The organism is Vibrio sp. 03_296 (assembly GCF_002265885.1).
Genome location: NZ_NPKW01000086.1, coordinates 1 through 49,261, shown reverse-complemented (window position 1 = coordinate 49,261; position 49,261 = coordinate 1). Strand labels below are relative to the sequence as shown.

Below are 49,261 nucleotides of genomic sequence, written 5' to 3'. Positions count from 1 at the left end.
TTCGATCAACGTGGTTTTACCGCTACCAGACTGACCCACAAACGCGATATTGCGAATTTTGTTGATAGGCATAGCGCCTCCTTGCAATAGAGAGGAAGAAGAGAAGGACGATAAATCTCATGATCAGGCGGGGTTACCGCCTGGTCGTCTTCCAGGTCATTTTGCGCGGGGCTCCTTGCATTGCGACCTCATTAGTCGATGAGTACGGATTTCAGTGTGCACCCATATCCATAAATTTTATGTGACTTAATTCATGCTGGTGTAAATCGAGCAAAGAGAAGCGGATTCGATGTCACAAATAAAGCAAAAGAGGCCATGAAGTGACCCCTTATCGGATGGGAAGCGTTAAAAGCGATGAGACAGATTCACATTGGAGCGTGATCAGAGTGTTAATGTCATGAAGCAGCTGTTTGGGTCTTCCTGATAGTCGCCAAAAGGTGCGCAATACTCAAAGCCGAATTTCTCGTAGAGGGCGCGAGCGGGGGCAAAAAAGGCCATGGTTCCGGTCTCTAAACTGATTTGTTGATAACCTTGCTGCCTGGCGTGTTCAATCAAATGCTGCAAAAGCGTGGAGGCCACCCCTTTGCCTCTGGCGGCGTGTGTGGTGCGCATGGATTTGAGTTCACCATGTTGGTGCGTAAGACGCTTCAATGCGGTGCAACCGAGTAAGGTTTCTGCTTGCCAGCCTGTCCAAAAGGTTACATCCGGATGTTGCAATGCACTTAAGTCCAAGGCGTGTACACTCTCCGCAGGCGAGGTGGCGTACATGTCTTGCAGATGTTCTTCGAGCAGCGTAATGACTTGTTTATGCTGTAAATCGTCAGTGGTAATAATCACCGTTATCGTCCTCAGTCAGTGCATGTTGTACTTGGTTTCTGCCTTCATGTTTGGCTCGATAAAGCGCTTTGTCTGCGATGAAGAGTGCGCGTTCAAAGTTGCAGCATTGCCATAACGTGGCACCAATACTCACGGTGACTTTCATATCATCCCCGAGCTCGAGTACGGAACCCAGTACCATCTCCGCACTTAGGCGGATACGCTCAGCAATAAGCAGGGTTTGTGCCAAATTTGCATCTGGCAACACTAAACAAAACTCTTCGCCCCCGACGCGGCCAAACAGATCTTGTTGGCGAATTTCTTGAGAAACTAACTGACAAAATGCTTTCAGAACCTTGTCGCCCGCAGCGTGGCCATATTCGTCATTGATGGTTTTGAAGTGATCCAAATCCATCATGCAGACCCCAATCTTGTCGTTGACTCTTCTTTGAATGTTGGCCGCTTCAATCAGAGCTCGGCGGTTCAATACGCCAGTTAATGAGTCTTGCTGTGCCAATACTGTGAGCTGCTGTTCTTTGCCTTTGATTGCCTCGGCCATATGGTAAAACGCGGCAAACAGCTCGCCAATTTCATCTTTGCGTTCAAGCAACTCACCCTGGATGGATTTGCCTTTTTCCAGTGCTTTGGCTTGGCGACGCAGACGTTCAATCGGCACGCCGACATAACGGGCAAGGTAGAGTGTCAGCAGTAAAAAGACAATCAGCGCGGCGCCGACATAAGCGAGCACTTCGCGCAGAATATGCCGGTTTTCTCTGTTCAACTCTTCAATATCAATGAACGCAAGCAAGCATAAGCCCAGCTCATGCTGTGCAACATTGAGCCCGCTGGCTCGGGTAAATCTGTGTCCCCACGAGGGGCTAATATAGATGTCTTGATTGATGAGGACGCCACCCAGATCGGGCCTGAGCCACGGAGAGGATGTGGCGTTGGGGCCATACTCTTTGAGGGCCTCGGCATTAAGATATTTCGTCGGCATCAGCAAACGCCGATTCAACTTAGTCATGATCGACACATCCACTTGGTTGATGTTGTCATTGACTAAGGTGCTTTTAATTTCAAAAATCTGATCTTCAATCAAGGTGCGATCGAGCACCGCCGTGTAGTAGCCCTTCAATTCACCTGCGCAATCGACCAAAGGGCGTGAAAGAAAATAGGTCTCGTTGTCGAAAATGAGCCCTAACTGTGCGATGTACTCTGCGGGCATTAAGCTGACCACAGGTTTTGGTAAACTTTTTATCGCTCTTAAGTTATTGAGTTGGTTGCGTAACTCGCGACTCTCGATGGAGTTTTCTTCGCCGCGAGATTTGAGCTTTTGCAGTTTTTCATACACCAACTGCTCTTTGGCTTGATTGATGGGTTGGTCGATAAGCCATTGCTGATAAGAGAGCGATAGCTGCTTTTTAGTGAACTCGTCGTAAGCGATCAACCCCGAAATGTCTTGGCGAAGAATATAGCGGTTGCTTTTGTTGGCGGAAAATACCGAATCGATGATGCTGCCTTTGGTGTCGGTTAACAGCAACATAGAAAAACCAGAAGCAAAACTGATCGCATCCTCCATTCTCTCTGTCACTACATGCTCATCTTGGCACTGAGCAAGATGCGCACTGACCAGATCGAACTCCGAAAACCGACGATCAATATAGTGGCTGATCTCTTTTGCACCCTGTGCAATCGCCAGTTGGCTACTTTGGCGGATATGTTCCACCATCAGGTTGATGCGCGCCTGATAATAGACATAGCCAAATATCGCCACAAATAAGGCGAGAGGAGACAGGATGAGGAACATCTTGAAACTGAGTCGATTCATTCGGTCGCGCTTCTTTGATCCTCAGGTTTTATGATGCCTAAGTTGCGAATCACATTGAGCTCGCCTTGTTGGAACTGAGCGAGGTACATCGGTAGATCAAAATGATGATCATTACGCAAGTGAACGGCGTCTTCTCCGCTGTAGAGCGTCAATTCAGGTAAGTTGATCAATAACTGCTCTCCATCAACGCGGCCACTTTTTTCGATGGCGGCTTTGATTAAATAAATCAGATCGTAATGCGCTTTACTTGAGTAGGTGACCACTGCATCTGCGCCGTGAAAGCGATGATAATTCTGCACAAACTCGCGAGCGACCGCGTTATCCAACCCGCTGAAAAAGTGCAGGGCGGTCATCACGCCTTGTAACGATTGTGAATCCACATTGCTTAGATAGGTTTCATCGGCCGCAAAAGCGACAACTTGAATCTCTCTTTCAAATTCAAACGCTTTCATCTGTTTGAGGAAGTTGAAACCATCACTGCCGGGCAAGATCAGCATCAGCACATTTGCCCCCGAGCCTTTAATGTGTTCCAGCACTGGGGCGTAATCTTTAACACCAAAGGCGGTAAATTCGATGCCGCTGATTTCGCCTTCCACTTTCTCGACTTCTTCGACAATGCGTTGAGACATGCGGTGTGGCCAAATGTAGTCGTAACCGAAAATGTAGAAGGAACTGCCGACGTTTTCCGCTAAGTAAGGGACAATCGGTGCAATATAGTGCTCAGGAATGGTGCTGTAACAGATGAGATAAGGGCTGTAGTGACGGCCTTCGTAGTCGATGCCATAAAACATAGGTGTGCGCAGCTCGGTGGCGATTTCACTCATTGCATAACGTGATGAACTGCTGACCGGGCCTAATAGCGCGAACACATCCTCATTGAGAATCAGCTCTCGACTGTATTTGACCGTCTTGGCGGGGTCCGTTGCATTGTCTCTGATCACCAACTCAAGTGGACGCCCCAAGACACCCCCTTTGGCATTAATCTGTTCAACCGCAAGCTCGGCGCCTCTGACGGCTTGCTCACCATATACCGCAAAGGTGCCAGTCAAAGGCAGCACCGCACCGATTTTTATCGGGGTTTGTGGTTGGGAGCAGCTTACAAGGCTAACGGCCAGCAGTGGCAGAATGAGCGGCAGCAAATAAGAGCGAAGTTTGCCCATATTGTGTGTCCTTTTCGTCAATGAGCGATATCCCTGTCCACGTTTAGCAGCCGATGTGAGTCGCGTGCTATGCGCAGCAGAGCATGAACGTTTACTTGTTGCCTTCTGTACGTCGTTCCTCGTGGTTTGGGAATTTTATTGTTGTTTTATCACTAATTATAAGGGGATGTGCTCCGTAAAGGCGAGCCCGTTTTTTGTACAGAGCTTGGTATAAAGTTCTAAACCAAACACTTACTATGAGAATAGCGTGTTTTATGCCTGTTGGCGGTTTTTGACGGTGAAATGGAACGAAGTTGTTATTGGATTCTCTTTTCTTACGTTAATGGCTGACAGAAATGGACAGAATGCGTCGAATCACCTCGTCTTCGCTGACCTTTGGATTGCGGAAAAAACGGAAAATTTCCGAGTTAATGGCTTGTTGTGCGACGGGATTGACGGCCATCGAGTCGGTCATACTCGGCACCGCAAGTTCGTTGGCCGAGGCAAACTGAAAATCTCGAAACGCCTGCTGCTGACAAACATTAAACGCGCTGAGGTCGATATCTTTTCTCACTGGAATGGAGCCTTTGGCTTGATTGAACCGTTGTTGAAAGGTTTTGTCTGCAAGGGCGCTGGCTAACTGCTCCGCTTGTGAGGCTTGAAACGACTTGCTCGCCATGAAAATAAAGCTATCCATGTTGTACAGATAGATGTGGTGAGATTGCGGTGCAGGACGGCAGCCAACATGTTGAGGGACGGCGACGCCTCGGGCCAGCAAATCGCCTAGGATCCAATCGCCTCCAAGTTGAAAGAGGGCTTTGTCTTCTGCCAGCGCTTTGGTGGCGCTGTCCCAATTGCTCTTTTGCGGGTGACCGGTGAGCAAACTAATATGACGCAGTTGGCGAAGTGCCAAGCGCATTTCGGCCGAATCGATGTTTTTCTTATCGAGTTGAACGAGAGCCGTTTTGTAAAACGTTACCCCGCCAGCGGCAATCACCAAGCTTTCGAATAGCTGGGCAATTTGCCATGGTTGATCGCCAATGGCTAACGGCATGATGCCAGCTTGCTTGGCGTGTTCCATGGCTTCAAACAGTTCGGGCCATGTTTGCGGCTCAGCAAGGTTAAGTTGCTTGAGTAGGCGATGATTGGTCCAAAGAATATTGAGACGATGTAACGTCAGCGGCAAGGCAACATAGCCATTGCTCGTTTTATTGATCTCGATGGCGAGAGGGTACAAAACGTTGTCCCACTGGGCTTGTGTGGCAGCTTGATTGATGGGATGTAAAATGCCAATGGCATCCCAAGACTTAATGCTTGGCCCCTCAATTTGCGCAAAACTTGGCGTGTTGCCCGCCAGTGCGCGCGCTTGTAGCACCGTCATCGCACTATCACCCCCACCGCCATTGACCGCAGAAGCTTGTATAGGCAGCCCTTGCTGTTTGAGATGCTTCTCCAATACCGTTAATGCCGCCGTTTCACCGGGAGATGTCCACCAATGGAGGAATTCGATCTCATTGGCAAAGAGCGTCGTCGGCAGTAATAACAGAGTCAAGAGCTTGCTTGTCATAATGTTTCTCTTGGAAAAAGTAGGGTTGCTTTTAGCCCGCCAAGCTCAGTTAGAGAGAGAGACAAATGGCCGCCATGCGCTTTGATGATGCTATTGGATATAGTCAAGCCAAGACCATTTCCTTCAATCGAGGCATGGCCTCGATAATACGGCTCGCACAGTTTGTCCAACTGCTCTGGGCGTAGGGATGTGCCGTTATCTTGCACTTCGATGCAGATGTGATCTTCTTGGCTGCCCAGGGTGATGTGTGCTTGCTGACCGTATTTTAACGCATTGTCGATCAAGTTTTGCAGGGCGCGTTTTAAGGCCAGCGGTTTGCCTGAAATGCAGGTTTCTCCTAAACAATGCAGTGAGATTTTGTTGCCGTGCGGATCCAGCCCAGAGGCAATGTGTTCAATGAGTTTGGTTAAGTCGACCGATTCAATCTCTTCGTGAATGTCGGTCTCTTTGATGCATTGCAGCGCACCTTTTACCATTAAATCGAGGTCGTTGGCGATCTTGCTAAAACGTTCACGTTCTTCATCATTGTCGAGCATGTCGGCCCTGAGCTTGAGGCAGGCTATCGGGGTTTTTAAATCATGAGAAATAGCGCCAAACAGCATTTCTCGATCTTTGATGTGGCTATCGATACGTTGATTCATTTTGTTGAAAGCACGAATGGCGGCTCTAAGTTCGGTGCTGCCTTCCTCTTTGACCCGTGGTACTTTTAGCCGGCTCGACATCAAGGTAGCGGCTTTGGCGAGTTGACGAATGGGGCGAATTTCTCGTCTGACGACAAACCATGTGCAAATCAGCAGCAGTAAACCAGACAGCAGCAAAGTGAACCATTCGCGCAGATCAAAATAGCTGGTTTCAAGGTGAATGTAGGGTGCTGGTAATACCGCGGCTAGGTAGAACCACTCATTCTCTGCAACTTCAATCTGCATCACCAAAATGGGCGGATTCAGATCGCCTAATGAAAGGGAGTAGTGTGCCCATAGCATCGGCAGCTCGTCGATCGGCAGTTCGTTGTTGAACACCCGTAAGTCGTCGCGGCGAGTGAATTCAACTAAGATGGTGGGGGTGTTTTGCAACTCGGCTGCTAAGACACTTTTGACCTCGTCCACCACCAACGTTTTTCGTTGGCTCTCCGGTAACGGCTTCACATAAATCGGATGATTGTTCAGAGATACAAAAAAGCGCGTGCCTCCCATATTGCGCAGCTGATTGAGCACCAGGTGACGATACTCCGAAGGTAAGGTCGAGAAAAAAGAGATGGTGGAAGACGCGCTAAGGGCCAAGCTGCGCACCGTGGTGATGAGCCCAGTTTTATCGCGCTCACTGGCATGTTGATACCAAATCAATCCCGCCAAGATCTGCGCCGAGATGATCACTAACAGCAGAAACAGGCTCGTGCGGGTGGCGAGAGAGTTCAACGAGGTTTTAGCTCTCATAATGAACACCGGCAGTCAGCATGTAGCCTTTATTGCGCACGGTGAGGATCAGCGCGCGATCTTTATCTTCAAGATGATGACGTAGTCGGCTGATTTGCACGTCGATCCCACGTTCAAAAGGATCGGCATCGCGGCCCCAAATCTCCCGTGCAATATCATCGCGAGACAAAATCGATTCGGCATGGGAGAGAAAAAGTGCCAGCAACGAGAGGTCTGCGCCACTGAGCTGTTTGACGTTTTGACTGGGTAGGTGAGTGAGCTGGCGTGTCACGGTATCGAGTTGCCAGTCAGCAAAACGGATTTTACGAGCAAGGCGCAAATCACTGTGATTTTGGCTACGACGCAAAATGGTTTTGATCCGCGCCAATAACTCTCTTGGGCTAAAGGATTTGGTGATGTAGTCGTCAGCCCCCATTTCAAGACCCGCGACGCGATCAGCCTCTTCCGCCACAGCGGTGAGCATGATGATGGGCACGTCTGAGTGTCGACGGATTTTCTGGCACAGAGTGAAGCCATCATCGCCCGGCATCATGATGTCTAAGATGATCAAATCTGGCGGACAGAGTTCAAGTTTCTTCCACATCACTTGACCATTCTCGGCGCACTGCACGTCAAAACCGGCTTTGCCTAAGTAATCTGATAAGGCTTCTCGTAAGTCTTGATGGTCATCCACGACCAGAATCCGTTTGCTGTCCATTGCTTGCCACGACTGTCTGTTTTGTGTGCAGTTATGATGCAATGCCTCGCCAATGAACTCAATCGATAGAGTTGTAATTTGCTGCTTACAAAGGTGTTTTTTTGTAAGCGGTCGCTTACAAACCGATAGCGCTTTGTAACCTTCGTCGGAAAAATTCGCAGTACGCTGAAAGGGAAATATGGCGCTATCCAATGACGTGATAGTGAGGATTCTTAACTCCAATTAGGAGGGAATATGTTAGGTAATGCATTTGGACAACTGCAGAAAATAGGCCGCTCGTTAATGCTGCCTGTGGCGGTGTTGCCAGTGGCGGGCTTGATGCTCGGGATCGGTAACGCTGGGTTTGCGTTTATCCCCGAAGCACTCAGCAAAGTGATGCTGGCGGCAGGGGAGGGGGTGTTTGGTAACATGCAACTGATGTTTGCCGTTGGTGTAGCGTTAGGGTTGTCAAAGGGCAATGATGGTGCGGCGGCATTGGCGGGTTTAGTGGGCTTGATCATCATGAACGCCTCTTTGGGGATTGTGACCGGATTGAGAGGATTGGAAACCGATGCGACGATCATGGGGGTCAATACTCTGCAAACCGGGGTGTTTGGCGGCATTATTATTGGCGCGGTGGCAGCGCTGATGTACAACCGTTTCTATAATATTCGCTTGCCAGAATACTTAGGCTTTTTTGCTGGCAAACGCTTTGTACCGATTGTTACCGGATTAACGGCGATTGTTGTTGGGGCACTATTGGCGTTTGTGTGGCCACCAGTAGGCCAAGCGCTAGATGTTTTTTCTCATTGGGCGGCGTATCAAAATCCAGTACTCGCTTGGGCTGTGTATGGTGCGGGTGAGCGTTCTCTATTGCCAGTTGGTTTGCATCATATCTGGAATGCGCCTTTCTTCTTTGAAGTGGGGAGCTATGTGGATCCACAAACCGGGAAAGAGTTTACCGGTGAGCTCACGCGTTTCTTTGCTGGTGATAAAACAGCAGGTTACTTGGCGGGCGGCTTTATGTACTCGATGTGGGCGTTACCTGCTGCGGCGCTAGCCATTTATCATTGTGCAGCACCAGAGCGTAAAAAGCTGGTTGGTGGCTTGATGATGTCTGCGGCGCTTACGTCTTGGTTAACGGGTATCACTGAGCCAATCGAGTTTACCTTCCTGTTTGTTGCTCCTGTGTTGTATATCATCCACATTTTCCTGACCGGCATCGCTTTTGCGCTAACCGCTTTTCTGGAGATTAAACACAGTACCGACTTTGCACACGGGGCGATTCAGTTCTTCTTGTACTACCCAATGTCTACCAACGCTTGGATGTTCTTTATCATCGGTCCGATTTGGGCTGCGTTGTATTACGGTTTATTCCGCTTCTTGATCGTCAAGTTGGATCTTAAAACCCCGGGCCGTGAAACGGAGTTGGTGGAGGTGAAGATTGCTGGCGCACCCGAAGCGATTGCGGTGGACATTGTTGCAGCGTTAGGAGGCAAGGCCAACATTAAATCGGTAGATGCGTGTATTACACGTTTGAGAGTGTCGGTGAAGGATATTTCACATGTGGATGCCAACAAGCTCAAAGCGCTTGGGGCGCGAGATGTCTTAATTATTGGGGACAGTTTGCAAGCAATTTTCGGTACGCAGTCCGACAATTTAAAAAGTGAGATTCACACAGTATTAGCAACCGTATAGTGATGTGTTCTAACTTGCCAGCTCCTGACATTCCCCCTGTTTGTTTTTCGTCTGGCAAGCTAGCCAACCTCTTAGGAGGTTGGCTATTTTCATTTTTGTTCCATAGAAACCAGTGCAGTGGTGAGTATTTTAACCACGAGCATGAGCTCACTATGGCGTGTTTATCTATCGGTTCTGTATTGCGCCATGACACCTGTCGATGGTGTCATCAACGCGGTAACATCTCCGAACAAATCAGGGCGGTCGGCTTCAATGGTGTAGTTTTTGCCATTGTTAACCTTGTTGAAGTCCACGGAGAAGTGGGTATAGCTATCACCGTATTGGTAGCGCACATTCATCACTTTCTGGTCAAGGTTGTAGACCAAACCATAAACGGTCGCGTACGGGGTCATGACACCGTTAAGTTCTCGGTTCGATGCATCCAGCGGGATCTTGTATGTCACGCTATCGAGCTTCGCCAAGCCGTTGGTGTAACTGCTAGGTTCAGTCAATTGGCTCTTCATGTATTTGTTCCACACAAAGCGTTGGGAGGACTCGATGTTTCCAGGCAGTTCAAATTTGGCGTTGTAGTCCGATTTGGCTGTAGGCTTTGCTTTTTCCCAGTTTTCCAAGTGTTTGGCATATTCTGGGCTATTGGTCATCACATCGTACTGTTCGCCGTGGTGAATTTGCCACTGGCCATTAATGAACTGCAAAATGGCCGAATCGCCGGAAGCGTCCTGCAGTGAGTAGTGGCCTTTCAGTGCCATGCCGTTATGGTTGAACTGCTGGATCTGAATTTGATCAATGTTCTTGATTGCCGCTTCGACAGTGGCAAAGTTATCTAGGAAATAGGCGATAATGCGCGTGTTTTCAAGCTGCTGCTTGCTGCTATCGAGTGTTCCGACCGTTTCTTCATCCAAAAATAGGGCGTTGGCAGCGAAACCGGCTTCGTTAAAACCATCAACTAAGCCTACGCCATAGATGCTGACGCCCATGGAGGCATATTTTGAGGTCCAGTTGAGGGCATTCTCACCTTTTGCACCTACATAGCTCTGGCCTTTGGGGCGAACATCTATCGTGGGTTGGTTTTCTTCCATCCAGTCCATCGTGCGGCTGACAAAAACACCGTGTTCGTCAGTCTTCCAAATCAGCCTTGAGCATGCGGATGCAGAGGTTGAAATGCCAATCAAAAGCGTTGCAACTGATGCGGCAATAAGTGTTTTCTTTGTAGAGTTTGCCATTTTTGTTTCCTTAGAAAGAAGGGACTTCTAATCCTATTTATGATGTTTTCTGGCGACTCAGCTCTTTTCGTCCTGATTTTGCAGAAGATAAACAATAATAATGCCGGAGCCTGTCTGTAGAAAATCATTGTCTCGCCGTGGTATGAGTTCAACTCGGTTATGGTTGATGGGAGACGCTCTTTCCCCCATCAATGTAATGGTGCTACAGGCTTCTGGCTACCTCATAACCGTCCCAGATAGCTGCCATGATGGTGCGTGCTTGCTGGCTATCACCGATGTTAAACACCTCATCAACATCAAGCTCGTTTGCTAACGTTTCGTTTAAGTGATCGTCGGCTTTGTACCCCAATGCCAGCACAACATGCCCGGCATTTAGCTCAAATGTACCTTGCGCATTTTCTGCTTCAATGCCCGTGTCAGTAATGGCCTTAAGAGACGTCGACGTAAGGACATTCACTTGCTCTTTTACCAACAGCTCTTTTAGCATCTGATAATTGGCGAAACAGGTACCGTGTGGGCCGCCAATGATGTCATTCGCCGCTTCCACCAACGTCACTGCTTTACCTTTCTGTGCCATCCATAAAGCCGCTTCTGCGCCCACTAAGCCACCACCAATCACCACCAGGCTGTTGCCTGTAATACTTTCTGGTGACATCAGCATTTTCTCTGCCACCATGACATGCGGTTTATCTTGTCCTTGAAGCCATTCAGGACGAACAGGGCGAGATCCCGTTGCAAAGATCACACTGTCAGGGTTTTCGGCCTCAATGGTGTCTTTATTGGCCGTGATATTGAAACGCACATCAACCTTTTTACGCTGCATCTCACCGGTAAACCATGTAATCAGCTGTTTGTCATCGTGCTTAAACGGCGGTTGGCAACCTGGGATCACATTGCCGCCCAGTTGCGCCGACTTTTCAAATAACACAACCTGATGCCCACGCTCTGCGGCAATTCGTGCTGCTTCCATACCCGCGACACCGCCGCCCACTACGACAACCTTCTTGGTTTTGTGGCTCGGCAACAGTTGATAATCCGCTTCGCGGCCACACGCCGGGTTGACTGCACAAGAAATGTTGCCCACTTCTGCCATACGGCCTAAACAGCCAAGGTGACAAGATAGGCAAGGGCGCACTTCTTCGAATCGTCCTCGACGGATTTTGTTCACTACGTCCGGATCGGCCAGCAATGGACGACCCATTGAGATGCCATCAGCAATACCGTGTTCAATGGCATGGGCAGCTAAGTCTGGATTTTCCATGCGTCCTGCCATGAGAACGGGAATATCAACCACTTCAGACACCGCCTGACAATACGGCTTGTACATGCCTGGTTCAAAGTAGTTAGGCGGGTGGTTCCAGTACCAAGAGTCATAAGTACCGGCATCCACGTTGAGCGCGTCAAAGCCCGCATCTTGAAGGTATTTCGCGGCCTTTAAGCCCTCTTCCATATCTCGGCCGACATCCTCAGCTTGTTCACCTGGCAGGATGCCTTGACCAAAGCCTTTCATATTGCTTTTGACTGAGTAGCGCAGCGACACAGGGAAGTTTGGACCGCAGACAGCCTTGATCCCTTGCACGATCTCGACAGCAAAGCGGTAACGATTTTCAAAACTGCCGCCGTATTGGTCTGTGCGCTGGTTGAAGAACGCCATCGTAAACTGATCGAGCAGGTAACCTTCGTGAACCGCATGAATTTCCACACCATCGAAACCCGCTTTTTGTGCAATTGCGGCAGATTCGATGAACTTGGTGATGAAATACTGAACTTCTTCTGTGGTCAGTGCTCGGTGTTTGATGTTGGGGTCAAAACGGTTTGGGGCATCTGATGGCGCGATGGATTTCTCCAATGGCGTAAAACCAGGAATGCAAGAACGTCCCCAACCTGCGGTGAGTTGAGCAAAAATCTTGGTGCCATATGCGTGTACCCTTTCGGTCATTTCCTTGGCACTGCGGATATAAGCGGTAGGGTGATAGGTGGGGCAAGGAAGGGAAGGCATTGGAAACTGCTCGAGTTCATTTTCGACCATCTGCACGCCTGTGATAATCAGGCCTACGCCCCCTTTAGCGCGAGCAGTGTAATACTCGATGCCACGCTGGTTGTATGCGCCATCGGCATCGACACAACCCAGTGTTCCCATGGGTGCCATGGAATAGCGGTTTTTTAGCATTAATGAGCCAATTTTCATTGGTTCAAATAATCGCTTATGTTGCTGTTTTAACATTGGTAAGCCCCGTAACAGTATGCTTTTAAATACGTAATTGAGACTATTACAGCAACGATTTGAGACTAATTCTTAGCATTTTAGGACAATGATTTGTCTTTAAATACTATTGAACAGGCTTTTGATTTAGATCATTCCCCGTTCGATATCGAATTTTTAGCCTGCATGGGACTTTTTCCTGTCCAACGTTTAAATGCGCGAGAAAAGGTACTCAAGTCGGCATAGCCTAATTGGAAGGCGATTTCTGTCATGTTGGTGCTGGGCGTTTTCAGCAAATGGAGCGCTTTTTCTTTTCGGTAGTTGTCGACAACCCCACGATAGCTGGTGTTGATGCTGTCTAGGCGGCGGTTAAGGGTTCTCACACTGATCAACAACTTCTCTGCGACCGAAGAAGCACAAGCTTGATTCAAACTGTCGAACTTATTGAGCGTGTTGTATATCTGCAAAATGAGGTTGTTTTGTTTGAGAGACTCCGCTTTACTGCGTAACAAGTTCAATGCGCTAAAATAGAGCTCTTCATCATGGTGAGGATTGTGACGGAAAAGCGTTTTTTTGCTCACCCATATTTGCGGAACTGGACTACCCAACACAGTCGAGGTGCCTATCAGCTGCTGAAGCATGTCATAAACCGGACGCAGGGGGAGAGTTTCAGTCACTTTAACCGTCAAATGCTCTTTAGAATCGTGGCTGATCGCCTGAATCATCCGCACTATTGTTGCAATATAGAGGGTCATTCCAAGGTAGGTAACGTGATTCTCTTCGGTCAATATTTCGCTGTGAAGGATCCAAACTTCTCTGTTTCCCTCCTTGTCATGATGCAGCTCTAACCGGATTGGTGAGCCAATTACGATGGCAAACTCTTCTGCCAGTTTCAGTGCACTTTCCAAATCAGGGCTGGTCCAAAAAGCTAAGCTAAATGGGCCAAACGTGAGTGGACCAACGTGATCCGCGCAAACAATCGGGAATGCCTTATCTTGGCTCAGTTGGTTTAAGCGATAAAGCTCACTTCTTAGTTCACTCAGTTTTAATCGGCCATCTCTAGTTTTAGACAATGGTTTAGTGTCATGTTCTAGCAAGAGATTTTTCTTCGCGGCATCATAAAGTGTCACCCAACCATGATGGAGCGACAACGAACTTTGAAAGCTATCAGCTTGTGAATTCATGAACACAAAACCTCAGTAATGTAAGAAAAAGGCATTACCTTTGATATCAAATGAAAAGGAATACGAACCGTCTTAAAATGCAAAGCCTACTGACTTTGTTATCGCCAGTATTTTTGCGCCCTCTATTAGAGCAGACTGAGCAGAACTCGTCATTAGGGTGAAGTAAAATGGCTGTTGGTCACTGTGATTGAAAGTGGTTTGGTCAGCATATAGATAGCGACGCTAGCCGCAGCGATAACCACAGCAGCACTAACAAAGCCCAGTTCCGTGGAAGCCACAGCGCACAACAAGGCAATGAGCAGATAGCTTAAGCTTTGAACTAAGGTTGAGAACATTGCCAGCCCGCCATCCACCCTTCCTCTTTGTTCGATCGCAATCGTGTGGTGCATCCAGTTGGTTCTTGCTATGCGATTGAGCGCATTAAAAAAACCAAAGACGAGGGTGAGGATGATAAGGCTTAAAGGGTCGTTAAACAGACTCATACCAATCAGCGCGATGGTGAGGGCGACCATGGCATAGAAAATGGTGGTCGCGTATGGGCGTTTGGACAATAAGCGCTGGATAAATAGCCCGGTCAGCAGAGCCCCAACGCCAAACGCGATGCTGTAGCTAGCAAACCAATGGCCAGATACGCGATTTTCGGCAAACCAAATGGGCACTAACTTACCTAAGAAAGTGACGACAGGGTACGAAAGGCAAGAGAGTAGCACGATCGCAAACAGCCTTGGTTTTGCTGCAAAAATCGCTCGGCTTTCCGTTACTTGATGCCAAAAGTGTCCACTAGAAGTTTGTCGTAGTTGGCGACGATACGGCGTCACCGCATAACAGAGGGTGGCAATCAGTGAAGATGTGGCCGCAAAGAGCGCAAACTCTCTCACTCCCCAAAGTTCCAATAGCATTACCCCTAATCCTCCCGCACCCAAAGTGGTCATTTGCAGGACAATTTCTTGTTTACCAGAAATAGCGGCGTACTCGTGTCGCTGATAGTTTTCCTGCGTGAAGGCGTTATTGCTGTTCCAACCGAGATTACTTGAGAGCCAGAAGATCAATTGAGCGGCGGCCAGCAGCCATGGTGATGTCAGACCAAAACTGTAAATCAGCGCAATGGCGAAGGCTGTCATCGCTTGAACCGCTTGATTTACGACCAAGATTTTTTTGCGTGAATGGCGATCAACAATGGTGGCGAAAATGGGAGCAAAGAGAAAAGCCACAGCGGTACAAGTTAAGGCAGTGAGAGCAACAAACGTGCCCATATCGGGTGTTTGTAACATCATCCATGGTAACGCCATCATAAACAGTCCCGATGAGATCCCATCAAAAAAGAGGCCGGTGAGGTAAGGCAAGGTACGATTGCGTGTTGCAGGTGGCATATTCATTATTTTCTCCATGTCGACTGACGTATTTGTTGCTACTCTAAAAGCTCAACTTAACTTGAGGTAAAGCACTTTTTTGCTCGAATTCGACAAAGAGACAGCCTCAAAACTCGCAAGGAAGCAAAATGGACATCAGCGTAGGTGAAGTGGCGAAACGATCGGGAGTGAAAGTGTCGACGTTGCACTTTTATGAACAGAAAGGGCTGATCACCAGTTGGCGAAATCAAGGCAATCAAAGACGCTACCATCGCAGTGTGTTACGTCGTATTGCGGTGATCAAAGCGGCTCAGCAGGTCGGACTGTCACTAGAAGAGATTACCCAAGCGTTAGCAGGGCTCCCTAAGCATCAAGCACCGACAAAAGCGCAGTGGGAAACCATGGCCACCGGCTGGCATGCGATGCTAGAGCATCGGATTTTGCAACTGAAAGCGTTGCAGAGCGATTTGGGGGGCTGCATTGGCTGTGGTTGTTTGTCTCTTGAAAGTTGCAATTTACGCAATCCTCAAGATGAAAAAGCGGCTAACCATCAAGGGGAATCGTTACTGACAAACCCGGAGGATGAGGATTTTACCGCGATTGTGAGCCAGCTATAAGCTATCAAGACGCTCTAAATACGCGTTTGCGGTGGCAAGAATACGCGCTTTCTCATCGTCGGCTTGGTTTTGCCAATTTTTCACCATCAGAGCCATGCGAGGATTACGCGAGAAGCGATTTTGATGTCGGTCGATGAAATGCCAATAAAGGCTATTCATGGGGCAAGCATCTTGCCCACTGCGCTGTGTGACGTGGTAATGGCACTGTTTGCAGTAATCACTCATTTTATTGATGTAAGCGCCGCTGGCAGCATAGGGTTTGGTGCCCACGATGCCACCATCGGCGTGAAGAGCCATTCCCCTTGTATTGGGCATTTCTACCCACTCGATCGCATCGATATAAATGCCAAGATACCATTGCTCCACTTCGTCAGGGTCACAGCCCGCAAGCAGTGCAAAATTCCCCGTCACCATCAGACGCTGAATGTGATGTGCGTAGGCAAAGGTGAGTGATTGAGAGATGGCTGCACGCATGCAAGCCATGTTTGTCTCGCCGGTCCAAAAATAGGAGGGTAATGTGCGTTTGGCTTGCAGTGCATTGAGTGCGGCATAGTGCGGCATCTGGCTCCAGTAAATCCCGCGAAGATATTCACGCCAACCTAATATCTGCCGCACAAACCCCTCTATTTGCGCCAGAGAAATGCCATCTCGATTGTGTCGATAAGCCGAGATCGCGGTGTTGATCACTTCTGTAGGAGAGATCAATTTGCTGTTTAAGGCAAAGGAGAGCCGGCTGTGATAGAGGCTCCAAGAGGCAGTATGTTGGTGGATCATGGCATCTTGAAATCGGCCAAAATAGGGTAGGCAGATTTGGCAAAAGTGTGCCAGTAACGTCAATGCTTGTGAGCGATTGATTGGCCAGAGTAGCGGTGTTTGTGCTTCTCCAATACAATGCACCTGGTGTCGCTCTAGCCGCTGAAGAATGGTGTCAACAGGATTGGCAAACATCAGCGGCGTAGGCAGTGCATCTCGATCCTTGTCCGAGAGTTTGTTTCGATTATCGGCGTCGTAGTTCCATTTTCCTCCCAACGGTTTTTGCTGATCATCCAACAAGACGTTATGTTGCTTACGCATTTGGCGATAAAAATGCTCCATCAAAGGGGGTTTCGCTTGGGAAAATCGCGCTTCGATTTCATCAAAAGGGAGAATGAAGTGTTCGCTATCGACACAGGTAATGGTTGTACCTGGTATGGATAGATTTTGGAGTTGCTGTAAAAGACGATATTCGTCAGGACGTTGATAGTCAAAATGAGTGATTTTGTGTTGCTGGCAGAGAGCTGTAATCCAGTCAGTCAGTGTGGCTCGTTGACACGACTCATCAAGATCGATGTAGCGGACAAGATGCCCTTGTTGTTGCAGAGTCACCGAAAAATGCGCCATCGCCGCAAAAAAAGCGCACACTTTTTGTACGTGATGGGGAACATAATCGGTTTCTTGTTTAAGTTCGATGATCAGATATAAGGTGTCATCGCTCACCTGATCGAACCAAGAGTGCTGCGCATTGAGTTGGTCGCCTAAAATGAGTCGTAGCCGAGTGAATGTCATCTTCTTCTCGCGAGTGTTTTTGCTGTTGTATACGATTTGCTGTTGCATACGAAGCGTGGCGAAAAACGATCAAACTGGCGCTATGCTTAATTCGGCAGTGTTTTGCAATACTCTCTCGGAGAGAGTCCAAAGCGCTGGCGAAAGCGTTGACTGAATTTATCTGGCGATTGGTATCCGCACATCAATGACAACTCTGCGGTTTTACGATGGCCTTGCTGCATTAGGCTTAGCGCATGGCTAAGCCGTACTTTTGACAACACTTCACGATATTGAGTGCCTTCCTCTTTTAAACGGCGGATCAAGGTCGCTTTGCTGATGGCAAAGTGCTGACAAGCGTCTTCAATTTGATGATCTTTACTCGGCTGTTGGGCGATAAACTCACTCAGCTTTTGCTCAAAGCTTTGGCCTTGTGGTGCAAACATCAAATGCAGCACCCCTCGTTCTGCTAATTGCTGATAGAGTCCATACAGCCAGAACATGAGTGTTTCTGCACTCAAATCGCCAAGCGGCAGTCCGGCCAGCAAATTCAACGTATGGTTGAGGGCTTTATCACAGCGAACCACAGGGTGATGAAGGGTGAGATGTGGTGTGGTCGTGCCATTACGTTCACTCAACGACATCATTTCTGACGTGGGTGATAGAGAAAAGCAAAATTGACGAGATGAAAACTGCCCGGCTTGAGGAAGATTCTCGAAATGGAGCGCATGATTGGCACGGCACAGCAACAGGCTGTGGGCATCAATATCCAAGGTGGTTTCTTGCCAATAAAGGCGTTTACTGCCACTGGTAATTTGGATAATGCTGGGAGTGAGAATCGCCACATTGCGCAATGCTTGCGTGTGAACACCACGATAGTAGGCAAGTTGCATCAATGATTTCATTGTCACTCCCATACGAATTATCGAACGTAAGTTGCGGTTAACGTTGCTTTATCTAACGCCATCGCGTTGAGCATAAAACCCACTAGAGCGGGTGAGCTGTTGCTATCTAAGTCTAACTTGGCTTCTGGCAAAGCCCAAACGGTAAATTGATAGCGGTGCATGCCATCACCCTCTGGCGGACAAACGCCGCCGAATCCTTTTGCGCCATAGTCGTTACGGATCTCCGTTGCGCCTACTTTCTTAAGGTCAACGCCACGCGGTAATTCCGATACATTGGCTGGGATATCAATGGCAGACCAATGCCACCAACCACTGCCTGTTGGGGCATCTGGGTCGTACGCTGTGATGGCAAAACTTTTGGTGCCTTTAGGGGCGTTTTGCCAGCTCAGTTGAGGGGAAAGATTATCGCCGCTACAACCAAATCCTGTAAATTCAAAGGTTTTCGCCATGCGTTGCCCTTCCATAATGTCATGGCTAGTGAGGCTAAAATCGCCAGCATAGCTGGTGGATGCGGCAACAGAGCTAAGCAGTAGTAGTGCGATAGATGAGTATTTCATGCTGATGTTCTCCTAATGGTGTATGAGAACCATTGTAAGAACCTCAGGATTGTTTTCTCGCTTGAAAGTGTCACTGTTTTTAATATTTACTTGTAAATGATTCTTTTGGTCTGTTTTTCTGGGTTTTATGTAACGGTGTGATGCTGCGTCGTTTGATGCTCACACGGTGCGCGGAGCACCAATGCGAGCTAGAACAACCCCTCTGCTTGTAAGCGAAGCAGCTCTTTAAGTGCGATCTTATCCACCTCGGTCGCTGGGGCGAAGTCAGTCACTTTGCTCCAAAAGACAGTGTCCGCTTCGTGGCTTTGGATCTCGCCTTGCCATTGGGTCACCACATAATAGTGCAGCAACTGCAGCTCAGAGGTCGGATGGTAGAGCGAACAGAGATAGTGATACGCCAACGCATCGACGCCAAGCTCTTCGCTGATCTCTCTTAATAGCGTTTGTGTTTGGCTTTCCCCGGTTTCCATATGCCCACCGGGAATGGCTACCATATCAGGGTCACAGCGCTTTTCCTTGCTGCGCTGTTCAAGCAATACCTTGTCTTCATCAATCAATAAAAAGGAGACGCATGGATGTACAGGGGGCATGTTTTTACTCACTGCTTCGGTTGTTACAAGCTCTGTATGACAGAGAGTCGAAGGCTTATAAAAACAGAGAAATGGCGAAACGACGAAAAGTTTGTTGTTAAACTGTGCGGCTTTTCACTGTGTTTGTGAGGCAATGTGTTTCGATCAAGCTCTCTAATGCGTCAACATTAAAGGGTTTTGCGAGAATATCGTCAAAACCCGCCTGTCGGTACTTTTTCTCATCTTCTTCAAACACGTTGGCCGTTACCGCAATGATCATCGCCCCTTTGGCGAGTTGCTCTGCTTGAATTACTGTCATTGCTTGCAAGCCATCCATCACTGGCATTTGAATGTCCATCAACACCAAGTCGTAGGCTTGTTTTCTCATCCGTGCTAAGGCTTCTTCACCGTTATTGGCCATATCGGGAACAATGCCTAAGCGAGCCAGAAAGTGCGTCGCGACCAACTGATTAATATGAACATCTTCTACCAACAAGACCTGCAAATCCAAGTAGGTTTTGTGAGGCATGGTGATGGTGGCTAACGATGGGGTCGGTTTGCCAAGGAGCAGTTCATACATTCGATAAGAAACATACGGCTTGCTCAGGTACTCCACTTTTGCACTGCTTTCGAGATTCTGCTGTTGTTCGATATCGGTGATCACCAGCAGTTTTCGCCCCCCAGCTTCCTCGTATAAGATAGGAAGAATGTTCGCGATAAGGCGTTGATTGTGATGGTAATACACAAAATAAGGCTGGGTATGCTCCGCCAATAAAGCCAATCGGTTCACATCGTGTTGGATAGTGCTGTAATACTCACTGCCATCATTATGGACCAAAATATCACTCGGACATGGTGGTTTAGGCTCAAAGTGCGATGCATGCAAAAGGGGCAGTGTTAATGATAAGGTCACCTGGGTGCCCCGATTAAGTTCGCTTTCTATGCGTAACGTGCCTTGCATGAGATTGGTCAGTTTTTGGCAAATCGCCAACCCGAGTCCTGTGCCGCCGTATTTTCGTGTGGTTGAATCGTCGGCTTGAACAAACTCGTCAAACACCTTTTGCAACTGCGCTTCTGAAATGCCAATACCAGTGTCAGATACGCAGATTTGCAGCACCGAGTTAGGGCCACGATTTTGCACGGTGAACGCCACTTTGATCTGTCCTTCATGAGTGAACTTGATCGCGTTTGAACAGAGATTGCTGATGATTTGGAACAGGCGCAGTGGATCGCCGTAGAAAATCATGTCGCAATCTTGAGGTGTGATGATAAAACTCTCTACCCCCGGGGGCTGGGTTCGCTCGTGAAACAATACGCGAGTGTCATCAACAATGTCTTTCAGTGAGAATTCCACTTGTTCCAATGTCAGCTTGCCAGAGTCGATTTTGCTGATGTCCAAAATGTCGTTCATCAAAGCAAGCAGATGTTTACCGGAGCGATGGATCAGATCGATGTACTCGCGAATTTGTTCGCTGGCATTGAGATAATGGTCGGTGTCGCTTAAGCCGATGATGGCATTCAGTGGCGTGCGTACTTCGTGAGAAATGTTGGCGAGAAATTTGGACTTGGTTTCGGCACTCGCTTCGGCGGCGCGCTTCGCTTCTTGCATATCGAGGGATTGCTGTTGCGTAAAACGGGTGAGTCGCACTTGATCGATATAGAGTTTGAAGACGAGCGCGATGATCAAAATAGAGACAAAGAGGATAGCCAAATAGTACCAATGTTGTTGACGATAAAACTGCTCTCGGCTCAGTAGGAAGTCACTCTGATTGTGTTCAACCCGCAAAATGACTTCTGCGGTGTAGGTATTCCAGCGGTTATAGAGCGTATCGGTTTCGCTAATTAAACTCGGCATCACGGCTTCAGCTGAAGTCACCTCTTTTAACGCGGCGACTCGGGAGGTCAATTGATGCAGTCCTTGGGTCATGGCATCCAGTTGCGCAAAATCACCGTAATCAGAATGAAGCTCAATGGTGGCGTGGCTTTTCAGATCATTTTCAATGCTCGCACGCATGATGCGTGTACGGATTTGAGTTTTCTGCAAGTTGGCAGCAGACGGTTCGACTAAGAAATCTTGCAGCGAACTTTTGATGTGCAGCAGCTTGGTTTTTGCGCCTAAATTGTTGTTTACGATCGACACATACGGCGCCATTGCTTGGCTGGTCATGTTTTGATAAGAAAAAAAGGCGGCGGCGATAAGGAAAAATAGTGTGCTACCTAGCGTCACTAGGAGAATAGCAAGGATGGGTAACTTACTGCTCTGCTTCATCAATTTCCTCATTCCACTTTGATTTCACGGACTTGCCAAACGGAGCGATTGTAGTAAAGGTCAAAGCGTAACTCAGGGTTGTCACTAAAGGGATACACCACAAATAGCGGGCCTTTATCGTCAATCGTCATGATTTTGCCATTTTCGTGCGTGGCGAGGATCACGGGGTAATTGGTCACATCCTCGATTGGAATCGTGGCGACGTAATCATCCCACGCTATCACAATCAACTCGCTGCCCTTTGCTCCTACATAACTCAGTAGATCTGACAGCCGTGGGCCTTGGTATTGATAAACGGAAGCGACAACATGATTGTCAGTTTGAATGGTCACTTGCTCAAAAGAAGCGAGCGTTTCTCTATCAAGTACAAAGCCATCCGGAGAGTTTCGGTTGTCAATGTTGCCACTGATGGTCAGTAAAATGTCACCCTGAGGGGGAGGGTAAATTTGTGCCAAACACAATGTTGGGAGCAACGCGAGTATCCCTATTTGCCAAGCAAATTTCATTGTCATCTCCAGCGATGCATAAACCATTCATACCTTTGAAAATAGGTTATAAAAAGCCGCCTTTCAAACCGACTCTGGCGCTTATTGAACGAGAAATGTCCAAAGCCATGGCGGCATCAGCGTCAAGATGTGTTTGGTCAATATCACCAAAAGTGAGCGATATTCGCGCATGTTATTTTTATCTTGAATGCTTTATTTTGTAAGTGATTGAAAAGTGTGGAAATAACATTTGGCACAAAAATTGTTACAAAAAAGGAATTTCATGGTATTTACGCTGTCTATCTTTTGAGTTTTTGATATGAATCTTGCCTATTGGAGTGTGTTCGGCAAGTGGATTTGAGATCGAATCAAAGAAAGAAACGTAAAACATAACAATTAACAATACCTCGCTGGCGTGACTTTTTCGCGAGGTCAATAAAACACAGAATAAGGATGCTCATGTTACACAATGTCGCTCGTTGGATTTTACCTGTCGCTCTGTTGGGGGTCGGATACGTTGCTTATCAAGCCATCGCTGCATCGGGGCCGGAAACAGACGATAAAAAAGAGGCTGTGGTCGAAACCATTGTCGAAACGGCCCCACTGCTCCCGACGGAACACAAAGTGATGATCACCAGCCATGGCGAGTTGGTGCCTTTTGAAACGACCCGCTTGTCTGCACAAGTCTCTGGTGAGGTCGTGTCTTGGCACCCAAACTTTGTCACGGGGGGAATTGTAAAGCGTGGAGAGGTGCTGTTTTCCATTGAATCGGACAACTACCAAGCGGCTGTGTTACAAGCCGAAGCGGAGTTAGCGTCGGCAAAAGCGGTGTTGATCGAGGAAAAAGCGAAAGCGAAAGTTGCTGAGCGCCAAGCCAAAAACCTTAGCGACAAACAAGTGTCTGATCTCTATTTGCGTAAGCCACAATTGCTCAGTGCGGAAGCGCAGGTGAAATCAGCACTGGCGTCGCTCAAACGAGCAGAGCGCGATCTGGACAACTGTAAGGTGGTCGCCCCGTACGATGCTTTAGTCGTCTCACGACAAATAGGGGTTGGCCAATTTATTTCCGCGGGCAGTGAAGTTGCGTTACTCAACAATATTGAAGCAGCTGAAATTCACATTCCTATTGCTGGCTTTGACAGTGCTTTCTTGCCTGAAAAACTGTCGAATATTCGTGCCACCATCCGTTTGCAAGGGCTTCGCCAAGTCGAAAGAGAGGGCAACATTGACCGTGACTTGGCGATGATTGATTCCGCCACACGTATGATCAACGTTGTGGTTCGTATTGATGACCCGTATGGCATTAATTCGCAAAAGCCTGCGATCAAGTTCGGCTCCTACGTGGAGGTGCAATTTGCAGGCAAAGAGCTCAAACACATCTATCGCTTGCCGCAAGAATTGGTTAGCAACCGCACGGTTTGGGTCGTGAACGAAGAAAACCAGCTCTATCCAAGAAGCGTCAATGTATTGCGTTCAGAAGGTGAGTTCGTCCTGATTTCAGAGGGTATTGAGCAGAGCGATAAACTGGTCCTCACAGTGCCGGAATATCCACAAAAAGGCATGTCGGTAAAGCTCTCTCAGACAAAAAACGCTGACGCAGAAAATCAAGGCTAAAGGAGCGCAGGATGGAATCTAACCAACAGCGCGGCCTAATCAGCTATTTCGCGCACAATTCAGTGGCGGCCAACTTACTGATGGTGTTCATCATCATCATGGGGATCGTCAGTTTCTTTTTCATTCAACGTCAGATGTTTCCGAACATAGAAGTGAATTACATCAACGTTAGTGCTAGCTATCCGGGTGCTTCTCCTCAAGAGATTGAAGAGAGTATCTTGCTAAAAATGGAAGAGTCACTCAAAGACGTGACGGGTATCAAGCAAGCCGTTTCTACCGCCTCGCGCGGCAACGCGCATATCTCATTGGAGATCAACGTCAAAGCCGACATCAAAGAGGTGTTGGATGATGTGAAGCAGCGAATCAGCACCATTGCGAGCTTTCCGAAAGGCATGGAGCCAGTCAACATCTACCAATATGAGTTTCGCCAAGATGTGATTGAACTGTCTTTAGTCGGAGATCGGCCATTGGAAGAGCTCAAGCCGATCGCGAAGAAGATCGAAGATGAGCTGCTGCAATTGCAAAACGTCATGCTGGTGGAGTTGAGTGCGCCAGAAGAGGAAATTGCGATTGAAGTGGATCCGCTCGTGCTGCGCAAATATGACCTGACCTTAAACGACGTGACCAATGCGATTCGCCGCTATTCCGCAAACTACTCCGCGGGTGAAGTGAGCACAAGCGCCGGCATGATTGCCGTCAGGATTGAAAACCAGTACTACAAAGGGGAAGAGTTCCGCAATATTCCCGTCAAGTTAGGGGCCAATGGCGCGAAAGTCCTACTGCAAGACATTGCGACGATAAAAGATGGCTTTACCGAAGCTGAGCGTTACTTCCAGTTTTCGGGGCAAAATGCGATTTATCTGTCGGTGAAGGCGACCAAAGATCAGGACATGATCCCAGTCGCTGAATCGGTCAAAGCTTACATTGCGCATAAAAATGAGCAGCTACCCGATGATTTGCAAATCAAAACTCTGGTTGACATGACTTACTACTTGCAAGGGCGTTTGGACATGATGCTGAAAAACCTCCTGCAAGGGGCTGTTTTAGTTGCCATCATGTTGAGTATTTTCTTGCGTGTGCGTTTAGCGCTGTGGGTAATGATTGGCTTGCCCGTTTGTTTCCTTGGCGCGGTGATGGTGATGCCTTTTATTGGCGTGACGATCAACATCGTTTCACTGTTTGCCTTCATCATGGTGTTGGGTATTGTGGTGGATGATGCGATTGTGATAGGCGAAAGTGCCTACAGTGAAATCGAGAAAAAGGGCGGTGGCGTTGACAATGTCATCACTGGGGTGAAAAAGGTGGCAACCCCCGCGACTTTTGGCGTACTCACCACCATTGCGGTGTTCGCCCCATTTTTGATGTCATCAGGCCCTGAGCGTGCGTTTTTTGTCGGCATCGCGGCGGTTGTGATGCTCTGCCTTATTTTTAGCTTGATTGAGTCTAAATTGATTCTTCCGGCTCACTTAGCGCACACCAAATTTAGCCCCATCAAACCAGATGGCTGGCGTGCTCGCTTCAATACACGTTTCTTTGGTTTCGTGAATGGGCCTTACCAGCGCTTTGTGCGCAAATGCACTCATTGGCGTTGGAGTGTGATGGCGTTCTTTGTGGTTTTATTGGTGATCAGCGTTGGTTTGGTCACTTCCAATCATGTTCGGATCATCATGAACCCGAAAGTGCCGACGGATTTTCCTGCGGTGACGGTGAAAATGAACGACAACGTTTCCAGCGAGCAGACCATTGACGCGTTGAAACAGATTGAGCGAGTGATCAACGAGGTTGAAGAGGAGACCATCGCGCAACATGGACGTGGCATGATACGCGACATGCTTTCATACAACCGAGGACGCACCGAAGGGCGCATTGTCGTGCCCTTGGTGGATGAAGAGCTTCGTCCGTTTAATACCTTTGAACTTTCAAGAATGTGGCGTGAAAAACTGCCTACGCTCGCAGGGGTAAAAAGCCTCACTATTCGTGATGCCACCAACAGTGGCGATGATGGCGATGAGTTTGGCTATCGCCTCTTTGGCACGGATATTGAGCAGCTCAATGCCGCGGGGCGTTACCTGATAACACGTTTGCAAGAGCAAAATGGCCTGTTTGATATCTCCTCAAGCATTGATTCAGGAAGTAAAGAAGTATTGCTCTCTCTGGCTCCAGTGGCTTATGACTTGGGTTTAGATCTCACCATGATTGCTGAACAAGTTGGCGGCAGTTTTTATGGCGGTGAAGCACAACGTTTTATCCGCGATGGAGAAGAGCTGAAGGTGATGGTGCGTTATCCGAAATTGACGCGTGAGGCGTTTGCCTCACTTCGTTACGCGGTGATCACCACGCCCACTGGCAAAAAAGTAATGCTTGGTGATGTCGTGACCATTGATGAGCAGCCGGGCGTGAGCAGCATTCGTCGTGAGCAAGGTTACAAAACAGTTTATGTATACGGCTCCATCGATGAGGAAATCGTTGAACCAAATGAAGTGGTGAAAACCGTACGAGAGTCGTTATTGCCTGAATTGAAAGAGAAGTTCCCTGGCGTCCGAACGGAGCTTGGCGGCAGCATTGAGGAGCAGCAAGCTCAGCGTAATGAACAGATTATTTTCTTTGTCGCGGGGATGATCATTGTTTACATCTTGCTGGCAGTGCCACTGAAGAGTTATACCCAGCCGTTGATTGTGATGTCGGTTATTCCGTTTAGTCTCACTGGTGCTATTTGGGGTCATTACTGGTTAGGTCTTGATATCAGTATGATGTCCACCTTCGGCCTTATTGCGGCTGCGGGGGTCGTGATCAATGACTCTTTGGTCATGACGGATTACGTTAACCAAGTGCGCCGTGAAGGAATGTCGATCAAAGATGCGGTGGTGCAGGCGGGGTGCGCACGTTTTCGCGCGATCACACTGACCTCGATCACCACCTTTGTTGGGGTGTTACCAATCATGTTTGAAACCAGCTTGCAGGCGAGATTTGTCATTCCAATGGCCGTCGCTCTGGGGTTTGCTGTGCTCTTTGCTACCTTGCTGACGCTGGTGTTAGTGCCATGTCTTTACTTGATCTTGGAAGACATTAAACATCTGCTTGGAAAAGTGTGGCGTGGTATCTGCTACCCATGGCGACGCTTCTCCTCACTGCGTAAAGCGAACGCTTAAGGCTGATTTATCGTTATCCCATGCCGCTTACGAGCGGCATTTTTTATGCCTTGCGTTTTACGTGAGCGCAAAGTGAGAATTGCCTCTACGCTTTAAATAAACATAAAAAAAGATCATCAAGCATGTGAATCAGCCGGTTGAGCTCGTTGTGAGAATCACCGATGCAAAAGTGATTTGGAAACAATTGGTAAAATTTGCACACAGTTTGTAAATTTCGCCAACACCCCGATCGATATGGATTTTGCATGGATGTAAGTGATTGATATTTAATATTTATAAAATTGGCACGCATAGTGCAATCTAGAATGCAGTTGGTAATAAAAATCCAAAGCGTGAGGAAATAAATATGAAACCTTCAATTCTCTTCGTTCCTAGTCTGATTGCAATCCTTGCAGCATCGTCCGTAGTACAGGCTAATTCCCTTGAAACAACTCAATGGAGTGAAGAACTGAAATACGATATGAGTGCCATGAAAAAAGAAGCGATCGTCAGCATTAACCAAGAGAATGCAAAAGCGATTGAAGAGCGTGACGCTAAACTCGTGAAGCACATTAAAGAAGAGCAAGAGCAGTTAGTGCACATTAAGTGTCAGAAAGTGGATCAAACTAAGTCGTAATGGATTTGGTTGCTCTTCGCCTCTAATGTAAGGCGTTTTTGTAAGACGTGAATATTGAGGTACAAACAAAAAGAAAGCCCACGTATAGGCTGTTACGTGGGCAAAAAGGGCACCATATTTGGTGTGTCTATTCATTTTGGAGATGGTCGCCAAAAAATCCATTTTGTTCCTGTCAAGAAGCTTTCAAGGGATTGGACGCTTCGAATCAGTCTGACCAGCGCTGTGTAAAGTAACACCTTTGTTACCTTTGTTAAAATGTAAATTCAGTAATCATAGATTCCAGAATTGTTGAAATTATGCTTACTTTATATGTGGATTTTACGTTTAATCATACGAATGTTGCGTTCATATTTTTCAATTTATTTTCATTTTTAATGAAAAGTGCACATTAACTTGCGCGCATTTTGTCTCTTGCGATGCGTGAAGATGGCAATTCATTAACATTGTTAACTATTTCTGGTCAGTGCGAGATTGCAACTATAAAATTCGCCTGTGAATGCTAACCCAAATGGATGTGACATGGTTTTAAACGCGCTTAGAGTGCTACTCCTCGTTATTGGCTTTTTTTCTCCTATTGTTCAAGCGATCCCGAGCAGTTTATTGCTCAATATGACGGAGGAGGCGAGCAGCGCTCCGGCCGCAACAGACGCAAATCTGACGTTGCCTTATCAGTATAAAGATCCTTTACAGCGTGATACGCCCCGTGGTGCTCTAAATGGTTTTTTGGTGGCCGCTTATGCGCAAGATTACGCGAAAGCCGCAAAATACCTTGATATGCGTTACTTACCTTCTCATCTAAATCCTCAGCAAGGGGCGGAGTATGCTCGGCAGTTGCATGCGATAATTGAGCGCAATGTCTGGATCAACTTACAAGACATCAGCGATTCTCCTGCGGGTGCCGATGATGATTTTTTGCCTGAGTATCGTGACTCTTTTGGCGTGATCACCATTAAAGAAGCCGAAATCACCTTGTTGTTGCAGCAAGTACCGAGCAAAAGCCTAGGGAAAATTTGGAAAGTGTCGAACGCGACCGTCACCATGGTCCCCAAGTTATATGAAGAGTTGGGTTATGGGCCACTGAGTGAATGGTTCATCGACAACGTGCCACGTGGGTACCTTTTCAAACTGAATCTGTGGGAGATTGCGCTGCTTTCGGCTTATCTTGGTGCCTCCTTTTTAGTCATCACGCCATTTGCTCTGCTCGCGAGCTGGCTTGTTCGTCGCAGCAAAATGAAGATGAAAGATGATCTGGCTAATTTGTTGTCCGGGCCTTTGCTGTTTTTCCTTGCGCTAGGGTTGGATCACTCTCTGCTCTCAAACACCACCTTAACCGTGACAGCGCGGGAGTTAATCGATAATGGTTATCTCTTTTTCCTCGCCAGTTTGTGGCTAGGGTGGGCATTGATTGGTCTGCTGCAATACGCGATGCGTGAGCGGCTAATCGGCAAAGGTAACAAGCAAAGCGCAGCGATGGTCAGGCCATTTCTCACTTTCTTCCGCATTATCTTGTTGGTGTTTGCGGTACTGTCCTGGATGGAATACCACGGCTTCAATGCAACGGCTCTGTTGGCTGGTATGGGGGTTGGTGGCGTAGCACTGGCGCTGGCATCGAAGCAGTCGTTAGAGAACTTCATTGGCACTATGACGCTTTACTCTGCGGCGCCAGTGAAAGTGGGGAACCTGTGCAGCTTTGGCGGTATCCGAGGCACGGTTGAAGAGATTGGTTTGCGCTGTACCCGAGTGCGTACTATTGACCGCACGGTGATTCATGTACCCAACGCGAAATTAGTGGAAATGGAGATCGAAAACATCTCCGAGCGAGAGAAAATTCGCTTTAAAACCGATATTCGTTTGGATTACTGCACCACCACTGCACAGTTGAAAACCATCATCGAAGAGATCAAAGTGCTGCTGGAAAATCACGAAAAAGTGGATAAGAAACCGTTGCGTGTCACCTTTAGAGGCTTTGGTGCGCACGGGTTGGAAATTAACGTGTTTGCCTACATTGGCAGCAAAAGTTTGCCCGTCTACCAAGTGGCGGCGCAGGAGCTTCATTTAGGCATCATGGAAATTGTTGAAAATAACGGCTCTCGCATCGTGCCTGCCACGTTTGAGGCACAAGCGCTGCCTTAGTTTTTGTTCGCAATAGGGCTTATTGAGGGGGCTCAGTAAGCTCGTTGGAGAGGGCATCGGTGTCGATTCACTATCAACTTCATCCCAATTCTGCTCAGTTGCTTGAGGCACAAGCTCATCTGAACATTTTGGGCGCTTCTCTAATCTGCGCAATCGCGGGTTTTGCATTGATTGGTATTATTTAGCGCTCAGGCATGAGCTTGACACGCTTGCCGTCATGTCATCATTAACCTACCCTCGTCAACGTATCTCACACTGAACCATCACCGTTTTCATCACAGAGTGTGCCATGCCCTTAAGATTGCAGCGGTTCATCATAAAAATGCCATCAGATGCTCACGCATTTGTCATAAATTCCCGCTACGGTAGCGTCATTTTCTCATTGATAAGGATATTTATATGGCTCATCTATTTTCACGCTCGCTGCTGCGACAAAGTGTCACGGCGGCGATGTTTTTTGGGGCTTCATTGACCGCGTTTTCGAGTGCAGCAGAAAGGGCTAGCACCACTGAAAGCTTTAAGCGTATTGCCAGTTTTGCCGTCGCAGATAACCTACCTGCGGGGTTTGATAAGCAAAAAACAACGTCTGCGGAAATTATTACGGTGACACCGGATGGCAACACGCTGATCTATTCTGACAGCCCACTGGGTGGCATTGGTTTTGTCGATATTAAACAAGCGGATCAGCCCAAAGCGGCGGGTTTTCTTTCACTCAACGGTGAGCCCACCTCGGTGGCTGCGTTTGATCGTTGGGTCATCGCCGGCGTGAATACCTCAAAAAGTTATACGCAACCTTCTGGCTACTTAGCGGTGGTATCTGTAAACCGCCGTAAAATCACCGACCAGTGTGATTTAGGTGGTCAGCCAGATTCGGTCGCCGTGTCGAAAGATGGCCAGTTTATTGCGGTGGCGATCGAAAACGAACGCGACGAGGAGCTGAACGATGGCGCTCTGCCACAACTGCCGGCAGGTTATTTGGTCATCTTGCAGACCAAACAAGGCAAACCAGATTGCAAAAGCGCAAAACGCGTTGAGTTGACGGGCTTAGCGACCATTGGCGCTGATGATCCGGAACCAGAGTTTGTTGCATTTAACGACGCCAACCAAATCGCCGTTACATTGCAAGAGAACAACCATATGGTGATCGTTGATGCGGCAAGCGCAAAAGTGCTGAGTCATTTCTCGGCAGGCAGCGTGGATCTCACGCAGATTGATGTGAAGAAAGAGGGGGCGCTGACCTTCACGGGTGAGCAAAAAGGGGTACGCCGTGAGCCAGATGCGGTGAAATGGTTAGACAACGAGCGCTTAGTGATTGCCAACGAAGGCGATTATCAAGGCGGAGCGCGTGGTTTTACCATCTTTAACCAGCGTGGCGATGTGTTGTTCGAAAGTGGCGCATCGTTTGAGCATCAAGTGATACGTGCGGGCCATTATCCTGAAAAACGTTCCGGTAAAAAAGGCATTGAGCCAGAAGGGTTGGAGGTCGCGACCTTTAACGGCCAGCGTTATATCTTTGTGCTCTCCGAACGGGGTTCGATAGTGGGCGTGTATAAAGACACTGGGCGTGAACCGCAGTGGTTACAGTTGTTACCTTCAGGTATTGCGCCAGAATCGGCCATCGCCATTCCGCAGCGCAATCTATTGGTGACCGCCAATGAAGCCGATTTGGTGGAAGACGGCGGCGCTCGATCTCATGTGATGATCTATCAATTATCGTCAGGGGTAGCCAATTATCCGCAAATTATCTCAGCCAATGACAAAAATAACGCGCCAATTGGTTGGGGAGCATTATCTGGGCTGGTGGCGGATAGCCAAAAGGCCGCGACTTTCTACGCAGTCAATGACAGCTTTTACTCTGCTCAGCCAACCATCTTCACGATTGATGCCTTTGCTCAGCCCGCAGTGATTAAGCAGGCATTAAGAGTGACAGAGAATGGAAAAGCCGCCGAAAAACTCGACCTCGAGGGGATCACCACCGATGGGAAGGGCGGTTTCTGGTTAGCTTCAGAAGGCAATGAGAAAAAAGCGATTCCACACGCTCTTGTCCATGTTAACGCGCAGGGGGAGGTGATGGAGCGAGTATTGTTCCCTCAAGAGCTACTCAAGCACCAAACGCGCTATGGCGCCGAAGGCATTACACGCGTTGACGATGTGTTGTGGATTGCGTTGCAGCGACCATGGAAAGAGGATGCGAAAAACACCACTAAATTGCTGAGCTATAACACTAAAACTCGCCAGTGGGGCGCAGTGAGTTATCCGCTAGAGCAGAGTGATAAAGGCTGGGTCGGCTTGTCTGAAATTACCGCGTATCAAGGCCAGCTCTATCTCATTGAGCGTGATAATCAGCTTGGCAAGCAAGCGAAGATCAAACGTTTGTACCGTGTCTCACTCGCTGATCTTAAGTCAGTAGAACTTGGTTCTCCTTTGCCTGTCGTACAAAAAGAAATGGTGTACGATTTTCTGCCGCATCTCAAAGCCAGCAAGGGGTATGTCACAGATAAAATTGAAGGCTTCGCGATTGATGTGAATGGTCACGGCTATGCCGTAACCGACAACGATGGTGTGGATGACAGCAGTGGCGAGACGCTATTTTTCAAGCTGACCAAGACGTTCAACTAACCCAATCGCACAATGAAAAAGCCCCACTCTCGGCACGATAAATCGGCGACACGAGAATGGGGCTTTATTTTTGGCGTATCGGCAAGGTTGCGCGTTACTTCTTCTTGATTCGTGTGTACAAACGAGCGGTTGATTTGGCGTTTTGTGGCGGTTTTTGCCCTAACTTAAGCACCGCTTTTTGCAGCATCAAGTTATTGGGATAGGTGATCACATGGCCATTATCGTGCTTGATAAGCACATGGAACATACTGATATCGAGAATTTCCCCGCTGATGTCTTCGTCTTTGTCCACCACTTTGATTCGATCGCCCACTTTGTATGGGAAAACGAAAAAAATCAAAAAACTGGCGGTGACATTGCTAAGGATTGACCACTGAGCAATGAAGGCGACCCCTAAGACCGCAAAGATAGAAGAGAGGAACAGCGACACATCGCCGTATCCGATTCCTGCGATCACCGAAAAAATAGAGGCGAACAGGAAGAGCAGTGCGGTATTAAATGCCCGTTGAATAAAGCTTTGCCTTGCCTTATTCACACCCTTTGAGAGGGCTAAATTGGCCACCGCACGGTTGGTGATTTTTTTTACAACCTGATACGCGGCGAGCAACACCAGCGCCATAAGGAGTTTAAAGAGAAAGGAGTCAGAAGGAATGTACTGACTCCACTGTTCAAAATTAGTCCACTGGTTCATCAAGCTGTTACTCATTGGTTTGTTGAGCGTTTTTATAACCTATTTGCGCTAAAGCACCAATAAAAAAGAGTGACATATAGTTCGAGTCAATTCTTTGGTTTGTATCTATTCTTTTTTCTGAGTGAATCCACCATAAAGATCCATTCGTCGATGACGTAAGTTGGTCACTGAGCCTTCCATGTTCAGTTGCTTGAGTTTATCCAAATCTACATCGGCAAAGATGATCATTTCCGTATTTGGGCTTGCTTCTGCAATGGTGGCGTCGTGTGGGAAGAACACGTCTGAAGGTGAGAACACCGCCGATTGAGCGTATTGGATATCGACGTTATCGACCCTAGGCAGGTTGCCAACACTACCACCAATGGCGACATAACATTCATTTTCAATCGCGCGCGCTTGGGAGCAAATTCTCACACGTTGATAACCATTTTTGGTATCCGTCCAGAACGGAACAAAAATGATCTGCACGCCTTGTTCAGCCAGCATACGTCCGAGCTCGGGAAACTCACTGTCGTAACAAATCAAAATCCCAATGCGTCCCGCATCGGTGTCAAACACCGAGACTTTGTCGCCGCCATCAATAACCCAATCTCGTTGTTCATGCGGGGTAATGTGGATTTTATGTTGGGACTCAATCGTGCCATCACGACGAAGCAAGTAAGAGATGTTGTAAAGCTGACCGTCTTCTAAAACAGGCATGCTGCCTGCGATGATATTAATGTTGTAGGTCACGGCAAGTTGAGACATGGTCAGTTTGACACGCTCAGAGAACGAGGCGAGGAAGCGAATCGCTTCAACAGAGTTTTGATCTTCTGCCAATCCCATTAAAGGCGCGTTAAAGAACTCCGGAAAGAGTGCGAAATCCGCTTTGTATTTTGACAGCGAATCAATAAAAAACTCCGCCTGATCCAACAAGTCTTCCAAATCGTTCACCATGCGCATTTGCCACTGCACAATGCCGATACGAACAATCGTTTTCTCGATGTCATGAACGGAATAGACGTCTTCTTCATAAAAGAAGTTGTCCCATTCCAGTAGCGTTGCGTAACCGTGTGAGCTGTCATCTTCGGGAAGATAATGGCGCATGATGCGCTTCACATCGAAATCGTTTGAGAGCTGAAACGAGAGAATTGGGTCGTGAAGCTCTTTGCGTGAGACTTTTTCTATGTACTCTGCCACAGGCAGTTTTCCGCCGTATGGCTTGTATCCGGGAATTCGACCACCTGCCAAGATGGCTTTGAGGTTATTGCTTCGACACAGCTCTTTTCTTGCTTCATACAGTCTTCGACCCAAACGTAGCCCGCGATAATCCGGGTGAACAAATACGTCGAGGCCATACAAGGCGTCGCCATTTGATTTGTGTTGTATTACGTTGTTTTCATTGATGATATCGGTATAGACATGGGGGAGAGAGAAGCGGTTATAATCCACTTTGATGGTGAGCGCTGCCGCAATGATTTTGCCGGAATCCTCTATGCAGATTTGTCCATCAGGGAATTGATGAATGAGATCCATTATGGTCATTCTTGGCCAAGCGCCGCCGACGTCGTGAAAAACCAAATCCATTAAACTGGCCACTTGCTCGTAATCACTTTTTTTCAATATGCGTAATGAAAGCTTTGGGGTGGGTGTCTTCATATATCCTTATCCTGAATAACCGTTTTTTATACTCTAACATTATCGCAACGGATTTTTCAAAGCGGGGGGCTTTGGCGAATTTATCTACGCAGTCAACTCAGTGAGTGCGCTCATTGCCTCGTGAGCTTTTCCTTTTGGTACAAAAATATGGTCGTGATAATAACCTGCAATCACGTTGGCGCTAATACCATAACTGGCTAACTTGTTGGCAAAAGCGGCGGTTAGCCCGACGGCTTCTAAGCTTGAATGGACGGTGAGGGTAATCAAACAAAAGTGGCTGTTTGTATTCAATCCTGCCTTTTCGGCATGCTGTGCTTTGAGCACCAAAGTGAGCCCTTCTTGTTCACGAAACGTTGCGATGGGATCAAGGTGTAGATAGTCCGTAAGTGGGCCATCGACGGTGCAAAAAACATATTCGCCCTCAACCAATTGCGGGGACATTGATTGAAGTAAGCGCTGTAAATCGGTTATGCCGGCCATGATCTTTCCTTGTATTGCGTGACGGGATATGTGTTCACGCAGCATAGGAAGCAAGAGAGAAGAAGTCCATTGAATCAAACTAATGGCGGATCAGTTTGGCTAATTTGAGTTGGCATTAAAAAAGAAAAAGATCCGCCCTTTGAGCGGATCTTTCGGCAAAGCCAGCATTAAAGAAGTGCAGGGATGCCCGGTAATTGACCCACCGCCGCTAACGCGCCAACACACACCAATACGGTTGCGAGTGGGATGCCTAAACGGTCAGTGCGGTTTAAGGTTTCGCTGCGTTCACGGTTGCCAATCAGGCCCGTGTTGTCGAGCAGCATGGTGATTGCCCAACCGAAGACGGGGTTAACCAGCGCACAAGCAAACATACAAATGCCAGCACTTTGCGAGTTACGAGCGTTACGCACCATCTGCATGCCCGCTTCCAGTAGTGGGAGGAATACGCCTACCAACAATGCCACGCGCAGTACTGGTTCCCACATAGCCAGATCCATCGGATACCCCAACACAGCAGCAACGATACAGAGAATACCCGTAAGCAGAGCGCCTCCTGGAATTGGGCGTTTGGCAATCGCCGCAGGGATCATGTACGTTCCCCAAGAAGAGGCGAGGTTACCGCCACCAAGGCCTGCACCGATGATCTGACGAATAGAACAAACCGTCATGGTGTCATCGACGTCCATCAGTGCATCTTTGGCGGTTTTCGGGTAGTTCAGTTCTTGGAAGACGCGGTGGCCAAGAAAGTCGGGTGACCACATGGCAACCGCCAAAATCGCGAAAGGAATCACCGCAATGTAGTGCTCAAACTCAGGCCAACCTAACTGCCAACCTGTCTCTTCGCCCCACCAGTAGAATGGGCTCATGTTCGGTAAGCCAGGCTCTGTGGTGAACTCAAACGGCACACCCATTAGGTAGGAAACCACGCCAGCAATCAGCGAGCACAATGGGATCGCCAACCAGCGTTTTTCAATTTTCGCCAAATAGGCGTAGATCACAATGGTGGTGGAGATCACCACAAACGAGACCGATTCCATGCCAGAGGCCACCGACCAGCTTTCAAATTTGCTGAGTTGGCTAATCAGTCCCACCGCGCCTAAATAAATTAGCAGACCGCCGCGAACCCCTTCACCCGTTAAGCGAACCAGTTTTGATCCCCCTTTGGTGGCACTGAGGATCAAACCAAACACCCCAACCATGATGCCTAAAGCGAGAGGGTGTCCACCTGCTACGGCAACGAGCGGAATCAATGGAATCATGGGCCCGTGTGTGCCAGCTAAGTTGGCTCTAGGGTTTAAAATCGCGGAAAAAAAGATAACAAACAAAAGACCAGCGATGATCAACTCATAGCGGACGTTTTCAGCAACAAATTCAGGGGAGAGGCCAAATTGGGCAGCGAAAGCGGCCACCATCGCGGTGACCATCACCACTTTACCGATAGTGGCTGCAATGGCAGGCACCCAGTCTTCAATTTCAATACCAAAGTCGCGGAAAGGCAGGTGAATACGCCATTTTTTGAACGAAAGAATGTTCAGTTCATGTTCTAAGTATTCCGATCGAGTAGAAAACTCGTTCGCCTTGCGACGACGAGACTGATAGCTAGATGATTCGTGTTGGCTCATGGTTACTCCATAATAAATCCTTTTTGACTGATTTATTATTAGAGGCCGATGGTAAAATCATTTTTGACATGAATCATTATTTATTTCGCATTCATTTACTGAAGTTAATTAAGTCGATCCAGTGCACATTTTCAATAAAACAGAGTATGAAACCTATTTTATGGGTACGTTTTTACATTTCAAATGCATGATATTTAAATTGATTTTATTATCTCTGTTTCATATTTTTCTAATATTTCACGTAATCCTAAGGCTTTGTTTTAATTTGACTCTTCTGAGTTTGGTTTGATTGGTCATAAACAGTGCGACATTATTGTTAAATAAGAATATATCGCTAGTAATTAATTCATATACGGTATTTAAAACTGAAATTATTAAATAAATATATTCTTACATATTGTGTGGTTATTTTCTATTTTAGGTAAAATACAATCTATCTAACATATATTCTACTTATTGCGTAATTGGGCGGGTTACTTATGAAGCGGATCTGCAGCGGTTGAGCGACATTCGGATGTAGGATCGCTAGTTCTATGATTCGACAATGTTTCTCAATGATCAAAGGGGTTCTCGCTCCTATCAGTAGCGATAGTTCTCAGTAGCGATAGGTTGTTTGGCGTCAAAGTAAGGGGCCCACTTGAGATGAAAATAAAACAATTTCTCTAATTTTTTACTTTAAAATCAAGTGGTTTAAGTTTACATATTACTAACTTTAAAGAGTTGCAGTTTTTGCTGCTGCTCTTCTGCGAGTTTCGCCAGCTCCTCTGTGGCGACTGTGATTTGAGCTATGCTTGTAACATTTTGATTAACAACTTGAGAGACATTATCAATATTGTTCGATATATCTAAGCTAACGGCAGATTGCTCCTCGGATGCGGTGGCAACTAAAGTATTGACGTCTGATATCGCGTTGACAGAATCGGATATTACACGAAAAGAATCAGTCACCATTTCAACCGCTTTTTGAGAGTTGTTGACCAGTTGCAAGTTGTTGTTCATTTCAATGTTTGTTTCTTCTGCTTTGCTCTGAAGCCTTTCAATGAGGCTTTTGATGTTTTCTGTTGATTGTTGGGTTTTTGCAGCAAGATTTCTAACTTCATCCGCAACGACTGCAAATCCCCTTCCTTGTTCTCCTGCTCTCGCGGCTTCAATTGCAGCATTAAGGGCAAGCAGGTTGGTTTGTTCTGAAACATTAGCGATGACTTCTATCACTGAATTAATATCAAGAGAAAAAGTCTTCAGTTGCTCAATAGACTCCGCAGTGGAACTGACCGAGTTTTGAATCTGTTGGGAAACATCCTCAAGAGCAGAAACGGCTTCATTTCCGGAATCAACCGCATTCATTGCGACACTGGCAGACTGTTCAGCATTGGTTACATTATTGCTAACTTCTTTGGCGGTTGAAGACATTTCAGTAATGGCTGTCGCTATCTGAGTTACTTGCGAGTTTTCTTCCTTTATATTGGCTTCAGATTGAACCATCACGGCACTTAACTCAGTAGAGGCAGAGGAAACACTGCTTGCGATAATGCCTAAATCAGATATTATTTTTGTTAAACTTATCGCGGTTTCGTTGTAGTACTTGGATAGTATTACTGCTTCATTATTTCCATTTGGAACGTCTAGTCTTAGAGCAAGATCTTTCTCTGACATTCTTTTTAGTGCATTGCAAACGATATTAATCTTTTCAGATATTTTAACTGAAATTAAATAACCTAAAGAAAGTACGACTAATAAAACAAAACCAATGGTTATCAGTTGCTGTTTTATTTCTTCTTGCATAGATGCCTCTGCTTCTTTTATTTCATTTACCGTTTTTGATGCAAAGATTTTTGCTCTTTCTTGAAGCTGTTTTCGTACATTGACTGAGAGTGATCTTCCCTTTGAAAGAAATGCGTCCCGTTGCTCTAAATCAATTAGCCTGTCGTCATATTGATTAAATATGACTTCTGCATTTTTATGGTGAGCATAGTATGCTGTCACGTCATCTATTAGGCTATCTGGTATGTCAGAAAGGCTAGAGTATAAACTTAATGTTTTGTTATACCACTCTTCCAGTTGAGAAGGGTATTTACTCCGCCAATCTTTAGAATAGACGGAACGAGTAAAGTTAAGTCTTAACTGCCAAAAGTCATCTATTTGATGTTCATAAATATCTACGGTGATATCGGTGCTTTTTTCTATTTCATCTATTGCCGTTTCCAGCCTACTTTGCATGTCGTTTGCAGACAGTAGTACAGAAGAGAGAATAGAAAATACGACAACAATTAACAATCCAAGTATTTGTTGTTTTATCGTTAATTTATTAAATAAGTTCATTGCGAATCTCTAATTTATTTAGTTATATACTCTGATTAGCTGCGTGAGTTCATCTGTAAGTTCATTTAGTCTAATTTTAGATTGTGGCCTACAAAAATCTTCGTTTTTCAATCGAGTGACTTCATTTGCTAAAAGCTCTGAAAGAGACTGCAATTTCCCAATGTGAAAATTACGCTCCTTTTCGCTGATTTTAACCAGACTGCTTCTCAGTGTTATTAGATCGCTTTCTAACTGACCAATACATTTTTCTAATAGATAAATATCCCTATGGTTACTAAAAAATTCAGCCATAACCAATTCCTTTTTGTAAAAGTTTTTATAAAGGTTACGTTTTTTTATTTATTTCTTCATGTAGGAAGATGCCTACATTTTATTTTTGCAGCCTTTTGGACTGGGATTGAGTCGATGTTTAAATGAAAACGCTTAGCGAATACCATTAGGCAATTGATAGTTCTGCTATTAACCAAAAAAAAACAAATATTTTTGTTATTAGTGCATATGAATCACTGGCTATGTTGATAAGGCTGTAAAGGAGGGACTCGTCATCGCTACAGACAACGCTGTGATTGAGCCAATGAGGCGTTTAAACACAGCGCCTTATGGATCAATAGCGGGCACTTGAGTTATGTAGGAAAAGCATCCGGTGAATCAGTGTTTATCTGGAGAACAAAACGGTATTGAGTGGTCGTTGTTTGTTGAGATCAAGTTTTTTGCTTTGCACCATGAACAGTTCAGCGCAGGCGAGCGCATCGCTGGCGGCGGAGTGGGCATGGTAATCGGGTAAGTGATAACAACGTCGTAAATCATCAAGTTGAAAACTGCTGCGTTGGCCGCTTTTCCCTGCGTAGCTAAAGCGTTTTTCGATTTGCAACGTATCCACAAAGTGGCAAGGCAATTTGGCAAGCTGAAAATGTTGTTGAGCAAAAGCTTGGAGAAAACCTTGTTCAATGATTGCACTGTGCGCAAGCAACACTTTACCTTGTGCTCGTTCCAGTAAACGCATCATCCCTTGCTCTAGTGAGCAACCTTGCTCCAGCGTCTGTGGTGTTATGCCATTAATGCGCGCGGACTCGGCTTTAATGTACGCGCCATGGTTGAGCAAGATCTCTTCTGTGCTTGAGAGGTTAATGCCTTCGAGCGTCAAATCCACCATGCCGATGGAGAGGATTTTATCGTGTTTCGCATCAAGCCCTGTGGTCTCAAAATCTAAAGCAAGAAACGAGACTTGATGAAGTGGCGTCACTTCTGCAATGAGCGGCGTGTTCAAATAGTTTTGCAGTGCTTCGGGCCATGCCGATTCAACGAGGATCTGTTGGCGTATTTGTTCTTGGCTGGGCATGGTGTTCCAGCGTTTGAGCCATGTTTTTATCATCGTTTTAGCCTTTAATAAACTTCAGTTTGGCGACATCTTGCATCTCGCTGATGATCTTAAAGGCATCTTTTAGGTGCTTGCGTTCAAAGCTGCTGAACTCATCTGGGGAGATATGATTGTCCGGTGTTTTCCCCGCCAAAATCGCATTGAGCTGATGGCGAAAGCGCACCTGCGTAATGAAACGATAAGCGCCAATGATGTTGTCGCAACTGCCCTTTGAGAGCGTGCCATGTTCGGCGGCAAAGCGGAATCGTTCTTCTGTTCCGGTTAACGAGCCGCCAGCGGATAAGCTGAAAATTCGCGCCAGATCGATGATCAAATTCAGCGCGTATTTTTTGATGTTGAGTGTGTTGCTGTTTTGGCCGCCTTTTTCCAGCACCAAATGATTAAAAATGCCCAATGGTGGTTGTGTGTCGATCGCATCACGCACCAAGGCGGGAATAAAATTGGCACTGCGTTGGATGCAGTGATGAAGGTGTTGTTGGATCTGCTCAACCAACTCACGGTTGCCGTGAACTGAGCGAACTTCTAAGAACACACTGATGGAGAGCAGTTTGTTGTACTCCGGGCTCGCCACCCATTTTTGATAATACTCTTTCCAACGTGAGACAGGCTGGCACCATTTGGGAGACGCGGCCATGTATTTGCCATCGCATAACGGATATCCGCAGGCAGCCAAACCATTGCACACGCGCATAGCTAAATGAGTAAAGTAGAGCTTGTGTTCATCAGTGGCGTCGTCGGAGAGGACGATCGCACTGTCTTGATCTGAGAGCATGTGTACTTCGTTGCGCGCGTGCGATCCTGCCACCATCCAAGCGTAATCGCATGGGGGAGGGCCAAGTACCTCTTCGTTGAGTTGGATGAGACGACGGGTAAAGGCATCCATGATCATCGACATCACTTTTCCTTGGATCTCTGCGCTGACGCCGCTTTCGACCAATGCTTGGAAAATGGTTTGGCGCTCTTCTTTTAACGCCGCTAGCGCGTTGATCGAGCTGGCGTATTTGATTTTCTCAATCAAAAACAGCGATTGGGTGCGGTGGTTGTGTACCAAATGTGTTGTGGTGAGTAAGCCCGACACCTTGCCATTGTTCACCACGGGTAAGCAGCGAATGTTGTATTGCAGCATGAGGGAGATCGCTTGGATCACTTTGGCATCACTTTCAATCAGCACGGGGTTGTGGGTCATGACCGTTTCAATGCTGTCGCTGACATCTCGCTCTAGTGCAACGACGGAGGCTGTCATATCGCGGTCGGTCACCAAACCGACAATGTCATTGCCATCCATCACCACCGCACAAGAACTGCGCTGTTTGCCACACATGGTGCGCGCGACGTCACGGATGGAATCCGTCACGCTGACAATGGCAATGTTTTCGCTCGCGATCTCACCAACCGTGCGGAAAAACAGCCCTTTTTCTTCTTTCTGACAGACGAAGTTGACCGCTGAACTCAAGCGCAGGTTAGCTTGCGCCGCGAAGTAATCGGCAAACTCAGGATGCGAGTCGCACACTTTCTTCAGTTCATGATGTGGGATCAAGTAAAGCAGGGCATCTTCAATGGCTTCGGCTTGATAACCGTTTTCGGCACTATCGAGAGGGGCGAGGAAGGTAAAACCAAACTGATCCTCGTGGCCAAGCCGAGCACGAAGTTCACCCGTTGGCGTGCGCTGTTCAATCGCGCCCGTGCGAATGATGTAGAGATAACGCCTTTCGCAAAGTGAGCTAAAACTGATGGTTTCACCTTTCACCAGATATTTGATCTGTACTGAATTGGCTAGGGATTCAACCAAAGCCTTGGGTAACTTATCAAACGGATCAATGCGGATTAGGAAATCAACAATGTTTGGAGTAACGGATGTGCCCATCGCTCACCTCTAAATTAAAACGGCGTTTCATCATTTGATATTGCGCCAAAAAAAGCAGCCCGAGGGCTGCTCGTCAATCATTAAGCAGGGTAGCTGTGGTAGCCAAGCTGCTCAGAAACGTTTTTACCCGCTTGATGAAGCAGACCCACATAGTAATCTTTGCGCTCTTCATCAAAACGGATGGTTGGGAATGAAATCGACACCGCCGCAATGATATGACCAAAACGATCGTAAATTGGAGCCGCGATACAACGTAAACCCGGTTCTTGCTCTTCGTTATCTTCAGCGAAATGTTGCTCACGCACTTTCGCCAGTTCTTCAAGCACTTGTTCCGTGTTTTCTAGTGTTTTTTCTGTGTGTTTGATGAACTCAACATCGGCGAGAGATTCACGGATAAAGCTCTCTTCACGTTCGGAAAGTAACACTTTGCCAATGGCAGTACTGTAAAGAGGGTTGCGACGGCCAATGCGCGATTGCATGCGCAGGTTGTAACCGGAATCTATCTTATGGATATAAATAATGGCATTGTCATCGAGTGCTCCCAAGTGAAGCGCTTCATTGGTCAGTTGAGAGATTTGGCGCATTTCTTTGTCGGCCAATTCAATCAGATCAACGTATTCCAGTGAGCGAGCACCCAGCTCAAACACTTTTAACGTGAGTGAATACTTATCCGCTTCGCCTTCTTGAGACACATACCCAAGTGACTTCATGGTTTGTAAAAAGCGGTAAGTGGTTGCCTTAGACATCATAAGACGTTGCGACAATTCTGATACGCCAATCGCTTTCTGCTCACCCAGTGCTTGAAGGATGTGGAACACCTTCATCACTGACGAAACAGCTTCTGGCTGTGTCGACTTTTCCATTGTTTTCCCTTCTTTAGTTGTATTTTTTGCCATTATATCGTTGATTTTCTGTATCACCACTATTTTTAAAATACCTTTTCATAATTTTGAAACCGCTCACTTAGTTTGTTTTAGTAAAATAAGACATTCATCAATATTTTTGAAACGTCTTTTCAAAAATATTTGCGAGCGTTGCTGTTTTACTGTTATGTTTGCCCTACCACAGTGAACAACAACCAGAACGTCGGTTCACTTCTTTCAGTATTCTAGAGGATGCATTACATGATTCTTGATTCATTTAGCTTGCAAGGCAAAGTAGCCGTCGTCACGGGGTGTGATACCGGTTTAGGTCAAGGCATGGCGCTGGGTTTAGCAAAGGCAGGTTGCGATATCGTTGGTGTGAACATCAGTGAACCAACAGAAACCATGGAAAAAATCCAAGCGACGGGACGTAAGTTCGTCGATATCCGCGCTAACCTAATGAAACTAGATGATATTCCTTCAATTGTTGATCGCGCAGTGACTGAGCTTGGCCGCATCGACATTTTGGTGAACAACGCAGGCATCATTCGCCGCAACGACGCGATCGAGTTCTCTGAGCAAGATTGGGATGACGTCATGAACATCAACATCAAATCGGTGTTCTTTATGTCTCAAGCGGTGGCGAAACAATTTATTGCGCAAGGCGAAGGCGGCAAGATCATCAACATCGCCTCAATGCTTTCTTTTCAGGGCGGTATCCGTGTTCCCTCCTATACCGCATCAAAAAGCGGCGTGATGGGCATTACTCGTTTAATGGCGAATGAATGGGCGCAGTGCGGTATTAATGTCAATGCGATTGCCCCAGGTTACATGGCGACCAACAACACCGCGGCACTGCGTGCCGATGAGCAACGTAACCAAGAAATCCTAGAGCGTATTCCTGCAAACCGCTGGGGCACGCCAGAAGATTTGGCTGGTCCTTGTGTGTTCCTAGCATCAAAAGCGTCTGACTACATTAACGGTTACACCGTTGCGGTAGATGGCGGCTGGCTATCACGCTAATCCAATTGTGAGAAGATGATGGCTGAGATTGATTTGGCACAAGCGTTAGGGTTTCTCAGTTTTGGTTTGGGAATCTCCACCTTTTACCAGAAAAATGACAGGCATTTGAAAATCCTAATGCTGGTGTTCAATCTCAATCATCTTCTCCATTTTTTGCTGCTAGGATCGATGCTTTCGGCGCTCAGCGCACTGCTTTCTGCGTTACGAACCACAACATCGATCTTCACCTCTTCCAAATGGGTGGCAGCCATTTTTATTCTTATCGGTATCGTTAGTGGCCTAGGAATGGCTGAGCACTGGTGGGAATTATGGCCAATTGTTGGGACGGTAATTGGTACATATTCACTGTTCGTATTGAGTGGCATCCGCATGCGGATTGGCTTTCTAGCAGGGGCAACCTGCTGGTTAATCAACAACATACTGGTGGGCTCTATCGGCAACCATTATTGCCGGTGACCCAAAAAACAGGCTAATAGGTGAACCATGTTTGTATTGAGTCACGACATCGCGCTGGAAGATCTTGGCCAAGGCATTTCGCGCAAAGTGCTGGCACACAGCGACAACATGATGTCAGTCGAAGTGCATTTTGAAACGGGGGCGATTGGTGCCATGCACTCACATCCTCACGAGCAACTGACTTACGTGCTGTCAGGTGAATTTGAGTTCACCATTGGCGATGAGAAAAAAATCGTCAAAACAGGCGATACTATGTACAAAGAGCCAAACATTGGACATGGCTGTGTTTGTCTGAAAGCGGGTGTACTGATTGATACCTTCACCCCTATGCGTAAAGATTTCGTTTAAGATTTATTTTTGAATTGCGGTGAACCGCAGGAGTAACCGATGAAAATTGCACTAATGATGGAAAACAGCCAAGCACCGAAAAACGCGATGGTTGCAGCAGAGTTAAACAGCGTAGCGGGTGGCCTAGGCCACGACGTGTTCAACGTTGGTATGAAAGATGAAAATGACCACCATCTGACTTACATCCACCTAGGCATCATGGCAAGCATTCTACTGAACTCAAAAGCGGTAGACTTTGTGGTCACGGGTTGTGGTACTGGCCAAGGCGCAATGATGTCGAGCAACCTACACCCTGGCGTAGTGTGTGGCTACTGCCTAGAGCCGTCAGATGCGTTTTTGTTCAACCAAATCAACAACGGCAATGCGATTGCTCTCGCGTTTGCCAAAGGTTTTGGCTGGGCAGGCGAGCTGAATGTCCGTTACATCTTCGAAAAAGCGTTCACTGGTAACCGTGGTGAAGGCTACCCAATCGAGCGTGCGGCACCACAGCAAGCGAATGCGGCGATCCTAAACAACGTAAAAGCAGCGGTTGCGAAAGATGTGGTTGAAGGCCTACGCGCAATTGACCAAGAATTGGTGAAAACAGCGGTTGGCGGAGCACAGTTCCAAGAGTGCTTCTTCGCAAACTGCCAAGTGCCAGAAATCGCCGAATACGTACGCTCGCTGATCGACTAAGCACTCAGGCATTACTACTTTTTCGGGAACTAATACAAAGCCAGCACTCGCTGGCTTTTGTTTTATTTGGGAGGAGGGGGATGGATTTTTCTGAGGTGTTTTTGCCCCGAAATGAGTTAAGTGGTGAATTGCTATTTCGGGCATTTTGTCCGTTTTGAACAACAAAAAGTAACCGATGGTAACAAGTAGGAGTTGACCCCATTTACCGTCGGCCAAGTTCTGTAAAAGAACCTTTTTCATCTTTCTAGGCACATATTCCCTAATTCTTGTGTAGGATTTTTTTTAGTTGGTCTACCGTCAATGTAGGACTTCCTCTGTGGAGCATTGCGTGGCAATTAGGGCATACAGGTACAAGGTCATTCACAGGATCGACCTCGTACTCCTTACATATCTCATTAAGTGGAACAATGTGGTGAACATGAATGAAGCCATCTCCCAAAGCCCCATAAGTCTGAAAGAAGTTCAAGTCACACACCTTACACGTTGTTCCATGATGTGAAATACAAATCTCTCTGGCTTTTTGGCTGCGCTCAAAGCGATTTACCTTAACAGTTAGTGTTGCTCCCTCAACATAGGCAATGGATTGGTCAGGAAAAGTTTCGTTAGTAAGAATCACTTTTTCTATAAATTGAGAATAGGTTTTAAGCGCCTTAATACAATTATTTGCATCACTTTCAGGTAATCTCGAACGCAGGTAGTGAGTAAGGTCGCGATAAACGTGTACAGCTAGGTTATAAATGTCTGACACAATATCCATGTGGAAGCACTCGTTCACATCATTAAGCCATCTAATATACTGTAACGCTTCCTCAATCGCCAGCTTCCGTTTATGCATAAGATAGTTGACAAACTCAGTACGAAATAGAATTGGTGGATTATCTTTCTTCTGGTTAACCTGCTTTTTAGTCATTTTCTAAATTCTTATTAATTAGTTACGCCTATTGAACTACTAAAAGGTTGTGGTCTACCACTCTAATGCCCCTAAATGTTTTAGATAGACTCGTCATTAGCAGGAAGCAAATAGAGGAACGAACTACTTTTCCTAATCGAAATGTATCGACAAATCCAAGGCATTACTAGGTATCTATTGGCTGGGCAATGACCGAGGGATTAACTCATGATGTGTTTAGCTGAGTTGGTTTCGCTATCTCCATCTATGTGAACATTGAAACGGCGAAAACGATGTTCTTTATGAATGAAGAGCGACATCAAACCCATTATCCGCTTAGGGCAATTCCGGCATTGGCGCTCATGACATTGCAAAAAGGACACATTGCGTGTCCCCCTTGTTGTTATTTAGTCGCTTCACTATCCGGATTTGGTTCTGGTGTGGCATCTTTGACTAAAGCTGATTGTGATTCCGGTGCGGGTTGTTCTTGCCAGCATCCCACACAAGGCTCAGAAACCCATGCCCAAGTCTTGCTTGTGATACAAAATGGGTTTAGCCATAGCAAGGCAGCTACTATGGCACCAATGACCACAGCACGCAGGCTTAGAGGAACTTTGTCATTAAAGCCGAGATCAAGTTCAGTGCTCATCCAGTCGCTATTGTGCTCAGAAAAGACTTTGTAATGGGCATACCATGAGGACAGCAACACAGGAGGCATGGTGTCAACAGCTCGATGATCAGCCTGCACTCGAGCTAGGTCAGCTCTTGCTTTGGCAACAGAGTTAGTATCTTGTATGTCAACTTCGCAGTAAATGTGCTCTAGTTTCTTGCTGATATCAGTCAAGCTAATCCCTGTCGCTTCATACTGCTCTTTCTGAAGCTCTCTTGGCTTAAGGATGATCCCGATAATACCGATAATAAGCAACAGAGCCGCTAAAGCCTTGCTGTTGAACTCTGCAAATGCCAAACCAAGCACACCAAAGGACAGCGAAATTACGCTAATAATCGTAGGAAGCTTCTCGCAGATATCGAATGACGCAAAATGAAGCTTGGCGCTGTAGAGTACGTTGTAATACTCTCTAGCCACTTGCTTCTTAATCGTCTGTTCCGTCATTAACTATTGTTCCTATTCGATTGGGACGGTGATTTCATGTCGTGCTATCACCGTATTGTTGCGGATAGCGTAACACTCAACCGTATGATCGCCATAGAAATTAGCGGTCTCGATACGAGTTTTGCTACCGTCATCATCCATGATTTCACCACGGTGATTCCTCAGCTTGTCAGCCTCACCCCCACGGTTACGCACCTTCCACTTCACCTCATAATCTTCTCCGATGTCGGTTTGTTTTACAAAGAAGTGCAGTTTCCGTTGATGCTGAATTCGCTCCCCAACAAATTTTATTGATGACAACATTCTGGTCATCAGGTCACTTTTAACCTCACAATCGATGATAATTTGGTTGGTAATATCCAGATCGAACAGTTCCTCGATAAACTGCTCATTAACCGCCGCCGCTTGTTTGGCTTCACGATTAGGAAACTTAGTGCCAAAAATAGCCTTATATCGCTGGTTGCACTTATCCTCATAGCCGCTCTCTCTGGCTTCTATGGCTTCAATGGCATTTTTCAGCGCTATCTGCGCATCAGCTTGGAATGCTTTCTTTATACCGACTTGGGAGTTACTGCCAAATGCGTAGTAGTACGTTTTCTCTGGCTCTTTGGTGAGGTATTGGAAAAAGTCTCGTACCATCTTGTCAAAGCTACCGAAACTAGCTTTGTCGTAATCGGTGTTATCTTTGAAGAAGTTGTAACAGAGAGTATCAATCAGAAAGCCACTCATCTGAATATCGTTTCTGTCCTTCCAAGCACGAATCATTTTCGCAAGCTTACGTAGGTTGTCTTTACGCTCGGTGTTCAACTCCCTAAATGCTTGTAATTCAGCACGAGTATTACACTTGCGCCATAAGCCGCCGTTATATGTGTCAGGATATTTGAAAACTCCCTGCCATTCGAATACGGGCACCACCTCAAAGGTAAAGTCCTGCATCTCAACTACCACCACGTTGCGGTCTTTTTTTACCTTACTTGTCTTGTATGTTTTCTTGATAGCGTCTTTGGCGTGGTCTAGTGCCTTTGATGGGTCTTTGCGGTAGGTAGGCCAAGTGCTAGGTGGGAGTATGTAGAGCATATCAAGGTCAGAAATACCTTGGATTCCAGAGTAACGACCATACGATCCAGCCTGAAGACTGTAACTTGTCTTGTCGTTTTCCAAACCTCGAAACTGCTCATTTAGGTTCTTCGTGATGCTTTCATAGCGACTCGAAATTTTGTTCTTGTTCTTGATCTTCAAGTTGTCCAAAAACACACTGAAATCCCGTCTTACCGTCATATGTCACCCTCATGTACTTAAGTCCATGTATTATATGAGGGCATTGTTTGGTAAAACAACCCTGCCTACCAATATATTGTGTCTTTAGAGGCTGGTAAGCACTACATGTGCGATGCGAATAATAAGAAATACCAAAGGTAATCCGTGACTGACTAATTTAGCAGATGCTGTAACTCAGTTTTGTCCAACAACGAGTTGAACGAAGCCGCTCCGCGGCAGAAACGAATAAGCACCAACAATCATACTCTTTAGTAACACCATCATGTCGGTGGTGTGTTACTGGAGAGAACACTATGACCCCGTCTGAAAAAGAGCGCTTTGACGCCTTATATCAACAACACCTCACCCAACTTAAACTTCAAGGTAAGCGAGCCAAAACCATCTCTGCATACTCTCTTGCTGTACGACGTATCACTGAGTACTTTGATCGGTGCCCTGATACCTTGACCATTG

39 protein-coding genes and 1 pseudogene are annotated in these 49,261 nt (G+C 46.9%); 12 read left to right on the top strand and 28 right to left on the bottom strand.

Going from position 1 to position 49,261, the window contains the following annotated elements; all coding sequences use genetic code 11:
* Positions 1 to 381 precede the first annotated feature (381 nt).
* The 6 genes from CIK04_RS11320 to CIK04_RS11295 all read right to left on the bottom strand — a co-directional run bounded on the left by CIK04_RS11320 (position 382) and on the right by CIK04_RS11295 (position 7,480).
* Positions 382 to 837: a GNAT family N-acetyltransferase gene (locus CIK04_RS11320; RefSeq protein WP_017791236.1), complete on the bottom strand. Its 456-nt coding sequence runs from the start codon at positions 835 to 837 to the stop codon at positions 382 to 384.
* Positions 821 to 2,644, bottom strand: a complete 1,824-nt coding sequence (locus CIK04_RS11315) for a GGDEF domain-containing protein (protein WP_097353185.1) — start codon at positions 2,642 to 2,644, stop codon at positions 821 to 823. Before CIK04_RS11315 ends, CIK04_RS11320 begins: the two co-directional genes overlap by 17 nt.
* Positions 2,641 to 3,804: a substrate-binding protein gene (locus CIK04_RS11310; RefSeq protein WP_097353184.1), complete on the bottom strand. Its 1,164-nt coding sequence runs from the start codon at positions 3,802 to 3,804 to the stop codon at positions 2,641 to 2,643. Before CIK04_RS11310 ends, CIK04_RS11315 begins: the two co-directional genes overlap by 4 nt.
* Positions 3,805 to 4,123: 319 nt before the next feature.
* Positions 4,124 to 5,350: an ABC transporter substrate-binding protein gene (locus CIK04_RS11305; RefSeq protein WP_097353183.1), complete on the bottom strand. Its 1,227-nt coding sequence runs from the start codon at positions 5,348 to 5,350 to the stop codon at positions 4,124 to 4,126.
* Positions 5,347 to 6,783 carry an ATP-binding protein gene (locus tag CIK04_RS11300; RefSeq protein ID WP_097353182.1) on the bottom strand — a complete coding sequence of 479 codons (1,437 nt, stop codon included), beginning with the start codon at positions 6,781 to 6,783 and terminating at the stop codon, positions 5,347 to 5,349. The genes CIK04_RS11305 and CIK04_RS11300 overlap by 4 nt, the downstream gene beginning before the upstream one ends.
* Positions 6,773 to 7,480 carry a response regulator transcription factor gene (locus CIK04_RS11295; protein ID WP_045609006.1) on the bottom strand — a complete coding sequence of 236 codons (708 nt, stop codon included), beginning with the start codon at positions 7,478 to 7,480 and terminating at the stop codon, positions 6,773 to 6,775. The genes CIK04_RS11300 and CIK04_RS11295 overlap by 11 nt, the downstream gene beginning before the upstream one ends.
* 234 nt (positions 7,481 to 7,714) lie before the next feature.
* Between CIK04_RS11295 and ptsG the strand changes: the two genes are divergently transcribed.
* Positions 7,715 to 9,157, top strand: coding sequence for a glucose-specific PTS transporter subunit IIBC (gene ptsG, locus CIK04_RS11290; protein WP_080533572.1), 1,443 nt, complete (start codon positions 7,715 to 7,717; stop codon positions 9,155 to 9,157).
* A 161-nt stretch (positions 9,158 to 9,318) separates the two neighbouring features.
* Here the strand turns inward: ptsG and CIK04_RS11285 are convergent, their stop codons facing one another.
* The 4 genes from CIK04_RS11285 to CIK04_RS11270 form a co-directional block, all read right to left on the bottom strand.
* On the bottom strand, positions 9,319 to 10,380 hold the full coding sequence (locus CIK04_RS11285) for a linear amide C-N hydrolase (protein ID WP_097353181.1): 1,062 nt from the start codon (positions 10,378 to 10,380) through the stop codon (positions 9,319 to 9,321).
* Between the two features lie 202 nt (positions 10,381 to 10,582).
* The gene (locus tag CIK04_RS11280; RefSeq protein WP_097353180.1) at positions 10,583 to 12,604 is read right to left on the bottom strand and encodes an FAD-dependent oxidoreductase; all 2,022 of its coding nucleotides are present in this window, start codon (positions 12,602 to 12,604) and stop codon (positions 10,583 to 10,585) included.
* Positions 12,605 to 12,735: 131 nt separating this feature from the next.
* Positions 12,736 to 13,767: an AraC family transcriptional regulator gene (locus tag CIK04_RS11275; protein ID WP_097353179.1), complete on the bottom strand. Its 1,032-nt coding sequence runs from the start codon at positions 13,765 to 13,767 to the stop codon at positions 12,736 to 12,738.
* Between the two features lie 152 nt (positions 13,768 to 13,919).
* Entirely contained in the window at positions 13,920 to 15,155 is a 1,236-nt protein-coding gene (locus tag CIK04_RS11270) for an MFS transporter (RefSeq protein WP_097353178.1), read from the bottom strand.
* Between the two features lie 110 nt (positions 15,156 to 15,265).
* Here CIK04_RS11270 and soxR point away from each other — a divergent pair, with 110 nt between their 5' ends.
* Positions 15,266 to 15,733 (top strand): redox-sensitive transcriptional activator SoxR, encoded by a 468-nt coding sequence (gene soxR / locus CIK04_RS11265; RefSeq protein ID WP_017791231.1) that lies wholly within the window; start codon positions 15,266 to 15,268, stop codon positions 15,731 to 15,733.
* On the opposite strand, the gene CIK04_RS11260 is transcribed toward soxR, so the two are convergent.
* The 6 genes from CIK04_RS11260 to CIK04_RS11235 all read right to left on the bottom strand — a co-directional run bounded on the left by CIK04_RS11260 (position 15,728) and on the right by CIK04_RS11235 (position 22,087).
* Positions 15,728 to 17,278: a cryptochrome/photolyase family protein gene (locus CIK04_RS11260; protein WP_176463323.1), complete on the bottom strand. Its 1,551-nt coding sequence runs from the start codon at positions 17,276 to 17,278 to the stop codon at positions 15,728 to 15,730. The genes soxR and CIK04_RS11260 overlap by 6 nt on opposite strands.
* An 86-nt stretch (positions 17,279 to 17,364) precedes the next feature.
* Positions 17,365 to 18,171 carry a helix-turn-helix transcriptional regulator gene (locus CIK04_RS11255; RefSeq protein WP_097353176.1) on the bottom strand — a complete coding sequence of 269 codons (807 nt, stop codon included), beginning with the start codon at positions 18,169 to 18,171 and terminating at the stop codon, positions 17,365 to 17,367.
* A 5-nt stretch (positions 18,172 to 18,176) separates the two neighbouring features.
* Positions 18,177 to 18,716, bottom strand: coding sequence for a YbhB/YbcL family Raf kinase inhibitor-like protein (locus CIK04_RS11250; RefSeq protein WP_017791228.1), 540 nt, complete (start codon positions 18,714 to 18,716; stop codon positions 18,177 to 18,179).
* A 188-nt stretch (positions 18,717 to 18,904) separates the two neighbouring features.
* Positions 18,905 to 19,306, bottom strand: coding sequence for an NUDIX hydrolase (locus CIK04_RS11245; protein ID WP_017421490.1), 402 nt, complete (start codon positions 19,304 to 19,306; stop codon positions 18,905 to 18,907).
* Positions 19,307 to 19,403: 97 nt separating this feature from the next.
* Complete coding sequence (locus tag CIK04_RS11240) at positions 19,404 to 21,554, bottom strand: ATP-binding protein (RefSeq protein WP_097353175.1); 2,151 nt, start codon at positions 21,552 to 21,554, stop codon at positions 19,404 to 19,406.
* 8 nt (positions 21,555 to 21,562) lie between these two features.
* Positions 21,563 to 22,087, bottom strand: a complete 525-nt coding sequence (locus tag CIK04_RS11235; RefSeq protein WP_039451611.1) for a molybdopterin-dependent oxidoreductase — start codon at positions 22,085 to 22,087, stop codon at positions 21,563 to 21,565.
* Between the two features lie 405 nt (positions 22,088 to 22,492).
* On the opposite strand from CIK04_RS11235, the gene CIK04_RS11220 reads away from it, so the two are divergent.
* From CIK04_RS11220 to CIK04_RS11200, 5 genes are all read left to right on the top strand, one after another.
* Positions 22,493 to 23,653, top strand: coding sequence for an efflux RND transporter periplasmic adaptor subunit (locus tag CIK04_RS11220; protein ID WP_097353174.1), 1,161 nt, complete (start codon positions 22,493 to 22,495; stop codon positions 23,651 to 23,653).
* An 11-nt stretch (positions 23,654 to 23,664) separates the two neighbouring features.
* On the top strand, positions 23,665 to 26,802 hold the full coding sequence (locus CIK04_RS11215; RefSeq protein WP_039537000.1) for an efflux RND transporter permease subunit: 3,138 nt from the start codon (positions 23,665 to 23,667) through the stop codon (positions 26,800 to 26,802).
* 346 nt (positions 26,803 to 27,148) lie between these two features.
* Positions 27,149 to 27,418, top strand: coding sequence for a hypothetical protein (locus CIK04_RS11210; protein ID WP_017421496.1), 270 nt, complete (start codon positions 27,149 to 27,151; stop codon positions 27,416 to 27,418).
* A gap of 519 nt (positions 27,419 to 27,937) precedes the next feature.
* The gene (locus CIK04_RS11205; RefSeq protein WP_097353173.1) at positions 27,938 to 29,551 is read left to right on the top strand and encodes a mechanosensitive ion channel family protein; all 1,614 of its coding nucleotides are present in this window, start codon (positions 27,938 to 27,940) and stop codon (positions 29,549 to 29,551) included.
* 399 nt (positions 29,552 to 29,950) lie between these two features.
* Complete coding sequence (locus CIK04_RS11200) at positions 29,951 to 32,170, top strand: esterase-like activity of phytase family protein (protein ID WP_097353172.1); 2,220 nt, start codon at positions 29,951 to 29,953, stop codon at positions 32,168 to 32,170.
* A gap of 94 nt (positions 32,171 to 32,264) precedes the next feature.
* Here CIK04_RS11200 and CIK04_RS11195 read toward each other — a convergent pair whose 3' ends face one another.
* The 9 genes from CIK04_RS11195 to kdgR all read right to left on the bottom strand — a co-directional run bounded on the left by CIK04_RS11195 (position 32,265) and on the right by kdgR (position 43,025).
* Positions 32,265 to 32,861, bottom strand: coding sequence for a mechanosensitive ion channel family protein (locus tag CIK04_RS11195; RefSeq protein ID WP_039546336.1), 597 nt, complete (start codon positions 32,859 to 32,861; stop codon positions 32,265 to 32,267).
* Between the two features lie 105 nt (positions 32,862 to 32,966).
* The gene (locus CIK04_RS11190) at positions 32,967 to 34,499 is read right to left on the bottom strand and encodes a bifunctional GNAT family N-acetyltransferase/carbon-nitrogen hydrolase family protein (protein ID WP_045590096.1); all 1,533 of its coding nucleotides are present in this window, start codon (positions 34,497 to 34,499) and stop codon (positions 32,967 to 32,969) included.
* A gap of 84 nt (positions 34,500 to 34,583) precedes the next feature.
* Positions 34,584 to 34,979, bottom strand: coding sequence for an ACT domain-containing protein (locus tag CIK04_RS11185; RefSeq protein ID WP_045593391.1), 396 nt, complete (start codon positions 34,977 to 34,979; stop codon positions 34,584 to 34,586).
* A 167-nt stretch (positions 34,980 to 35,146) separates the two neighbouring features.
* Positions 35,147 to 36,601 (bottom strand): DUF3360 family protein, encoded by a 1,455-nt coding sequence (locus CIK04_RS11180; RefSeq protein ID WP_128824612.1) that lies wholly within the window; start codon positions 36,599 to 36,601, stop codon positions 35,147 to 35,149.
* Positions 36,602 to 37,297: 696 nt separating this feature from the next.
* Positions 37,298 to 38,920 carry a methyl-accepting chemotaxis protein gene (locus CIK04_RS11175; protein ID WP_097353171.1) on the bottom strand — a complete coding sequence of 541 codons (1,623 nt, stop codon included), beginning with the start codon at positions 38,918 to 38,920 and terminating at the stop codon, positions 37,298 to 37,300.
* Between the two features lie 18 nt (positions 38,921 to 38,938).
* Positions 38,939 to 39,211, bottom strand: coding sequence for a hypothetical protein (locus tag CIK04_RS11170; protein WP_017421504.1), 273 nt, complete (start codon positions 39,209 to 39,211; stop codon positions 38,939 to 38,941).
* Positions 39,212 to 39,575: 364 nt separating this feature from the next.
* Positions 39,576 to 40,292, bottom strand: coding sequence for an exonuclease domain-containing protein (locus tag CIK04_RS11165; protein ID WP_097353170.1), 717 nt, complete (start codon positions 40,290 to 40,292; stop codon positions 39,576 to 39,578).
* 4 nt (positions 40,293 to 40,296) lie between these two features.
* On the bottom strand, positions 40,297 to 42,162 hold the full coding sequence (locus tag CIK04_RS11160; RefSeq protein WP_097353169.1) for a DUF294 nucleotidyltransferase-like domain-containing protein: 1,866 nt from the start codon (positions 42,160 to 42,162) through the stop codon (positions 40,297 to 40,299).
* 80 nt (positions 42,163 to 42,242) lie between these two features.
* On the bottom strand, positions 42,243 to 43,025 hold the full coding sequence (kdgR, locus tag CIK04_RS11155) for a DNA-binding transcriptional regulator KdgR (RefSeq protein WP_038968212.1): 783 nt from the start codon (positions 43,023 to 43,025) through the stop codon (positions 42,243 to 42,245).
* A gap of 261 nt (positions 43,026 to 43,286) precedes the next feature.
* On the opposite strand from kdgR, the gene kduD reads away from it, so the two are divergent.
* Genes kduD through CIK04_RS11135 form a run of 4 tightly spaced genes read left to right on the top strand, consistent with a single transcriptional unit; the run spans position 43,287 to position 45,527 of the window.
* The gene (gene kduD / locus CIK04_RS11150; protein ID WP_097353168.1) at positions 43,287 to 44,048 is read left to right on the top strand and encodes a 2-dehydro-3-deoxy-D-gluconate 5-dehydrogenase KduD; all 762 of its coding nucleotides are present in this window, start codon (positions 43,287 to 43,289) and stop codon (positions 44,046 to 44,048) included.
* 15 nt (positions 44,049 to 44,063) lie between these two features.
* On the top strand, positions 44,064 to 44,504 hold the full coding sequence (locus CIK04_RS11145) for a YgjV family protein (RefSeq protein WP_232708682.1): 441 nt from the start codon (positions 44,064 to 44,066) through the stop codon (positions 44,502 to 44,504).
* A gap of 27 nt (positions 44,505 to 44,531) precedes the next feature.
* The gene (locus CIK04_RS11140) at positions 44,532 to 44,852 is read left to right on the top strand and encodes a cupin domain-containing protein (RefSeq protein WP_097353167.1); all 321 of its coding nucleotides are present in this window, start codon (positions 44,532 to 44,534) and stop codon (positions 44,850 to 44,852) included.
* Between the two features lie 39 nt (positions 44,853 to 44,891).
* Complete coding sequence (locus CIK04_RS11135) at positions 44,892 to 45,527, top strand: RpiB/LacA/LacB family sugar-phosphate isomerase (protein WP_038963366.1); 636 nt, start codon at positions 44,892 to 44,894, stop codon at positions 45,525 to 45,527.
* Positions 45,528 to 45,786: 259 nt separating this feature from the next.
* Here CIK04_RS11135 and CIK04_RS11130 read toward each other — a convergent pair whose 3' ends face one another.
* The 3 genes from CIK04_RS11130 to CIK04_RS11120 form a co-directional block, all read right to left on the bottom strand.
* Positions 45,787 to 46,437 (bottom strand): HNH endonuclease, encoded by a 651-nt coding sequence (locus tag CIK04_RS11130; protein WP_097353166.1) that lies wholly within the window; start codon positions 46,435 to 46,437, stop codon positions 45,787 to 45,789.
* A 382-nt stretch (positions 46,438 to 46,819) separates the two neighbouring features.
* Positions 46,820 to 47,530 carry an SLATT domain-containing protein gene (locus CIK04_RS11125; RefSeq protein ID WP_097353165.1) on the bottom strand — a complete coding sequence of 237 codons (711 nt, stop codon included), beginning with the start codon at positions 47,528 to 47,530 and terminating at the stop codon, positions 46,820 to 46,822.
* Between the two features lie 12 nt (positions 47,531 to 47,542).
* Positions 47,543 to 48,808 carry a nucleotidyltransferase gene (locus tag CIK04_RS11120; protein ID WP_097353164.1) on the bottom strand — a complete coding sequence of 422 codons (1,266 nt, stop codon included), beginning with the start codon at positions 48,806 to 48,808 and terminating at the stop codon, positions 47,543 to 47,545.
* Between the two features lie 293 nt (positions 48,809 to 49,101).
* On the opposite strand from CIK04_RS11120, the pseudogene CIK04_RS11115 reads away from it, so the two are divergent.
* Positions 49,102 to 49,261 (top strand): annotated as a pseudogene (locus CIK04_RS11115) (integrase); the annotation flags it as partial.

What these genes read in the sequence shown, in the direction of transcription:
- CIK04_RS11220 (WP_097353174.1), top strand. Translation starts at nt 22,493, where the DNA reads ATGCTCATGTTACACAATGTCGCTCGTTGGATTTTACCTGTCGCTCTG.
- CIK04_RS11170 (WP_017421504.1), bottom strand. Translation starts at nt 39,211, where the DNA reads ATGGCTGAATTTTTTAGTAACCATAGGGATATTTATCTATTAGAAAAA.
- CIK04_RS11235 (WP_039451611.1), bottom strand. Translation starts at nt 22,087, where the DNA reads ATGGTTTATGCATCGCTGGAGATGACAATGAAATTTGCTTGGCAAATA.
- CIK04_RS11310 (WP_097353184.1), bottom strand. Translation starts at nt 3,804, where the DNA reads ATGGGCAAACTTCGCTCTTATTTGCTGCCGCTCATTCTGCCACTGCTG.
- CIK04_RS11120 (WP_097353164.1), bottom strand. Translation starts at nt 48,808, where the DNA reads ATGACGGTAAGACGGGATTTCAGTGTGTTTTTGGACAACTTGAAGATC.
- kduD (WP_097353168.1), top strand. Translation starts at nt 43,287, where the DNA reads ATGATTCTTGATTCATTTAGCTTGCAAGGCAAAGTAGCCGTCGTCACG.
- CIK04_RS11200 (WP_097353172.1), top strand. Translation starts at nt 29,951, where the DNA reads ATGGCTCATCTATTTTCACGCTCGCTGCTGCGACAAAGTGTCACGGCG.
- ptsG (WP_080533572.1), top strand. Translation starts at nt 7,715, where the DNA reads ATGTTAGGTAATGCATTTGGACAACTGCAGAAAATAGGCCGCTCGTTA.
- CIK04_RS11140 (WP_097353167.1), top strand. Translation starts at nt 44,532, where the DNA reads ATGTTTGTATTGAGTCACGACATCGCGCTGGAAGATCTTGGCCAAGGC.
- CIK04_RS11280 (WP_097353180.1), bottom strand. Translation starts at nt 12,604, where the DNA reads ATGTTAAAACAGCAACATAAGCGATTATTTGAACCAATGAAAATTGGC.
- CIK04_RS11195 (WP_039546336.1), bottom strand. Translation starts at nt 32,861, where the DNA reads ATGAACCAGTGGACTAATTTTGAACAGTGGAGTCAGTACATTCCTTCT.
- CIK04_RS11185 (WP_045593391.1), bottom strand. Translation starts at nt 34,979, where the DNA reads ATGGCCGGCATAACCGATTTACAGCGCTTACTTCAATCAATGTCCCCG.
- CIK04_RS11210 (WP_017421496.1), top strand. Translation starts at nt 27,149, where the DNA reads ATGAAACCTTCAATTCTCTTCGTTCCTAGTCTGATTGCAATCCTTGCA.
- CIK04_RS11205 (WP_097353173.1), top strand. Translation starts at nt 27,938, where the DNA reads ATGGTTTTAAACGCGCTTAGAGTGCTACTCCTCGTTATTGGCTTTTTT.
- CIK04_RS11175 (WP_097353171.1), bottom strand. Translation starts at nt 38,920, where the DNA reads ATGAACTTATTTAATAAATTAACGATAAAACAACAAATACTTGGATTG.
- CIK04_RS11260 (WP_176463323.1), bottom strand. Translation starts at nt 17,278, where the DNA reads ATGACATTCACTCGGCTACGACTCATTTTAGGCGACCAACTCAATGCG.
- CIK04_RS11165 (WP_097353170.1), bottom strand. Translation starts at nt 40,292, where the DNA reads ATGATAAAAACATGGCTCAAACGCTGGAACACCATGCCCAGCCAAGAA.
- CIK04_RS11145 (WP_232708682.1), top strand. Translation starts at nt 44,064, where the DNA reads ATGATGGCTGAGATTGATTTGGCACAAGCGTTAGGGTTTCTCAGTTTT.
- CIK04_RS11190 (WP_045590096.1), bottom strand. Translation starts at nt 34,499, where the DNA reads ATGAAGACACCCACCCCAAAGCTTTCATTACGCATATTGAAAAAAAGT.
- CIK04_RS11245 (WP_017421490.1), bottom strand. Translation starts at nt 19,306, where the DNA reads ATGCCCCCTGTACATCCATGCGTCTCCTTTTTATTGATTGATGAAGAC.
- CIK04_RS11270 (WP_097353178.1), bottom strand. Translation starts at nt 15,155, where the DNA reads ATGGAGAAAATAATGAATATGCCACCTGCAACACGCAATCGTACCTTG.
- CIK04_RS11135 (WP_038963366.1), top strand. Translation starts at nt 44,892, where the DNA reads ATGAAAATTGCACTAATGATGGAAAACAGCCAAGCACCGAAAAACGCG.
- kdgR (WP_038968212.1), bottom strand. Translation starts at nt 43,025, where the DNA reads ATGGAAAAGTCGACACAGCCAGAAGCTGTTTCGTCAGTGATGAAGGTG.
- CIK04_RS11285 (WP_097353181.1), bottom strand. Translation starts at nt 10,380, where the DNA reads ATGGCAAACTCTACAAAGAAAACACTTATTGCCGCATCAGTTGCAACG.
- CIK04_RS11305 (WP_097353183.1), bottom strand. Translation starts at nt 5,350, where the DNA reads ATGACAAGCAAGCTCTTGACTCTGTTATTACTGCCGACGACGCTCTTT.
- CIK04_RS11215 (WP_039537000.1), top strand. Translation starts at nt 23,665, where the DNA reads ATGGAATCTAACCAACAGCGCGGCCTAATCAGCTATTTCGCGCACAAT.
- CIK04_RS11160 (WP_097353169.1), bottom strand. Translation starts at nt 42,162, where the DNA reads ATGGGCACATCCGTTACTCCAAACATTGTTGATTTCCTAATCCGCATT.
- soxR (WP_017791231.1), top strand. Translation starts at nt 15,266, where the DNA reads ATGGACATCAGCGTAGGTGAAGTGGCGAAACGATCGGGAGTGAAAGTG.
- CIK04_RS11240 (WP_097353175.1), bottom strand. Translation starts at nt 21,554, where the DNA reads ATGAAGCAGAGCAGTAAGTTACCCATCCTTGCTATTCTCCTAGTGACG.
- CIK04_RS11300 (WP_097353182.1), bottom strand. Translation starts at nt 6,783, where the DNA reads ATGAGAGCTAAAACCTCGTTGAACTCTCTCGCCACCCGCACGAGCCTG.
- CIK04_RS11130 (WP_097353166.1), bottom strand. Translation starts at nt 46,437, where the DNA reads ATGACTAAAAAGCAGGTTAACCAGAAGAAAGATAATCCACCAATTCTA.
- CIK04_RS11255 (WP_097353176.1), bottom strand. Translation starts at nt 18,171, where the DNA reads ATGGGAGTGACAATGAAATCATTGATGCAACTTGCCTACTATCGTGGT.
- CIK04_RS11125 (WP_097353165.1), bottom strand. Translation starts at nt 47,530, where the DNA reads ATGACGGAACAGACGATTAAGAAGCAAGTGGCTAGAGAGTATTACAAC.
- CIK04_RS11295 (WP_045609006.1), bottom strand. Translation starts at nt 7,480, where the DNA reads ATGGACAGCAAACGGATTCTGGTCGTGGATGACCATCAAGACTTACGA.
- CIK04_RS11275 (WP_097353179.1), bottom strand. Translation starts at nt 13,767, where the DNA reads ATGAATTCACAAGCTGATAGCTTTCAAAGTTCGTTGTCGCTCCATCAT.
- CIK04_RS11315 (WP_097353185.1), bottom strand. Translation starts at nt 2,644, where the DNA reads ATGAATCGACTCAGTTTCAAGATGTTCCTCATCCTGTCTCCTCTCGCC.
- CIK04_RS11180 (WP_128824612.1), bottom strand. Translation starts at nt 36,601, where the DNA reads ATGAGCCAACACGAATCATCTAGCTATCAGTCTCGTCGTCGCAAGGCG.
- CIK04_RS11250 (WP_017791228.1), bottom strand. Translation starts at nt 18,716, where the DNA reads ATGAAATACTCATCTATCGCACTACTACTGCTTAGCTCTGTTGCCGCA.